Origin of the sequence: Winslowiella toletana, assembly GCF_017875465.1 — a bacterium.
Classification (GTDB): Bacteria; Pseudomonadota; Gammaproteobacteria; order Enterobacterales; family Enterobacteriaceae; genus Erwinia; species Erwinia toletana.
This window is the reverse complement of record NZ_JAGGMQ010000001.1, coordinates 975,676-1,030,953: the sequence shown is the minus strand read 5'-3', so window position 1 is coordinate 1,030,953 and position 55,278 is coordinate 975,676. Positions and strand designations below refer to the sequence as shown.

The following is a 55,278-nucleotide window of genomic DNA, read 5'->3' as shown; positions in this document are numbered from 1 at the left end:
ACGGTTGCTTTTGCAGCATTAGCGTTTGCGGTCACTTTTTGGTTGATATAAACGCATACTTAATCTCTGCTACGCAGTAAGGCCGGATCTGCACCCGGCCTGCACTATTCAGGATATCCGTTCAGCACTCGCCTTTTGCGGCTGCGCCAGCACGGTAAAATCGTGTGTGCCATCGCGATCCAGCTGCGCAATCAACCCATACTCCCAGTCCAGATAAGCCTGCATGGCTGCGGCGGAGTTAGTGGTACCCTCATAAGGCCGACGATAACGGTCAGTGCGCGCCTGCAGCAACTGAGTTTCTCCGCTTTCCAGCGGCAATTCTGCTGCCCGCCACGCGGCATTGCCGCCGTTAAGCACCGACACCGGTTTGCCGGTAAGCGATTCCAGTTCCGCCACTGCGTAACGCGCCAGCAGGCTGCTGCCGCAGGTCACCACATAGCGCTGCGCCGGTGGCAGCGCTGCTGCGCCATGTTCGGTTAACAATGAACGCTGAAGCCAGGCGGCGCCGGGAATATGGCCATTCACGTAGTTAGCGCTGGCGGTAAAATCGAGCAGCTGCGTATTGCCCTGCTGTAGCCAGGCGGTGAGGGTTGCGGTGTCGATTTCAGTCAGTGCGGGCAGGGGCGGAACTGCCGGGATCCAGTTACCTGTGGCGCTAAAATCAGCCGCGGTCAGCCCGTCAAGCACATACACTTCCCAGCCCATCTGGGCCAGCCAGGAGGCGCTCAGATTGGCGCGCACACCCTCGGAATCAATCAGCACCACGCGTGCGCCGCGTACACTGGCGTAGTGGTCGGTCTCCTGCACCAGCTGACCGCCAGGTGCCGAACGACTGGCGGCAAAATGACCGGCGGCATATTCATCAGCATCGCGCACATCGAACAGATAAAGCGTGCGCGTATTTTGCTGCTGCCACTCTGCCAGCTGCGTTTTGCTGGCTCGCGCCACGCCTGCACGGTCGGCCACGCTACGCGCACTCTTCGCCGCCTGTAACCGGGCGGTTTCGCTGACATCGCTATAGCGACGACTCTGCCCGTGCTCCAGCGCCAGTCCCGCCAGCGTCCAGCCGATGGTGCCATTGCGCAGGGCATAGACCGGATTACGGATACCGGCGTTAACCAGCGACTGTGTGCCAATAATACTGCGGGTACGACCAGCACAGTTAACTATCACCGTGGTTAACGGCGACGGCGCCAAATCGCGCACGCGCAATACCAGTTCGGCCCCCGGCACGCTGATGCCTCGCGGAATACTCATGGTGTGATACTCATCGAAGCGTCGGCTGTCGAGTACCACCACATCCTTATTCTGTAGCAGCAGATCATTAACCTGTTCGGCGGAAAGCGATGGAGTATGGTTACGGCTTTCTACCAGCTCGCCAAAGGCTTTACTCGGTGAGTTAACATCAATAAACAGTTCGCCGCCGCTGTTGCGCCAGCCCGCCAGTCCGGCCTCCAGCAGCGCCACATCCTGATAGCCAATTGCGGAGAGACGCAGTGCCGCCACCTCCGCCAGCCCCTCGCCATTATCGTATAGCGTCACCGGTGTGCTCAGACGGGGGATGCGATTCAGTATTTCCAGCTCCAGCTTCGACAGCGCGATATTGGCGGCAAACAGCGGATGTCCGGTGGCGAAGGCGGCCTCTTCGCGCACATCAATCAGCGCCACTTCCTGGTGCTGACGTAGCGCCTGACGGATCTCACTGCTGCTGCGGGTTTGATAAGAGAAATTAGTCATGTGACAGATCCCAGATATTAGGCAAGTAACGGTTGCTATAACCGGAGATAAACGCTTTTTCGCTGCCGTCTTCGCGGTAAACGGCGCGCTGCACCGCGCCGATATTGGCGCCATAAACATGAATGCTGACAGAGGTGCGATCGTTAAACGCATTGCTGACGCGATGAATATCCTGCGTATTGGGTGATACCGATTCAACGTTGCCCGGCTCCAGGCGAACCGGCGCGCCAGCGGGCTGTAAGCCACTGGCATCGCGCTGATAGCTTTGCGAAATCTCCGCGCCGCGCAGCATGCCAATTAACCCCCAGACGCGGTGATCGTGTACCGGCGTCGACTGACCGGCTCCCCAGACAAAACTGACTACCGAGAAGCGCTGGCGCGCGTCGGCATGCAGCAGATATTGCTGATAGCGTGCGGGGTCGGGCAGGGTAAAAGCCTCATCCAGCCAGTCATCGTACTGGATCAGCTTTTGCAGCAACTGCGCGCCGCGCGGCAGAATCAGGCTTTCATCGCTGGTCTCATCCAGCAACTGCGCCAGCCCGCCAACAAAGTCACGCAGGCGGTGTGATTGCAGAATACTCATGGTGTCGTCGCTCCCGGTTGCTGTTTTGCTACCTGATTAGCCGCGCCAGCCAGGCTGTAATCGAAGGCCTGGCTAACGTCGACGGCTTTCGGTAACACCTGATATTTAAGGAAGAAGTCGGCGGATTTTTGCAGCGTAACCTCCAGCCGCTGATCAAAGTTAACCGGGCGGATCTGCGCATCGGCGATCCATTTTTCAGTGATCGCGGTGGGCATCTTCAGGCTTTTACCCAGCGTGGCGGCAAACTGCTGTGGATGCTGTCGCGCCCAGATTTGTGCTTTTGCCAGCCGCGCCAGCAGATCGCTGATTGCCGCACGTTTGGCCGGGTCGTTAATCGCCTCTTCGCGCGCCAGCGCATAGGAGTAGCCGGACATAATCCCTTTACCGCCGCCCTGCGGCACGCGCTGACTGCCATCGACCTGTATTGAGGTGGCGATATAGGGTTCCCACGGCGCCCAGGCGTCCACTGCGCCGGAGGCCAGCGCCGCGCGGCCATCCACCGGACCGAGGAAGCGCAGCGTGACATCCTTTTGCGTCAGTCCGGCGCGTTCCAGCAGGCCGAGGATCAGATAGTGTCCCCAGCCACCGCGATTAACCGCAATCTGCTTACCTTTCAGATCGCTCAGCTGCTTAATCCCGCTATCAGGTCGGGTTAACAGCGCAATACTGTCGGGATTATTCTGCCAGGCGCCAACCGCTTTTACCGGCGCGCCCGCGGCATAAACAAACAGAAACGGCAGATCGCCGGTAAAGCCGACATCCAGCGCACCGGCATTCAGCGCTTCCTGCACCGGTGCGCCGGAATCAAATGAGGAGAGTTTTAACTGATAAGGCAGATTATCCAGCTGGCCCGATGCCTTCAGCGCCACAAACCGATCACCTTTAACATCACCCAGACGCAGCGTCACCTGTCCGGCAGCCAGTGCGTTACTGGCGCTGATACTCAGCAAAATAGCCGCAACTATCGAGCCGATCTTCATCAGGCGCTCCTTGCACTAACGTGTCTGGCGTCCACTTTCTCCCGCGTCAGCGGTAGCAGCTCCTTGCCATATTCGATGGCGTCGTTCAGCGGATCAAAGCCGCGGATCAGAAAACTGTCGATACCAAGGTCATAGTACTCAAGCAGCGCGTCGGAAATCTGATCCGGCGTACCGACCAGCGCCGTTGAGTTATAGCCGCCGCTGACCAGTTTAGCGATGCCGGTCCACAGATGCTTATCGAGGCGGTCGCCCTGGTTCGCCGCCGCCAGCAGGCGCTGCGCCCCCACACTCTGCGGCTTCGGTTTACCAAAGCGGAAGTCGCTGGCTGCCAGCTGCTGGCGCGCGGTTTCGCGGATATATTCGGCGCGCTCCCAGGCCTCTTTTTCCGTGCTGCCGAGGATTGGGCGGAAGGAGATATTAAATTTAATCTGGCGGTTATATCTGGCGGCTGCGGCGCGCACCGTTTTCACCGTCTCGGCGGCGCCGGCCAGCGGCTCGCCCCATAACGCAAATACATCAGCGTGACGCGAGGCGACATCAATTGCTTCAGTGGACGAGCCGCCAAAGTAAACCGGCAGATGCGCCTGCTGTGGTTTGATGGCTGAAAACGCCTGCTCCGCCTGATAAAACGCTCCCTGATGATCGTAAGGGGTGTCGGACTCCAGACTCTGTTTCAGCACAGTAAGAAACTCATCGCTGCGTGCATAACGCTGCGCTTTATCGAGGTAATCGCCATCACGGCGCTGTTCGCTATCGCTGCCGCCGCTGATGATATGCACCGCCAGACGACCATCGGTCAGATTATCCAGCGTCGCCAGTTTGCGCGCCGCCAGTGTCGGGGAAACAAAACCGGGGCGGTGCGCCAGTAAAAACTTCAGGCGCGTAGTATGGGCGGCGGCATGGGCGGTAACCAGAAAACCGTCCGGTTGATCGGACCAGTAGCCTACCAGGATGCGGTCAAATCCCGCCTGCTCGTGGGCACGGGCGAAATCGGCAATATAGTTTTTATCGAACAGCGGGCCGCTGGCCGGAATGATTTCTGATGCCAGACGATGGCCAATCATGCCGAGAAACTGAATGCTCATAGGGGGTTCTCCGTGGTAGCGGCCGGAGAAAATCCGGCAGAGAACCCACCCTAAAGCTGATTTTAATATGTGTGAAATTCATTATTGTGCGTTACTAATATAAAAATTAGCTATTGTCTGCTGACGGCATCAAATCATATTCTGCCGCCATATCGCAGCCAAACTGCGCGAGCGCCGCCAGCTGGCTGGCAGGCAGCGTGCGTTGCACCAGCCACAGCTCGCTAAGCGGTGTGAAATCCCTCAGTTCCACCACCTTCAGCCGCAGCGACGCGGGGGCGCGATCCACCAGCATTCGCGGCATCATGCCCAGTCCGCGCCCGGCGGCAATCAGCGCCAGCTGCAAAGCACTGCCCTGTACTTCCATATTAAGCTGCAATGGCAAACCGCGATCGGCCAGTGCGCGGGTAATTGTCGCACGGAAACCGCAACCATCCGGGTTAAGGATCCAGCCGCGATCATAGCAGTCGGCCAGCGTCACAGGCAGCGGTTGTCCGTCGTCAGCGGCGACGATGGCCAGTTCAACTTTGCCCAGCGCTGTCACCAGCAGATTTTCCGGGAAAACTTTACTGGCGGGGAACAGCAGCAGGGCAGCATCAAGCTGTTCCTGTTGCAGCTGCTGCAACAGCTGATTACCCCAGCCGCTGCTGAGACGCGGCTGCAAATCGGGATAGCGCTGCTGTAGCCGCGCCAGCGCGGGCAGCATGCTGTCGTCGGCGAGGCTGTGCGGCATGCCGAGACGCAGCACGCCTTGCGGCGGCGTATCATCGGCTACCAGCTGTAACAGATTATCTACCTCGCTGACGATGCGCTGGCACTGCTGATAAACCTGCAAACCGACGGTGGTGGGGCGCAGCGGCCTGGTCTGCCGATCCAGCAGTACCACGCCAAGTGACTCTTCGAAATTCTGCACGCGACGCGTCACCGCGGGTTGGGTCAGTCCCAGTTTTGCCGCGGTTTGCAGCGTTGATTGCAGCTGGATCAGGGTAACAAAAGCCTGGAGGTCTTCGAGTTTCATAGCCTGTTTCGTCAGTCGGGAAAGTGTCAGCATAGAGCGGCGCGGGGGAGTTTAATATGATTTTTTAGCATGTTTATCCGGCATAAAATGCATTTAGATTATAACAAAACCTGTGGCAGGCTCGGGTTTCTCTTTTTAAGGCGCCGGACTGTGAGAAAATCCCTGATCACCTTATCTCTGTTACTGGTCACCCTGGCTGGCAGCTGCCATGCGGTGGAGGCAAAGGGCTTTGTTGATCTTAATGCGGTGAAGGGGGAATAAGCGGCAGATTTCCTTTCATTCTCAAGGTACTCTTTTCTTCGTTTCTGGCATAAAAGTGACCTGTCTATTAAATATTCCCCGCTGCTACTTCTGGTTTTTCTTGCTGGCTGTAAATCAGGTGACCCAAGGCCAAAAATTTATCCTGCCAAAGTCGTCGTCAGGGATAATGCTGTGTGCGTATTAGTTCCGGCCGAAAACGAGGAGTTTCTTGTTGCCCTGGAAGTGGAGGGGACTGGAGACGCTAAACGACTGCGAAAATATTTAACGGCTACCGAACAACCTGTTTATCTGTCGCAGAATCAATGTGTCCCGCTTTATGGTTATTGGTTTGAATCGGGCCATTCCTATGGCGTGTCAGCGCATTTAGAAACTCAGGCAAGTCAGCAGACAGGTAAACCGGCAAGGATTTTCACCACTTCATTTACCGTGTCGCAGCAGCATGACAAGCAGTTGCAGGTCAGTCCGATTAACTGAAGGGGCCAGGCTAAACCTGGCCCCTGCGGCTTACAGTACCAGACCGGCAATCGATGCTGACAGTACGCTTACCAGCGTTGAACCGTACAGCAGTTTCAGGCCAAAGCGGGAAACTACATTGCCCTGTTCTTCATGCAGACCTTTAATCGCACCGGCAACGATACCGATAGAAGAGAAGTTAGCAAATGAGACGAGGAATACCGACAGGATGCCTTCACCGCGTGGTGACAGCTGACCGGCGATTTTCTGCAGATCCATCATGGCGACAAACTCGTTAGAAACCAGTTTGGTGGCCATAATACTGCCGACCTGCAACGCTTCATGGGCCGGAACACCCATCACCCAGGCAAACGGGAAGAACACATAGCCGAGGATGCCCTGGAAGCTGATACCGAAAATGGCGGCAAACAGCGCATTAAGACCGGAAATCAGCGCGATAAAACCGATCAGCATCGCGGCAACGATAATCGCGACTTTGAAACCGGCCAGAATATATTCGCCCAGCATCTCAAAGAAGCTCTGGCCTTTATGCGCATTACTGAGCTGCAGATCTTCTTCATTGTCGACACGGTACGGGTTAATCAGCGACAGCACGATAAAGGTGCTGAACATGTTCAGGATCAGCGCGGCAACCACATACTTCGGCTGTAGCATAGTCATATAAGCGCCGACTATCGACATTGATACGGTCGACATTGCGGTGGCCGCCATGGTGTACATGCGACGCTGCGACATTTTGCCGAGAATATCCTTATAGGCGATAAAGTTTTCTGATTGTCCCAAAATCAGCGAGCTTACCGCATTAAAGGATTCCAGCTTGCCCATGCCGTTGATTTTCGACAGCACAGTACCGATCGCGCGAATAACTACCGGCAGAATGCGGAAGTGTTGCAGAATACCAATCAGCGCCGAGATAAACACGATAGGGCAGAGTACGTTCAGGAAGAAGAACGCCAGGCCTTTATCGTTCATGCCGCCAAAGACAAAGTTTGTCCCTTCTGCTGCATATTTGAGCAGTTTTTCAAATAGCTCCGAGAAGCCTTGTACAAATCCGAGGCCGATTTCCGAGTTCAGGAAGAACCAGGCAAGCAGAACCTCAATAACCAGTAGCTGTATGACAAAACGAACGCGGATGTTTTTGCGATCGCTGCTGACCAACAGGGCCAGTAACGCGACAACTCCCAGCGCCAAAGCAAAGTGCAGAATGCGGGACATGTGTGCTCCAAATTTGAGGCAGGTTATATTTCGCTGTGTATTCTATGTAACGACGCGCGCAAAAACGAGATCTTCGCCACATTATAATAATAACCTATTACAACTGTTGCTCAGAAAAGCCTGATGGATCACATCTTTCAGCGTTACGACCAGGCGTAACGACGGTTGTTAAGCGTAACGGTTTAACTTACAGTGAAATCAATTGCTCATTTTTTAGCTTTGGTTTATTGTCACTGGTGATATAGCAAAGGCTATACTTTATAGCGCTGGCTATCACAGCGATAACCATAATCGAATTCCATCACGCTTGAGGATCCTTATGCTGAGGTGAATCGAGCGTTTTCAGGCAAGGGTCACCACTATGTTAGAAAGCCGCACCGCGGACCGGGTAGCACGCGGAGCTCGCAGAGTGAAGCTGGCTCTGCTGGGACCGGCATTTATTGCCGCTATCGGCTATATCGATCCCGGCAACTTTGCCACCAATATTCAGGCTGGCGCGTCTTACGGCTATAAATTGCTGTGGGTGGTGGTGTGGGCCAATGTGATGGCGATGCTGATCCAGCTGATGTCGGCCAAACTGGGAATCGCCACCGGTAAGAATCTGGCGGAACATATTCGTGACCGCTTTCCGCGCCCGGCGGTATGGCTCTATTGGGTGCAGGCGGAAATTATCGCGATGGCGACCGACCTGGCGGAATTTATCGGCGCGGCGATTGGTTTTAAGCTGCTGCTGGGGGTCACCCTGTTGCAGGGCGCAGTGCTGACCGGTATCGCTACTTTCCTGATTCTGATGTTACAGAGTCGCGGGCAAAAGCCGCTGGAGCTGGTGATTGCCGGTCTGCTGCTGTTTGTGGCGGCAGCATATATCGTTGAGCTGTTCTTTTCCCAGCCGAAGATGGTCGATCTGCTGCAGGGCATGGCATTGCCGTCGTTGCCGACGTCGGATGCGGTCTTCCTTGCCGCCGGGGTGCTGGGCGCCACCATTATGCCGCACGTGATCTACCTGCACTCGGCGCTGACTCAGGTCGGGGATAAAGATTCACGTGCGCAGCGCTACTCTTCCACCAAACTGGATGTGGCGATCGCCATGACCATTGCCGGATTTGTTAACCTGGCGATGATGGCCACCGCCGCCGCCGCATTCCACTTTAGCGGCCATACCGGTATTGCCGACCTCGAGCAAGCTTATCTGACACTGGAACCGCTGCTGAGCCACGCGGCGGCGACAGTGTTTGGCCTGAGTCTGGTGGCGGCGGGTCTGTCATCTACCGTGGTCGGCACCCTCGCCGGTCAGGTGGTGATGCAGGGCTTTATCCGCTTCCATATTCCGCTATGGGTGCGGCGCGTGGTAACCATGCTGCCATCGTTTATCGTCATTATGGCGGGCTGGGATCCGACACGCATTCTGGTGATGAGCCAGGTGCTGCTCAGCTTTGGCATTGCGCTGGCGCTGGTGCCGCTGCTGTCCTTTACCGGTAATCGTGAGCTGATGGGCGATATGGTTAACTCGCGGCTGATGCAAAACGCCGGAAAACTGATTGTGCTGCTGGTGGTGGCGCTGAATCTCTACCTGCTGGTGGGGATGGCGTTAGGTTTGTAATCCATATTTTCCCCTGCTTCTGCTCATCTTAAAAAAGAGAACTATGCTATCTGAGTAAGCATGGTTCTCTTCACCGGGAGAGTCCCGTTCCCGGTGCCTCGCACGAAGATATAACGACAACATCAGGAAATGCAGTCTGCTATCTGCTTACAGGGGTTATTCCCAGCCGGATGGGGGCACAATGCCTTCATTAAACATGGCCATTAGCGTTTAAGGGAGGCGACCGTCCAATTGCGACACTGTGAGGTCTGCACCCATGAACCAACAACATTCAACCGAACCCGAACGTCGTAAGGTCTTAAAGAACATTGCGGTAGTCTCTGCACTGGCTGTCAGCGGCATCGCCGGGCTGACCTTGACCACCGTCTCTTTTGCTGCGGCAATGAGCAAAGAGCAGCGCGATAAAATGACACCCGACGAGGTCATCGCCCGTTTCCGTCAGGGAAACCAGCGCTTCCGCGAAGGCAAAATGTTAAAGCACGACTATCTGGCGCAGAAGCGCGAGAGCCGGGCCGGGCAATATCCGGTGGCGGTGATTTTAAGTTGTATTGACTCGCGTGCGCCGGCGGAGATTTTACTGGATGCCGGTATCGGTGAAACTTTTAATTCACGCGTCGCTGGCAATATCGAAAATGAGGATATTCTCGGCAGTATGGAGTTTGCCTGTGCCGTTGCGGGCGCCAGACTGGTGCTGGTGATGGGGCATACATCCTGTGGTGCGGTGAAAGGGGCAATTAATAATGCAGAACTGGGCAATCTCACCGGCCTGCTTAGTAAAATTAAACCTGCGATTGCCAGAACCGCCTATAAGGGAAAAAGAAGCGGCGACAATTATGATTTCGTCGATGCGGTGGCAAAAACCAATGTGCAAATCACCGTCGACAATATCCGCCAGCACAGTGCGGTACTGAAGAAACTGGAAACTGAGGGCAAAATAAAAATTGTCGGCAGCATGTACCATCTGGATGGCGGACGCGTGGAATTTTTATAGCCAGGCTCTGGCTCTGCGCAAAAAAGGCAGGAACCACAGTTCCTGCCTTTTCGCTTAATGGTCGTGGCGGTGATGATGTTCCCAGTCGCGACGTTCATGGCGGCGATCGCGCTGATGATGCTTCCATTCACGATCGCGTTCATGAGCGCGCCGGCGTTCCCATTCATGGTGGCGTCGCCACTCTTCGTGGCGCCACCAGCGCCCCTCATTGTAACGATAATTATTGCGCCACCAGCGATCGTTACGCCAGCGGCCACCATCCCAGTACTGACCGCGGTTATCGCGATCGCCCAGATGCAGGGTAACACCAGGGGCTAAATTGATTTCGGCGCTATTGGCTTGTGCTGTGTGAAGAGCCAAAGGCGATAAGCTTGCCAGCAAGGCGGCAAAAATAATGGCACGTTTCATATTATCTCCTTATCAACGACTGACCGCATCGTTGTGTCAGGCAAGACTATCGGCAGCGCGGGCGGTTAGCATTATGTCTGATTCTGAAAAGAGTAAGGAAAGTCTGATTTGAGAATTATCTGGCGGGAAAGCCCGCCATCGTCGATGGCGGGTAAACGGTTACATTAAGATGGCGTCAATCTGTTGCAGCTCTGCATCGCTAAAGTGACGATTGGCCAGCATACCGACCGCATCATCAATCTGACTGGTTTTACTGGCGCCAATTAATACCGAGGTGACGCGGTCGCCGCGTAATACCCATGCCAGCGCCATTTGGGACAGTTTCTGACCGCGTTCGCTGGCCAGCTGATTCAGCTGACGCACTTTCGCCATCTTCTCTTCAGTCAGCTGGTCGCTGTTCAGGAAGCGGCTGCCGCTGGCGGCGCGCGAGTCCTCAGGTACGCCCTGTAAATAGCGATCGGTCAGCACACCACCCGCCAGGGGCGAGAAAGCGATACTGCCAACGCCACCCTGCTGCAGCACATCCAGCAGACCGGCTTCTGGCGAGCGTTCCAGCATTGAATATTTCGGCTGGTGAATCAGGCACGGCGTGCCGAGATCGCGCAGAATGGCAATCGCCTGTTCCGCCATTTCTGCCGGGTAGTTAGATATCGCCACATACAGTGCTTTACCCTGACGCACCAGATGATCCAGCGCTGCCATGGTCTCTTCCAGCGGTGTTTCCGGATCCGGGCGGTGATGATAGAAGATATCGACGTATTCCAGCCCCATCCGCTTCAGGCTCTGATCAAGGCTGGAAATCAGATACTTACGCGAACCCCAGTCACCATACGGCCCCTCCCACATGGTGTAGCCCGCTTTCGACGAGATAACTAACTCATCGCGATACGGACGGAAGTCTTCACGCAGGATACGGCCAAAATTCTCTTCCGCCGAACCCGGCGGTGGGCCGTAGTTATTGGCGAGGTCGAAATGGGTAATGCCACGATCAAAAGCGTGGCGCAGCAGATTACGACTGTTATCCACCAGCGTGGTGTCGCCAAAGTTATGCCATAAACCGAGAGAAACTGCCGGAAGTTTCAGGCCACTGCGTCCACAGCGGCGATATTCCATCTGCTGATAGCGCCCGGCATCGGGAAGATAGTGCATGTTTTAATCCTGCTTATTGAGGGTCAGTAACCGATACAGCATAGCAGTGTATGCGTTTACACTAACTGGATCCGCGCGGGGGATCGCAACTTACAGATTTTTCCGGCGATGATGAATTCAGAAAGATGCCGCTGTGCAGAAGGCCGCTGTACCGTTAAGGTATACACCTTTAAAGCTGGCAGTTTTGACTACACGCTCACCTTTATTCCCGGTGAGCGTTGTCGTTTTATCGGGGGAAATTTATAGTGGTACACATTGACTCAAACGGAGCAGCAGAATAATGACCAAATATGCTTTGGTAGGTGATGTTGGTGGCACCAACGCGCGCCTTGCCCTGTGCGAACTGGAGACCGGCAGCGTTTCACAGGCTAAGACTTTCCCGACATCAGAATATGCCAACCTTGAAGCAGTGATTCGGGTCTATCTTGATGAGCAGAAGCAGGATATCAAAGACGGCTGCATCGCTATTGCCTGCCCGGTCACCGAAGACTGGGTTGAAATGACCAACCATGACTGGGCATTTTCCATTAAACAGATGAAGGCCAATCTGGGTCTGCAACATCTGGAAGTGATCAACGATTTTACCGCAGTATCAATGGCTATCCCGATGCTGACCGCGGCGGATGTCATTCAGTTTGGCGGTAAAGCGGCGATCAAAGATCGTCCGATTGCGGTCTATGGCGCCGGAACCGGGCTGGGCGTGGCGCATTTAGTGCATGTCGATCAGCGCTGGGTCAGCCTGCCAGGTGAAGGCGGTCATGTTGATTTTGCGCCAAACAGCGAAGAAGAAGATCTGATTCTGGAAATTCTGCGTCCGGAACTGGGGCACGTCTCCGCCGAGCGTCTGCTCTCCGGGATGGGGCTGGTCAATCTCTATCGGGCGATTGTTAAATCAGATGACCGTGTACCAGAAAACCTGAAGCCGCGTGATGTCAGTGAACGCGCACTGGCAGACAGCTGCATCGACTGTCGTCGTGCGTTGTCGCTGTTCTGTGTGATTATGGGGCGTTTTGGCGGCAACCTGGCGCTGACGCTCGGCACCTTTGGCGGCGTGTATATTGCCGGTGGCATCGTGCCACGTTTCCTTGAGTTCTTTAAAGCTTCCGGATTCCGTGCGGCGTTTGAAGATAAAGGTCGTTTTAAAGATTATGTATCAGAAATTCCGGTCTATATGATCACCCACGATCAACCGGGCCTGCTGGGTGCTGGCGCTCATCTGCGTCAGAAACTGGGCCGCGTAATTTAAACCGCCAGACGCCTTCTCCGCGTAGCGGGGAGGGCGTTGCTTCGGTTATAATCGCATTAACTGCCTGAATTCCTTTACCTTACTCCGGCTAACCGGCACCTGAAAATCCAGATCGCGCAGCTTCAGGATATAGGTGTTGTTAAACCAGGGTTCAATCTCGCGGATCTTACTCAGATTAACGCACCATGAGCGGTGACAGCGGAAGAAATACTCCTCCGGCAGGCGGCTGCAAAATTCAGTGATATTCATCGACATCACATACTCTTCGCGACGCGTATAAACAAAGGTCATTTTTTCATGCGCTTCGGCATAATAGATATCATCAATATCGGTGACGATAATCCGCTCATCTTTCTCTAAATTAATGGTCATCGCGGCATTGCGCGGCGCATGAGCGCCAGCGGTTTGCGCCTGCTGGATCTGCTGGTGGCTGCTCTCCAGCTTATGCAACATGGTGACAATCCGTGACTCATGATACGGCTTCAGAATGTAGTCAAATGCTTCCAGCTCGAAGGCTTCCACCGCATGCTCTTTATACGCGGTGATAAACACAATCAGCGGCTTATGGGCAAACTTACTGATATTCTGCGCCAGCAGCACGCCATCCAGCGACGGAATATTAATATCGAGAAAGATAACGTCGACCTGATGATTTTGCAGGTATTTCAGCACGTCGAGGCCATCATCAAAGCTGGCGGCAATCTTTATCTGGCTATGTTGTTGAATCAGCCAGCTCAGCTCTTGCTGCGCCAGAAACTCATCTTCAACAATAATCGCATTCACAGGCATTTCCCCGATAGCGGCGGTCGGTCAGACCGAAAGTGAGACATTATTCTCAGGCAGTGAACTGCCATTTTTACTGATATAGAAGGCAATTTCGGTGCCAGGATTAAGACGATAGATCTGTAACCCTTCGCCATATAACAGGCGTACGCGGTGATGCACATTCAGCAGGCCGATTTTATTGCCGGGCATTTCATTATTTTCCACCCGCGCGATCACTTCATCACTGATACCGTTGCCGGTATCGCGTACCGAGATACGCACCCGGTCGCCTTGATCCTGTACCGCCAGCACCACCACCCCTTTACCACGACAGGGCTGGATGCCATGCACAATAGCGTTTTCCACTAATGGCTGAATCAACAGGCTGGGGACTTTGCAGGCGACATCTTCGTCAATCTCGTAAATCACCGTCAGCTTATCGCCAAAACGCGCCTGCTCGATGGCGATATAATCTTTCACCTGATACAGCTCTTTTTTAATGTCGATCGCATCGTCGTCGTTCAGCTCAAGGTTATAACGCAGATAGCGCGACAGGTTAATCACCAGCTGCCGTGCAGTGTCCGGATTCAGGCGAATCGACGCCGAGATGGCGTTCAGCGCATTAAACAGAAAGTGGGGGTTAATTTTGCTTTGCAGCGCGCGCAGCTCGGCTTTATTCGCCATCTCGCGCAGCTGTTCGGCACGCGAGACTTCCAGCTGGGTAGAGATAATCTGCGACAGTCCCACCGCCATCTCTTTTAGCGACCAGGTGATACGGTGCGCATGGCGATAGTAAATTTTTAGCGTGCCGGTTACTTCGCCCTGCTCGCGCAGCGGAATCACGATCATGGAGTGAATTTCCGGGGTACGATGGGCCTCATCATTATTTTTAATGATGATTTTGCCGCTGGAGATCGCCAGCGCAGTGGTCGGGCTGATGCCATCGTCGCCGTCGCGATAGTTATGTTCACCAAACCCCACGTAGGCGAGGATCTGGTTTTTATTGGTCATTGCCACGGCATCTGCATCGATATCACTGCGAATAATATCGCACACTTTACGCAACGACTGGCTGTTGACCTGGCGAAACAGCGGCAGGGTTTTGTTAGCGATATCCAGTGCCAGCTTGGCCTGGCGTGCGGCAATCGCCTCTTTTTCTCCTTCGACGCTCTGCACCAGCAGTACGATTAAGCCGATGCATACTGCACCGAGGATCATAGGAATGGCAATTTCTGAGACAATCGCCAGTCCCAGCGATTTAGGTTCCGCCCATACCACAATCAACAGCATGGTCAGCGATTCACACAGCATGCCGCCGAAGATGCCGACGCTCCACTGTTTATCTTTCGCCACTTTAAGATTGATCCAGCCGGAGATAAAACCGGCGGCAATACTGGTAATTAAGCAGGGTACTGAGGTGACGCCATCGATATCGATCAGAAAGCGGTGTACGCCGGCAATCACGCCGGTAGCGATACCGACCCAGGGGCCAAACAGAATACCGCCGGACATCACAGCGATCACCCGCACATTGACCAGCGAGCCATCGACATTGATACCGGTCCAGGTACTGAACAGGGCAAAGAGCGAGAAGATGGCGGTGACCGCAATCAGCTCCTGACGCGAATGCTCATCTTTTTGCAGTAACTGACGAAACTGACGGGTACGGGTCATAAAGAACAGGCTGATAAGCATCAGCGCCGCGCGGTCAAAAACCGCCAGCAGCATATCGAAAATGGATTGCACAGGCATCCCGCAAGGCTAAGGCTGAAGTCCCAATAATAAGGAAACTAACGGTAATGTGCCAGCAAGCACGCAGAAGTGTGGCGGAAAGGCGGTTTAGATCAATTTTGCCCGTAGGGGCGGCGTTTTCGCCGCCCGTGGCTACCTTATCCGCGCAGTTGTGATTTACCCAATGCCGTCAGCACCCCTTCTCCGGCACGGCCAGCAAAATCCACCTCGAAATCATCGGCGGCAAAATCCGGCGGCGAGCGGCCTTCAACAAATGCTGGCCACTGGCGTTGCAGATAAGCCGCATTTTTCTCACACCATGGCGCGGCGGCGATATACATCACATTGCTGTCGAACTCACCCTGATGCTCATTCTCCACTGCATGAATCACATCACAGTGCCAGAAAACGGTGTCACCCGGCTCCATATCAGGAATTGAGGAAATCCTACTCACTAAAAGGGGATGCCATTTTTCGCTGACCGAAAGCGCGCGTCCCGGCGCGGCGCCGCACAGATCGTCTTCGGCGACATCGTCCTGCAACGCGCGCAGCAGAATATAGGCCATCGCGTTGGCCACCGGCAGCAGACGCAGGGTGCCGCCATTTTTGCGCTGCGGTGTCAGCGCGGTCCAGCCCTGAAAGGTGCGGAACATTGAGCAGACAGCAGGGGACGGGAATTCGCGTACTTCAGTGCGCTTTTCGGCATCAAACGGGTTGTACTGCTGCCAGTTGCCGTTAAAAATCTGGCGATAAACATAACGGAAATTCTCATCCAGCCAGCGCTCAATCGAGCCGCCATCAACATGCGGCGACAGTCCGAGGGAGCTGGAGTGGGGTGGACGGCGACGGGTGCGATCGGCATAAGTCACCACCCGCTGCGGGTCAAAATGCTGCACACCGTGGCTTTCACTCAGCCACAAGGCGTTAAGAAACACCTGTACTGCATTCATCCGCGCGTCCTGGCGCGCTTCCACCTGCGGGCTCGACCAGTAGATGCCGTAGATTTGCGGTTTAGCGGCCTGCAGATCGCCAAAGTAGTTATCCTCCGCCGCATGTTTCAGGCGCTCAACGAAGTTATTGCTTTGCAGATAATCGCCCACTTGCTGATTCCACTGACTGGCGCGCTGCCGGGGAAAGACGCCGCGCACAGTACAGCAACCGCGCTGACGAATCTGTTGTTTTTGCTGGACGCTGATGCGACCCTGAATAATGTCTTCAGCCTCCAGCTGTGGCACCGGATGCTCGCCGCTGGCCTGCGCGTTGTGCAGGGCGTTAATCTGCTGTTGCATATCCGCTTCAACCTGGCGGAACACTGCACGGTAATCGGGTAACTCGCGGCGTAGTTTAGTTTTTATCGCGCGGATGGCCGCAGGGATATCGTCGATATGCAGAGATGACATAAGATGTTCTCCAGTTATTGGCAGGGTAAGAAGAGTGTTGTTATATACGGCTCAGTTCCGCGTTTATCACAACGCAAAAAAGCGGAATTAAACAGGGCTGGGTTTAAAATGAAACTTCCCGTTTTAGAGAGAGTGATATGCATCTGACAACCGAGCGGCTGCGGCTAAGCAAATTGCAGCCGGAAGACTGGCAACTGTTTCAGGCGGTGCATAACGATCGGGCGATTATGCGCTGGATCGGCGCGATTCCGACCGTGAGTGATGTGCATCAGCGCTTTAACGAGCGTCTCGCCCCCTGGCAAACCACCAGTTACCATATGCTGTGCCTGGTGATTCGTTTGCAGGCGAGCGGTGAAGCGGTGGGGATGCTCGGCGCCAACCCGTCATGGCTGCCGCATCGTCAGGTGGAAGTCGGCTACTCGCTGCTGACCGCGCACTGGGGCCACGGCTACGCCAGTGAAGCGCTGGCGGCGCTCTGTCAGTTTCTCAGCAACGAGTGTGAGTTTCATAAACTCACCGCCTCGGTGGTGGAGGGCAACTGGGCGTCACGCCGGGTGCTGGAGAAAAATGGTTTTCTGCTGGAAGGCACACTACGGGATAATTATCTGTTACGTGAGCAGTGGGTAAACGATTGGGTATTCGGCCGGCTGAATAACGTCAGTTAAAAAAATTTTATCCTGCCTCTCGACAGGCCGGGAAAGAGTGCGATATGTTCAATCCTCGACCACCACAGTGGTCAGCGTCGCTCGGACGGTCCGGGCGCTTACGTAAATCAGAGGATGCTATGGCTGACAACAGCTCAACTCGCCGTTTTTCCCGTATTGAACGCCTTCCCCCCTATGTTTTTAACATCACTGCTGAACTGAAAATGGCTGCGCGTCGGCGCGGCGAAGATATTATCGATTTCAGTATGGGCAATCCGGATGGCCCCACGCCGCCGCATATCGTGGAAAAACTCTGTACTGTCGCCCAGCGCGAAGATACCCATGGTTATTCAACCTCACGCGGTATTCCGCGTTTACGTCGCGCGATCTCACGCTGGTACGCCGATCGTTATCAGGTGGATATCGATCCTGAATCAGAAGCAATTGTCACCATCGGGTCCAAAGAGGGGCTGGCGCACCTGATGCTGGCGACGCTGGATCATGGCGATACGGTGCTGGTGCCCAATCCCAGCTATCCGATCCATATCTATGGCGCAGTGATTGCCGGTGCGCAGGTGCGTTCGGTGCCGCTGGTGGAAGGCGTCGACTTCTTTAATGAGCTGGAGCGCGCAATCCGCGAAAGCTATCCAAAACCGAAAATGATGGTTCTTGGTTTTCCGTCCAACCCGACGGCGCAGTGCGTTGAACTGGACTTTTTCGAGCGTGTGATTGCGCTGGCGAAACAGTACAACGTGCTGGTGATCCACGATCTGGCGTATGCTGATATTGTCTACGACGGCTGGAAAGCCCCATCGATTATGCAGGTGCCGGGTGCGCGTGATGTGGCGGTGGAGTTCTTTACCCTGTCGAAAAGCTACAATATGGCGGGCTGGCGTATCGGCTTTATGGTCGGTAACAAAGAACTGGTTAATGCGCTGGCGCGAATTAAAAGCTATCACGATTACGGCACGTTCACCCCGCTGCAGGTGGCGGCGATTGCTGCGCTGGAAGGCGATCAGCAGTGCGTGCGTGATATTGCCGAACAGTATAAGCGGCGGCGCGATGTGCTGGTGAAAGGTCTGCACGAAGCAGGCTGGATGGTGGAATTGCCGAAAGCATCAATGTATGTCTGGGCGAAAATTCCCGATCACTATGCGCACTCAGGTTCGCTGGAGTTTGCCAAACATATGCTGCAGGAAGCGAAAGTGTGCGTCTCGCCAGGTATTGGTTTTGGCGATTATGGTGATACCCATGTGCGCTTTGCGCTGATTGAAAACAGCGATCGCATTCGTCAGGCGGTAAGAGGGATTAAAGCGATGTTCCGCGCCGACGGTATTCTGCCGGGAACGGTGAACAGTGCGGAAAATCAGGCTATCTGAAACATTCCCGGGGAGCCGTTTTCGGCTCCCGTTGACACGGGCGGCGAGAACGCCGCCACTGCAAGGTAATGGAGGCTTAATGCCGCCTTTAAACCATCAGCACAAAGGTGCCAACCCAGATCAACAGGAAGAAAGAGATTCCCATTAAAGCGTATTTCACCAGATAACTCCTCTGATCGGCTGCGACAACGGCGATCCCAGACCTGCGCAACACAAACAGAACGGGAGTGAAAGATGTGCTTATTAAGGTGCATCACGCTTTCATCCCGGGTCGCTCCAGGTAACCCGAAGCAGGATCGCGACTAATCTACGCTGAAAGCTCAGCAAAATAAACAGACTTATTCTGCGACACTCTTCACGTTTAATTAACCAGAATATGCGGTACGACTGACATGCCGACGCGCAGGCGTGGAAGGTCCGGCTGGCCGGGTTCCAGCACGATTTTCACCGGCAGGCGCTGAACCACTTTGGTGAAGTTACCGGTGGCGTTATCCGCGGTAATTGCCGAGAACGTGCTGCCGGTGGCGGGCGCTACACTGTCAACATGGCCACGGAACTCCGCGCCGGGCAGGGCATCGACAGTAATGCTGACCGGCAGGCCGCTATGAACATTCGCCAGCTGGGTTTCGAGGAAGTTAGCGATCACATAGCTTTGCTGTAACGGCACCACCGCCAGTAAGCGGGTGCCCGCGGAAACAAATGCGCCCTGACGGACTGCGCGCTGACCCACTGTGCCATTCACCGGTGCGGTGATGCGGGTGTAGGAGAGGTTCAGCTGCGCCTGATCGACGCTGGCCTGAGCCGCGGCAATATCCGCATGCGCCTGTTTGATGCTGGCCTGCAAAATTCCCACTTCTTTATCGGCGGCCACCACTGCGGCCTGATCCTGCTGCACCTGAGCGGCGGCGGAACGCATGGTGGAGCTGGCTTTCTGCTGTTCGTCAGCCGTCGCGGTACCGGTGGTTAACAGACGGCGATAGCGATCGGCATTCTGACCGGCGTAGCTCAGGGTTGCCTGGCTTGAGGTCACCGCTGCGCGCTTCTGATTAATTACCGCCTGCTGCTGTTCCAGCTGGGCTTCAATGCTGGTGAGCCTGGCGTTGCTGATTTGCAGGTTCGCCTCGGCGGTTTCCAGCGCGACCCGATAGTCACGATCGTCGAGCGTTGCCAGCAGATCGCCCGCTTTGACCTGCTGGTTATCGCTGACGTTAACGCTGGCGATATAGCCAGCGATCTTTGGCGCCACCAGCGTGTAATCGGCAGTGATATAAGCATCATTGGTGCGATAGTTATTGCGATGCAGCGTGGACCAGGTAAACAGCGCCATCGTCAGCAGAATGACCAGCAACAGAGCCAGCAGCAGAGTTCGTTTTGCAGGTGTGAAACGCATAATCATTTTCCCGGGGTGTGCGTGACAGGTTGAATAAGGGTTTGTGGCGGCCAGACGCGTTTTGGCAGCCAGGCGGTAAGCAGTACCAACAGGATGGCAAAACTAATCAGCATCAGATAGCTGTCACTGATGCTCAGTACCATCGCCTGATGTTTCACCAGCGTGGCGAAGTGGCCAATATTTTCACTGGAACTGATACTGCCATCGGGCAGCAGCGGCGCTGATGCGCTGGCAGTGGCTGATGACTCGGCGCTCATTAGCCAGGCGCGACTGGCGGCCTGATCGAGCAGGTTATGTGAGTGGATTTTCTCGCGGTGGCTAAGGAAGCACTCCACCAGCGTGCCGGCTGCGACACTGGAGAAACCACGTACGGTATTAAACATCGCTGAAGCAAAAGGGCCTTCTGGCGGCAACACCACGCTGGTGGCGCTCATCAGCACCGGAATAATCATCATCGGCTGACCAAAAGCCTGCATCATCTGGATTAGCCAGAAATTTTCCCGCGCCCAGTCGCTGGTCAGCTGCGCGCCCATCAGACAGGAGCCTGCCATCAGTGCGGCGCCACAGGTCAGTACCCAGCGACAGTCAATCCAGCGCAGATTTAGCAGCGCGGCAATCAGCGGGGCAATAATCAGCTGTGGCAGGCCGATGGTCAGCGCCAGTGGCGCAAACTGCAGGGTGCGGAATCCCTCCACCTGGGCGAAATAAGCGGAAGGCAGCGCCGAACCGGAAAGCGCCACGGTCAGTACCCCGGCCAGCACCAGTAAGCCGTGCGCCAGATTTTTACGCGCCAGCATCTGTAAACGGAACAGCGGCAGCGGATGGAACCATTCATTAATCAGAAACACTATCAGCAGGGCGCAGGCGCTCAGCAGCATGGCGCTGATTAATGGTGAGTTAAACCAGTCAAGTCGTTCGCCCTGCACCAGCGCCATCACCAGCAGCGCCATACCGCTACAACCGGTCAGCATACCAAACAGGTCGATCTGCTTAAGACGTTCAAAGCGGGTGGGATCCTGTGGCAGTCCCCAGCTAATCAGCACCGCAGCGATCAGCATCGGTGGCAGCACCTGCCAGAAAACAAACTGCCAGCCAACCGCATCGGTCCAGAATGACGCCAGTGAAGCGGCCATATTGGGGCCGAAGGTCGCGGTTAAGGCATAGGCGCTTAAACCAAACAGTTTGATCGGCGGCGGCAGAAAGCGCAGGGCGACGGTCATCAGCATCGGCGGCAACGCACCGCCAAAAATCCCCTGTAGCGTCCGCAGAGCTATAAACAGCGGCAGGTCAGTGGCAAACGGCAGCAGTGCGCCAGTCAGCGCAAAGCCAGTTGCCACGCCGACGGTAAAACGTCGTAGCGACAGGGTCACGGCAAACCAGGGGGCAATCATCATTGCCGCGACTTCGGCTGCCTGATATACCGCAATAATCCAGCTGCCCTGGTCAAAGCCGATGCCGAGTGCTGTACGCACGTCCGCCAGCGCGATATCAGTAACGCGATCGTTTAAACCCGAGGTGAGCGCTGCGATCAGCACCCCGACTAAACCCAGCGCCAGGCGCAGAGTAAAAGGATGGGGGACCGGAGCCGCAGCGGGCTGGCCGTTCATAGCAGATGCTCCATAATAAATTCTTATATTTGATGCACTGTATTGCGATGTGATACAGCGACGCGCATATTACATCGCGGTTTAATGTATTGCAATGTGGTACAGGCTGTAAAAAGTGCGCAATTAGCGTTAAAATAATCGCGCCCCGAACAAGGAAGAGAACATCATGTCCGACAACCCTCAACGCAGTGACGATGACAAGGCGGGTGGCATTCAGGTCATTACGCGTGCGGCGAAAATCCTCAATGTTTTAGGTGAGCAGCCCAATGGCATGAGCCTTGGCGAGATCGCCCATGCGGTGGATTTGCCGCGTTCTACGGTACAACGCATCGTCGCGGCGCTGGATTCAGTACAGATGATCCGTATTCAGGGAGCAGGCGGCGTACGTCTTGGACCGGCGCTGCTGCGTTTAATCTCTGGCGTACATACTGACGTGGTGGATATTGCGCGGCCTAATTTGCAGGCGTTATCTGATGCGACCGGTGAGACGGTGGCATTATCGCGAGCCAGTGGGACTCAGCTGGCGATTGTGCATTATGTGGTCGCCGAGGGGGAGTTGCGCGTGGTGCCGCGTCTGGGACTGAATCTTCCGCTCTACAGCACCTCCGGCGGTCGCGCCTTGCTGGCGCTGGAGAGTGATGAAGATGTCGGTACTTTAGTCGGCGAAGCCTTCCCGGCGATGACCGAAAACACGGTTAAAGCACTGCCTGAGTTACTGGCGCATCTGAAAGAGGTGCGAAAAACCGGCGTCTCTTACGACCGTGGAGAAACCCTTGAGGGAATTTCCACGATGGCGGTGGCGATTGATACCGTACTGGGACGCTTCTGTATTTCTCTGCTGGTGCCCTGCACACGTTTTCAGAAGCATGAAGTGCGTTATCGTGCTGAAATCCTGAAATGCAAAGAGGCCATGACGCGTGAGATTGGCAAAATCACTGCCCGCGATTAATCGGAGAAAAAAATGAAGACGCTGTTAGTTGCTGTCGATAATTCTGTTGTGGCCCGTAAGGTGGTTGCGCTGGCGATTGAGCAGGCGCTGGCGCAGCAGGCTGAGGTGATGGTGGTGTGCTGCGTGGATACCAGCTATTCCGCAGGCAGTGCGCCGCTGGAGATTACTGCCGGTGAAGATCCGGCCGATTTTGGCGTCGCTCAGGATGAGCAAAATACCGCAGAAGCGGTGGTGCGTCATGCGCTGGCGGAGTTGCTGCGCGCCGGGGTGAACGCGCGTGGCCGCGTGATTGCCGGTGAATCCGCCGAAACGATTGTGGCGCAGGCCAATGAGCTGAGTGCGGCAATGATTATTATGGGGCGTCGCCATCTGTCGCCGTTTAATCGTTTATTAAAAGGGTCGGTCAGCGCAGCGGTGATTGAGCGCGCGCACTGCCCGGTGCTGGTGGATGTGCGCGCCGACTAACCTGATAACTGGAAACTGTTTTGAATAACCCAACGATTATCCCTTCGCTTATCGCCTTGCTGGTTCTGTCTCTGATGGCGCTGCTGCTGGTAAAAAAAGGCAAAATCAAACGCCGGATGGCGGTGCTGATGGTGATTGCCCCACTGCTGGCGGGCAATATTATCTGGCTGGGCTGGATTTATCCGCAACAACAGCAGGCGGCAAAAATTGCCGCCGCGCAACAGCAACTGGCGGCTACGCCAACCTATCGCGTGATTAAACAGCAGCAACCCGCACTGTATAAGCAGCTGAATGATGAGCTGCTGGCCGCGGTGCGCGAGGGCACGCCGACCGCGCGCGCCATTGGTCAGCTGCGCCCGTTGCTGGCGGATCTGCTCAACCAGCGTATTGGCCGCGCGGAAGACAACAGTATTATCAGCTATATGCAGCTTTCAGTGCGCCAGATGCAGAGCCTGCGTCAGCAGTCCGGTGCGCTCTGTTTTAAGTTTCTGTTTCCGCAAATCAGTGGCGGGGTCAATACCGAGGAGGTATTGCCGTTAGCATTGCAACAGCAGGATCTGCAACAGATGGAAGCGCTGTTAAAAGCCAGTAACGGACCGGATAAGCCGATAGATTTAGCTGAATCGCGCCGCAGCCTGCAAGTGATTGTACGATCGCTGTATGCCAAATGGGGCGCTGAGCTGCAATTACTCAATGCGCCAACCGACAGTCGCGTTGATCAAAGCCATATGTGCGATATGACCATCGATCTGTATCAGGCGATATTGGCACTTCCGACCAAACAATCCGCCAACGTTTTACGTATGATGCTCAGCGCCAACGCCGGATAACCGACATAAAAAAGCCCGCTCGCCGCGGGCATAAATCAGTCAAGCCATTGTAATTATGTTAATAAACCTGGTGTGGCACAGACAACCTTTGTTTGTCTGAATGCATAATGTCATCAGTATGCGGATAGCACTATTCGTTTAAGTGAATCGATTCAATTGGTAAAAGATTATAGTTGCGGAAGCAATTAAGCCTCATTCCGATTGCTGACTTCGGCTGGATTGCTATCATGCCGCATCAAAATGAGGAAAAGTGATGAAGATCAAGATTGTCAGCGCACTGACGCTGCTTTTATTAGCTGGCTGTACTTCCAGCAAACCAGGTGCTTTTGAAAAGATCGATGAAGACCCGCTATCAAATACCGTGCAGTACCGTTTTAATCCCGAGAAAGTTAATCGTGATGCAATGCTGAACGATCTTTCCACTTACTGCGGAAACCGTGGCTTTGATATTGCCGAGCCGTTACCGGAGCAGGACAGTCATCTGCCGGGATTAAAGAAAGTATGGTATCAGTGCAACTATAGCATTAAAGGCTGACCGGGCTTTTTATTGCTGAGCCGATAATGCGCAAAAAAAAATGGGCAGGAAAATTCCCGCCCAATGTTTTTCTACTCTTTCTTATATTGCTGTGTGCAGGCTTTGCCTGTTACTACCCTATGGGGAGTGTTGCATTCCCATATTCTTCTTAAATTCGGTTATTACCAGCCACGATGGTGACCGCCGCCATGACTGTGTCCATATCCGCCACCGCCGCCATGCCAGCCGCTATCATGATGACCAGGGGCAACAATACAACCACTTAGCATTGTCATCAGCGCAATCACTGAAACCGCTTTAATTATTGTTTTCATGGTTTACATCCTTTCTCTTTTTCAATGACTACAACTTTACAAGAGAAAAGTGGAGGAATAATGCCGGCTTTGTAGAGTTATTTAATAAGGTATTAATAAATATTTCAGAGATGCATTCTCATTAGCAGGAAGAGAATGAAAAAAATAAGAATCGACTGAATGCGAGACCATAATAAATGGATTTTTCCGAAAAGCAATAAAAATAAGATTATCATTCTCAGTTAGCCAGATCCACAGTATGTCCTCCCCGGGCTGGTTAAGAACTGGGGACAATATATCCCCCGCAGTGGCACATCAGCTGGCAGGAGGAAGCCCCATCAGATTAATTTCATCAATGTGCCGTTTGTTCAGATTGATGGTGCATTGATCGATATACGACTGATAATCATAAGCGTCCTCGTCAAGTTCGCTGGCGATGGCAAGACAGAGTTTGTCCCGGTATTTTTTCCACTCCTTTTGCGCCTCAAGAAATCGTTTGCTGTAGACATCCCCTGACGTCTCTTTTGCATCCTCTTTGCCATTAAAAGGGCCAATGTTATTGGCTTTTATTCGTTTGTTGGTTTCTGCAATTAAGGCGTCCACTTTATTTGTGCTTTGTTGTCTGTCCTCTGCCAGACAGTTATAAGCCAGTGCAATACTCTGTTCTTTTTTAAAGCAGCTATCTCTTTCTTCTCCCCATGAAAGTTCCCCCTTTGAGGCTAGTGGGAAGATGTTGAGGAATAGCAATGCTAAAAGTCTTTTACTCATTGCAGATACCTTATTCTGTTTCTGTGTTTTTCGAATGTCATATACACCGGGTCATTTTCTATATGGGATATCAATTCTTTTTTCCCTTTTATCGCAGCTTCGAACAACCCGCTGACATTGTGAACACCCTGATAGAAAATATCGACAATAACATCTCTTATTTTCTGATCCAGCGAATCCCATTGAGGGGCTTGCGGTATGTTGCGGGATAAACGTTTGTACAGGCTTACAGTCTCGCCCAGTTTTACAGAGTAGACAATTTCAAACAGCCAGATTTGCTGATAATGGGTAATTTCGCCTACCAGGGGCCCGAAGACCTTTACAAACTGACCCGCCTGATGACCTTTCAGAAATGCTGCTTTCGAACACAGCACCGCTTTGTACTCCTCGATTTTTGCCTGCCGCAGCGTGGCAAAAATTTCTCCTCTACTACGACTACCCATATCGTACCCCCGGCCCAGCGTAACACCAGAGTTACCGGCTTGTGGCCATTGCAGAATACGTGAAAAATTGGGCGTCCGGCGCTGCCTGAATGGTTCGACAGCAGTAATATAATCAACTCCTTCAGCATCGAAAGTAAGCTGACCGTGCTGAACCGAGAGACCGCCATTTTTGTGTTGAGGTCGCCAGTGTGGAGAAGTCGCGTTATTTAGCGCCTCTATAAACCAGCTGTCCAGCGGAGAAACAATTCCGGATGGATGCATATTCAGCAAGCGTTGATACCAGCGGATGGCCTCAATAGTTGCCTGATTGCACTGGCCATTAACGTCAAGTGTGCGGCCTGTCGCCTGCCGGTAACCTGCATTTATCATTAAATGCTGCAATGCTTTTATATCGCCCGGGTTGCTGGTGGCGCATGCTCCTGCAGACGTTGAAAGACGAAATACTCGGGGCGAGGGGAAGTGTTGATGAACCATCTGGCTTTCCTTTTCCTTAGCCGCATGATGAGATGCGGTATTGTCCTGAGGACACTTATTTCATCCTGAAATAAGCTATGCATATTAGTTAAGTTAAATATTAAAACGGTCGTCTTAAGGTGAAAATATTTCTTATCACGCTCATTATATTTATATTTCTTAATGGTTAAGAGTATTGAACGCGATGACTATATTTCATCTCGCCGAAAATTACATATGGATTTTATATTCTGTTTAAATTTTTGTGATCGTGGCCGCATCGGTTTTATAACCTTATCCGCAGGACATCAGCGGCTATTACCTTTTCTGCTATCTGCATGCCGTTTTGGCTGTTCCCGGTAACTGCCCTATAGTAGAAAACCGCGCACGCCAGCGCGGCGAGCATCAGATTGCGACTACAGTTAATCATTTCAGTCATTATGCAGCGAATAACGAGGGGAAATATGAGTTATCAGGTTGAAACCGTGCTGCCGCTTCAGGCGGAACTGGGTGAATGTCCGCTATGGTCGGTGGAGCAGCAGGCGCTATGGCTGGTGGATATTCTGGCGCCAGCAATCTATCGCTATCATCCCGAAAGCGGCGATCTGCAGACCTTTCCACTCACTGAGGAGGTCGGCTGCATCGGCTTGCGCGCCAGCGGCGGCATTGTGGCGGCGTTACGCAGCGGTGTCTGGTTGCTGGATAAGCAGGGTAAGATTGAGAAGAAAGTTGCCGACAATCCCGGTGAAGCCAGTAAAAGCCGCTTTAATGACGGACGTGTCGATCGCTTTGGCCGCTTCTGGTGTGGCAGCCTGTGGGAGCCACAGGATCGTAATGGCGGCAAACTTTGCCGCCTGAATGCCCGGCTGCAACTTGAAGTGATGGCGGAAGATGTGATGATCTCCAATGGTCTGGCTTTTTCTGCCGATCGTCGCTGGATGTATCACAGTGATACGCCGAATGCGGTGTTGTATCGCTATCCTGTCGATCCGCACAGCGGGGAAGTGGGCGAGCGTAAAGTATTTAAGCGCTTCGATCCTGAGCAGGGCGGTTTGCCGGATGGCGCAGCGGTGGATAGCGAAGGTTATTACTGGTCGGCGTTATTTGATGGCGGCCGCGTGGTGCGCATCCATCCGCAAACTGCCGAGATTGTTGATGAGATTCTGCTGCCGGTGCGCTGGCCAACCATGGTGGCATTTGGCGGCGCGGATTTAAAAACCCTGTATATCACCAGTTCACGCGAAAACCGTAGTGAAGAGGAGCTGGCGCGTTATCCGCAGTCCGGTAATCTGTTTGCGGTGCGGGTGGCGGTGGCTGGCGTAGCGGAACCGCTGTTTATTGCTGAACAGTAAATATTGCTGGCGGAAGTGCTAAGCGATACTTTAATCGGCGGGATAATTCCCGCTGATAACTATTAATATATTTTTATATTTGCAAAATTTATATTTGCCGTCTGCAAAAAATAAACGGCTTAAAATCACGCTATAAAAGATGATTAAAGATAATTTCTGCGTCGCCGATATTACTGCTGTACCTTTGTCTGGGAGGGGAGCTCAGCGAAATCAGAGGGTAACTTAACGGCAGATACTCAGGTTTAAAATTACATTATCATTTTTTAGAGGCGGTAACCGTATGAACTTTATCAATAACGTCCGTATCAGACGTATGATACTCACCATTCTGGTGGTATTTACGCTTTTATGGGGCGGTGTATCTGTATTCTCGCTATATTCCCTTAATAATATGACCGGGGAAATTGAGTTAACTAACATTCAGCAATTAAATGGCGATATTATTAATGGCGCCAGCGATCGTTATTATAAAGTTGCGATGAATATGAATGGTATCGTCTCTTCCGGTGCCGAAAGTGATCCTGCCCGACTGGAAGAAGCGACAAAGGATGTCGACTTTCTGAAACAAGGGCTGGCGCAGTTCAAAGTCACCGATCATGCCAATATCGACAGCAACTCGATTGATGATATCTACAACAGTTCTTTGCAGCTTTATACCGAAGCGATTGTGCCGATGCTGGATGCGGCCAGAAAGCACGACCGCGCGACTCATGACAAACTGTTCAGCGAGAAATTTAACCCGCTGCGCCTGAAATTCAGTACTGCTATCGAAAAATACAACCAGACCATCAGTACGCTGAAGGCCAGTGCTCAGGTGCGTATTCTGGCATGGGTTTACTGGTGCAAAGTGATATTGGTGATTGCGATGGTGATCGGCGTAGTGGTGCTGATTGCCACCGATCGCTACCTTGCGATGCTGATGGGACAACGTCTGGAGAGAGTTAAGGCGCACCTGCAAAAACTGTCTAATGGTGAGCTGGATACCAGCCTTGAGGATATGGGGCGTAATGAAGTAGGGCAACTTATTCCCTTTGTCAGCACCATGCAGGGCAACTGGGTAAAAACCGTCGGTGAAATCCGCCAGGCTGCCAGCGAAATCTATCAGGGCAGCAGCGAAATTGCCGCAGGCAACACTGACCTATCCTCACGCACCGAAGAGCAGGCCGCAGCCCTCAGCCAGACCGCCGCCAGCATGGAGCAACTCGGTGCGGTAGTGAAGCAGAATGCGGATAATGCCCATCAGGCCAGTACCCTGGCGCAGGATGCCTCGAAAGCAGCCAACAATGGCGGCGAGGTAATGAAGGCGGTTAACCACAGTATGCAGAGCATCAGTCAGAGTTCACGAAAAATTTCTGACATTATCAGCGTTATTGACAGTATCGCTTTCCAGACCAATATCCTCGCGCTGAATGCGGCAGTTGAAGCCGCGCGTGCCGGTGAGCAGGGACGTGGCTTTGCGGTCGTGGCCAGCGAAGTGCGTAATCTTGCACAGCGTAGCGCATCGGCGGCGAAAGAGATTAAAACGCTGATTGATGAGTCAGTGGTTAATGTGACCACCGGCCATCAGCAAGTGGAGCTTGCCAGCAAATCGATGGAGAACATCCTGAAATCAGTGACCAACGTTACGGATATCATGACAGAAATTGCCTCGGCTTCCAGTGAGCAGAGCAAGGGTATTTCGCAGGTTGGCGTGGCGATTACCCAGATGGATGGCGTAACACAACAGAACGCCTCGCTGGTTGAAGAGTCTTCGGCAACCTCATCTTCACTTGAAGATCAGGCTCATCATCTGAACGAAGTGGTCGCGGTGTTTAAACTGCCGGGAAGCACCAACGTTGCTACGGCGCGGCGGGAAAAGAAACCAGCGGCGAAGCAGAGCTATGTAAAAGCAGGAAATCAGGACTGGGCATCGTTCTGACAGCAAAAAGGCCTCGTAATGAGGCCTTTTTTAATGCTGGTGTAAAACTCAGGCTTCGCTGTGTTTATACGCCGCTTTCACTTTTGCTGGCTGATGTGGCAGGCGAATGGTGCTGGAGAGTATCAGTGAAATCACCAGCAGGGTCATAATCAGGCTGAAGGTCACGGTAAAGCCACCAAACAGTGAAGCAATCAGTGAACCCATCACGCTACCGATACCAAAGCCGAGGTAAATCACGCCATAGTTTTTGGTCAGGTTATTCAGGCCAAAGAAGTCACTGACCAGCGATGGGTAGACGGTAATGGTGCCGCCAAAGCTAAAGGCGACGCAGGCAATCGAGATAAAGAAGGTGGTTTCATTCATGCTGGTAAACAGCAGGATACTCATACCGGCCAGCGAGACCACCTGCGCCAGCGTAATCACCCGGATACGCGCCATTTTATCTGACAGTACACCCAGAATCAGACGTCCGCTCAGATTGGCAATGGCGATAATGGTTACCGCATTGGCTGCCGTCTGGGTGCTGAGGTGCACCAGGCTTTCACCGATATCTTTCGCCACCCCAATCACATACAGACCACTCATACAGGCTGTCAGGAACATCAGCGCCAGCATCCAGTATTGCGGCTGACGCATGGATTCGGCCAGTGAAAAATCACGCACGTTTTCGGCGCTTTTAGCACTGTTTATCTGCTGTTTTGGTGCGTCTTTCATCAGCATCGCGCCAGCAATAATCAGCGCCATCGCCATCCCACCCCAGATAATAAAGGTAGTTTCCAGGCTGTTTACGCTCAGCAGATAGCTACAGATAAATTTAAATCCGAGGCTGCCCAGACCGTAGGCGCCAATCGCACAGGCGGAGATCAGGCCTTTACGTTCCGGGAACCACTTCACGCAGTTGGAGAGGGTGATCAGATAGCCTGCGCCATCGGCCAGACCGACCAGTAAACCGGCGCTGAACCACAACATATACAGATTACTGGAGTGGGCGGTCAGGAAGAAGCCCACCGCCATCAGTAAACCCGCGCCGATAGTGACATTGCGTACACCAAAGCGTTCCTGCAACTTACCGGCTACTGAGGAGGCAAGAGCCAGACCGAGGCTCAGTAAGCCGAATGAGAAAGCCACCTGGCTGACCGGCGCATCAAGTTTATGCGCCAGCGGGCTATTGAACAGGCTCCAGGTATACACCGAACCCAGCGCGAACTGAGTAACAATGGTGCCGAAAAGCGTTAGCCAGCGTACATGATTCTGCGGATTCACTGTGGTTTGCGTGCTCATAACTATTCTCCCGGTGGGGAATGCTGAAATTGCAGTAATGATATGAGCTGGCCGCAGAAAACAGGGGAATTCGGCATGAACTGACGCAGTGACGGAATGAATTGCATTGAAAACGGCATTAACGGCATTGAAATGAATTTACTGGCGTGAAATGCAGTGGGGATGGGGGGTACCGGTATAAATGAATGTTATCTTTTTGTAGCATGCAGGTGGGCTTTTTCAGCGAGCCGTAGCAGCGCCGTAGTTAACCGCGCGCTGCCAGCTCTGTGCGCTTTACTTTACTGCCACCGGATACAAGAGTTCCCGGACGATAGCGATGCGCTGTTCTGCCGTCAGGTAAAACCGTCCCGTTACCTTTTCAGGGCGTGGTTCCTGCCGCCAGGTGTGTTGTAACTGCTGTAAAAAGCTGCTGGTTGATTGCATATCGACCTCCCTGAAGATGAAATCAGAGAGTAGCGGGTTAAACACGGAACAAATAGTGATGGTTTAAATAATACCCTTCAGGGTTTTAATCGGCTCTTTTTTTGCGCCAGTTGCGCACAGATTGCTCCGAATAAAGTATCAAAATGTTGCTTAGCGGCAATTATTCCGTCGCGAAAGAGATTCCTTTGCCAGGCTTATAGTCCACACAACAGGAGGATATATGAAAGACCGAGCATATGAATCCGCATCAAACGAGGACGAGGTCTGCTGTTTAATCGGTCAGGCTGTTATTGAACTAAGTGATGCACATCAACCCGTCAATAAATCGACATTGTCGCTGAAACTACTGTCGATGGCCGATCGGGATACCGATGAAGAGAAAGTGATTCTCTACTGGATAGCACGGAAGGCTATCACTCAGCCCCATAAGTTCAATATTGGTGTTACGCGCTGGGCGAATACTCAGTAGCAAAAAAGGCAAGCAGGGATGCTTGCCGCGAACCAGATACTTAATTTATGCCGCCCTATTTCCCCGCCAAATCAGCTTTCCCGGCCTGGCAAACATCACATAATTCCCCAGCAGAATCATCACCAGTCCAGCAATTGCATTAGCGTGCCAGATATAGCCTTCATACAACGTGGAGAGCGTCAGGGCTACCAGTGGAAACAACAGCGTGCTGTAAGCTGCCTGACTGGCGCCAATACGTCCGACCAGGGTGAAGTAAGCGCCAAAGCCAATCACCGAGCCGAAAATAGCCAGATAGAACAGCGAACCGAGGTAACGCAGATTAAGCTCCGGCATAAAATTGTCGCCTTGCAGCAGGCTAATCGCGCCCATCACCAGCGCACCATAAAACATGGCGTAAGTGTTAGTCGACAGCGTTTCCAGACCGCGTCGCTGATGGCGTGCGCTAATCATATTCCCCAGTGAGAAACCATAGGTACCTAAGGCACTCAGGCCGATACCGGACAGCAGTGACGGCGCCAGCTGTGTGGCCGTCAGATCGTGCCAGAATAGTGCGATCACCCCGGCGATACCGAGAGCCGCGGCAGGCAGCAAGTTGGCGTGTGGACGCTGGCGAAAAAACAACATACTGTTAATCGCGTTAAACAACACTGCCATTGAGAAAATCACCGACTCCAGCCCGCTGCTGATCCAGGCGGCAGCATGGTAAAAGCAGAGAAAGTTAAAACCAAACACGCAGCAGCCCTGCAACAGACAAAACAGATGGTCGCGCAGACTGATGCGGCGCAGCCGTCCCAGCAGTGTCAGGACGATAAACATCGCCAGCGCCGCCACCAGAAAGCGCCAGAAGATGGATACCGTAACCGGCACCACCCCTTGCTGCATAAATATCGCAATCCAGGTGGTTCCCCAGATCACCACCACCAGAATATAGAGCAGGGCGTTCATATCGCTTCTCGTTCAGACAGGATTTGTCGCCATTATCGTGATTCAGGCGCGGCAAAACTTTCAGCTGCTTGCGTTCACTTGCAAATTCTTGCGCTTTTTTCTGCGTCCCCCGTTGCTGGCGCTGGCGGACGGGCGCGCCACTGCTTAAACTGGACGCCTGTTTCATCCTCAGCCAGGCCCGCATGAATAAGCCATACCACGCTTTTGAAAATCTACGCCAGCATAAAGCGCGCCTGCATGGCAGCGTTGAGCTTGGCTCGGGCATTCAACTGGCGGCATGGTCGAATGCCGGGGATTGCGTGACGCAATACAGCGATCACCATACGCTGAGTCTGTATGTCGATGGCGGGCAGGATACCTGGCATAAAACGCCTGGCGGCTGGCGTAATGGCGGCGCGCCGGATCGCTTCTGTCTGATGCCGGAACAGAGTGAAACCACCTGGGATGTGCGTTCGAAACTCTCTTTTGTCCATCTCTACTGCACCGATGCGCATTTACGTCATCTGGCGGAACAGATCTGGGATCGCAGTCCGGCAACTATCACTCTTGAGGAAAAAGTCTTTAGCAGCGACAGCCATATTGCACAGCTGTATCGCCAGTTTTTACTGAGTTGCGACTGGCAACAAGCCGCTAATCATCTGACCCTGAGCAGCGCCACCACACTCCTGATGACCCATCTTCTCCAGCATTACAGTGAAGTGCTGTGGAAGCTGCCCGCTGTGCGCGGCGGACTGGCGCCGACGGTATTGCGTAACAGCATGGCGTGGATAGAAGATCAGCTGGATCAGCCGCTGACGCTGGCGGAACTGGCGTTGCAGGCAGGCTTAAGCGAATTCCATTTCGCGCGCATGTTTAAGCAATCTACCCGACTGGCGCCACATCAGTATGTGATGCAGCGGCGGATGGCAAAAGCTGAACAGCTGGTGCGGAATACGCAACTGCCTCTCACCGAGATTGCGCTGGCCTGCGGCTTTAGCTCCGCCAGCCACTTCAGTAACCGCTTTAAGACCGTGTTTGGTTATGCCCCTTCGATACTGCGACGTTAAAACTCTGGCAGGCATCCGCAAAAATAACAATCTATTCAGATAAAGATAACGCTTTCTAAATCTGATGGCTGTCACGATGATTGCGGCCTTTCCTGGTCACAGTCGTGAGCTGGAGTTTGGCATTGTGACTTATGCGGGAAAAATAGAGGCGGGAGTCCGCCACCGTTTTTGTACTGGCAGAATTTATTGTGAGTAATTTATTCTTAATGAAGTGAGTAATAGATACATATAAACGGCGAGGGTTATCATCTGTAATAAATCGCTGAAAGCTAATCTTATAATTTTACTGCCTGGTATAGTCGCAGTGGTGATTTATAAGGTTAGCGCAATGGCAGCGCTTTTTTTTGGGCAAAAAAAATCCCCTTACCTGAGGTAAGGGGTTGCCACTTTGGCCAACACCAGGGAAATCGTCGGGACAGGCTAAAAACCTGTCCTTAAGTATAGGTTGAAATCATCGTAACCTGTTTAGCTGCTTCGGGCAAGAGATTCGCAAAATATCTTATTCGAATGGTGTGTTATTTATTATTTACGCTTTCAGCACTATGAAGTCCCGCAGGCAGCAGGGCTGGCGCGGGAAAGCGGTCTCTTTTTGATCGGCCAGCAGAGCGCCCTTACAGGGTTGCTGACGCCTGAAAGAGAGTTGGGAACGTACATAAATTGAACGGCGGGATATTATCAGCAATATTATTGATTAGCCAACATAGTGTTAACCCAGGTACGTAAAATATATGGCAGTCTCAATTAGCCAAAAAAATGTTCATTTGCATATTAATACAACACTGGCGAATCTGATGGCTGTTAAATGACGGTTAAAATAGAGGTTAATTAAGGGATAGCATTTAGTAACCGGAGGGATCACTGCCGCAGACGCCAGTGCTTACCCTCCCGCTAAGGCCGCCAGTGCATTATTCTGCAGTATCAGACTGGCTGGTTTTTTTCATTTTTCGCTGTGTATAAAGTCCGCCGTAGATAAAACCCAACAAAAATGCGGCAGGAAAAACCAGAACCAAAGTTGCTAGTGTACTCATTATTGTTTAGCCAGGTCATTGTAAACGCGGTGATTATCCTCTTTGTTGCGTAATAATCAAGCATGCTGTAACGCTTTTCGGTCGCTGACTGAGTGATGACAACCGCGTCTCTGCTGCTATCATCAGACTATTGTCTCTGCCACCCATGTCTTACTGCTATGTCCTCTGTTGATGATCTGTTTTTGCGGCTATCCCGCTCCCCTTTTCGCCAGCGATTCCATTTAGCGCGGGCTGAATACAGCTATTGCCTGCAAAAGGGCGAAGAGGTGGTCAGGCAACATGCGGCTGATTTTATTAAGCAGCGGCTGGCCCCTGAGCAACCGGAAAATGATGGCAAGCAGACGCCGATGCGCGGTCATCCGGTGTTTGTTGCGCAGCATGCAACTGCCACCTGTTGCCGCGGCTGCCTGAGTAAATGGCATGGCATTCCGTCGCAACAAACGATGAGCGCTGCACAGCAGGATTATGTCGTCGGGGTGATTGTATGCTGGCTGCGGCGGGAAATGCAGCGACCCGTGCCAGCGGAAAAACTGCCGAAAAAGCGTAAAAAACCTGATGAAAACCGGCAGCTGGATCTGCTGTAAATGATCGAACGCTGACAGATACGACGGTTGTAATTTTTTACAACCGTCGTTATATATCCCTGTACTTTAGTTGTTTGACTGGCTACTACTTTGGTTGTATTTTTATGGCATGAAAATGACACTTGCTGAACGTTTGAAACTCGCGATGCGAGAAGCGGGATTTACCCAGACCGGGCTGGCGCAGCGCGCTGGCGTGACTCAGGCCGCCATTCAAAAATTAACTTCCGGTAAAGCGAAAAGCTCGACGCGCATCGGGGATATCGCGCGCGCGCTTGATGTGCGTACTGACTGGCTCGCGGATGAAATTGGCCCTATGCGCGGTAACGACGATGGCGGCCATCACGCATCCTCGACCATACCACCGGAATCGGAATGGATCCCGGTCAGCCCGTGGGATAAACACACCCCGTTGGATGACGATGAAATCGAGGTTCCTTTTCTGAAGGATATCGAATTTGCCTGTGGCGATGGCAGCGTATCGGATGAGGATTATAACGGATTTATGCTGCGTTTTTCTAAAGCGACAATGCGCCGGAGCGGCGTAAATACAGATGGTTCTGGCGTATTATGTTTTCCTGCCCATGGTAATAGCATGGAACCCGTGATCCCTGAGGGGACAGTGGTTGCCGTGAACTGTAATGATAAGAAGATTGTCGATGGTAAACTCTACGCCATCAGCCAGGGCGGCTGGAAACGACTGAAACTCCTGTACCGCACCGGGCCGGAAAAGCTGGCGATCCGAAGCTATAACAGCGCTGAATATCCGGATGAAGAAGCTGATATGCAGGGCATTGAAGTGATTGGCCGTGTGTTCTGGTCATCAACCCTCTGGTAAACCCCCCGCTGATTAACGATTAAGCCTGGCGAAAATGCCGGGCTTTTTTGTCTCTGTGACGCACAAAAACAACCGTCAAAAAAATAAATTACAACTTTAATTATATTTAAAACAACCATTTATCCCATTTATATTTTTAATTACAACCATGGTTGTTGACATGATTACAACTTTGGTTTTAAATTGACTCATCGAAACGCAACAGCGTGAAGATAAGTCGAACGGCGCGACATTAAACCATGCGTCGGGAGCGCGGCGGGTTCAGGGTTGAACGGCAATGCTGCTCATTAGCGAAAGTTTCTTTCGGGTACTCGTTACCACGAAAGCAACTTGCTGAAAGTTAAACTAACGGACCGCAGGCTGCCTGATTTTTTCTGCTCACAGCACAACGGAAAATCAGAGGTGGAAAATCACAAAATGAACGCCCATTCCGGAAATATTGTCACCCAGTTTTTTGCGTGGCTGGCGACCATTGCGGCGGCGCTGGGATGGACGACGCAGGATCTGGCCTATTTTATTTTTGGTGTGTTCGGTGTCGCAATCTCGGTGGCGTCGTATATCAGCGGGCGTTTTGATGCCCGGGCAAAGCGCCGGGAAGATGCACGCCGCACGCAACTGATTGAAAACTATATCCGCGATGCACAGGAAAAACCCTGTGAACAGCGTCCTGGCGCCATCGCGGTCATTTCTGACGCCATGACAAAAACCGAGGCGTAAATGGCAAAACTGAAATCAAAACTCAGCGCAGCCGTGGTGGCTCTGCTGGTCAGCGGTGCTTCGGCGCCGGTGATCCTCGACCAGTTTCTCAATGAGAAAGAGGGCAATTATCGCACGGCTTATCGTGACAGCGCGGGCATCTGGACCATTTGTCGCGGCGTGACCCGTGTCAATGGCAGGCCGGTGACAGCAGGACTGAGATTGTCGCAGGCCCGCTGTGATGAAGTGAATGCCACTGAAAGCCGCAAAGCCATCGCCTGGGTGGATCGCAATGTGAAGGTGCTGCTCACTGCACCGCAGAAGGCCGGAATCGCTTCCTTCTGTCCCTACAATATTGGTCCCGGAAAATGTTTCCCCTCCACCTTTTATCGCAAGCTGAATGCGGGTGACCGCAGCGGCGCCTGCGCGGCGATCAAACAGTGGGTACATGATGGCGGACGCGACTGCCGGTTAACCCGCGGCCAGGCCAATGGCTGCTATGGCCAGGTGGAACGCCGCGATCAGGAAGCAGAGCTGAGCTGCTGGGGGATAGATCAATGATCTGGCTACTAAAGTACTGGCGTCTGCTGGCTGGCGTCTGTCTGATGGCGCTGATTGCCTGCCTGGCGCAGGCGGTCAGCCACTATTACCACCAGTTTCAACGGGCTGAACAGCAGGCGTTGCTCCGGCAGCAGACCATCGACGATATGCAGCGTCGGCAGAAAAGCGTCGCTGCTCTTGATCACAAATACACACAGGAGTTAGCCAATGCACAAGCCAGTATTGACCAGCTTGAGCGCGATATCGCTGCTGGCCATCGTCGGCTGCGGCTCAACGCCACCTGTCAGCAGCGCAGCGCCTCAGCCGCCGCCAGCGTGGATGATGCAACCCGCGCCCGACTTGCTGACGCCGCTCAACGGGATTATTTCACTCTCCGCAGACGTATCGAACTCGCCGGCACACAAATAAACGGTTTGCAGCAATACATCCACACGCAGTGCCTGAAGCAGTAACAGCCTCGCTATCGCGGGGCTTTTTTTCGCCTGTGTTCAGCAGGTTGATAACAAAGAGGAGTCTATGGCTACAAACGGCAGCAATGACACGACGTCGCCGGGATACCTTACCCCGACCACTCCCGACGCGGATTACGACGAGGCATTAGAGCAACAGCTGGGTCAGTGGATTCAGGCGCTTAGCGGCCTGGCTGCGGATCGGGTCAGGCCACGCTGGCCTGCAACGCAAGCGGAACAACCCGCAGCGGAAGTGGACTGGTGCGCCTTTGGCATTATCAGTTTCGACCGCGACGCTAATCCGGCATTTGTCCAGCAAGGCGCAGCGGGGGGCGAACTGCAGTGTCAGGAAGTTATCGAGTGTGAGGCTCTCTTCTATGGCGCAAATGGTCAGCAGATTGCCACCCGGTTTCGCGATGGCGTCACCGTCAGCCAGAACAGTGCAACATTCAACACCATGGGTATGTCGCTGCTTGACTGCTCAAAACTTACCTCTTCCCCCGAACTCGTTAACAACCAGTGGCAGCGCCGTTATGACATGACGTTGCGCCTTGGGCGGAAAATTATCCGCGAGTACGGCATTAAAACGCTGGCAGACGCGCCAGTCACTTTCTTTGGAGAATAACCTATGGCTCAGGGCTTACCTGTATCCAATGTAGTAAATGTAGATGTGATCTTATCGCCCACCGCCGCATCAGGCCGCAATTTTGGTTCTCTGCTGATCCTCGGCAGCTCCACGGTGATCCCGCTCGCAGAACGTGTCCGTTTGTACTCTGCGGCTGAAGATATTGGCGCAGATTTCGGTACTGACAGTGCGGAATATGCGGCAGCGGCGATCTACTTTGCACAGTCACCGGCGCCAACCGAAGTGTATATCGGACGCTGGGCGAAAACCCTGGCTGACGCCGAGAGTGGCGAGGTGGAAACTCTGCTGCAGGCAGTCAATGCGGTGTTGCAGTTCACCAACTGGTATGGCCTGGCCATCGCCGATACGGATGATCTGGTTGATGCCGATATTATTGCGGTGGCTGCGGCGATTCAGTCCGCCAGCACGAGCCGCATCTTTGCGGTGACCACTGACGATGCCGGAACCTTGTCCGGCAGCGCGACGGATGACCTGGCGAGCAAACTGAAAACCGCTGGTTACGGTCGCACCTTTATTCAGTATTCAACCAGCAGCAAATATGCCGCGCTTTCTGCTTTTGGCCGGGCATTTACCGTCAACTTTACCGGCAATAACACCACTATCACCCTGAAGTTTAAAACTGAACCGGGTGTCAGCTACGAAACACTGACCAGTAATCAGGCGGCGGCAGTCGATGCGAAAAACGCCAACGTCTACGTCTGGTACGCCAATGACACCGCCATCCTGCAGCAGGGGGTGATGGCGAATGGCGATTTCTTCGACGAACGCCACGGGCTGGACTGGCTGCAAAACTATGTGCAGACCAACCTGTTTAACCTGCTGTACACCTCAACCAGCAAAGTTCCACAGACCGAAGCGGGCGTCACCCGACTGCTGGCGAATGTCGAGCAGTCAATGGATCAGGCGGTCAGCAATGGCCTGATGGCTGCTGGCGTATGGAATGGCGGCCCAATCGGCCAGCTACTCTCCGGTGATGTGCTGACTAAAGGCTACTACGTCTACGCCACGCCGCTGGCGACGCAGGCGCAGTCCGATCGTGAAGCGCGTAAAGCACCGCTGATTCAGGTCGCCTGCAAGCTGGCCGGTGCGGTTCATTACGCTGATGTGCAAATCAATGTGGTTCGTTAAGGAGAAATAAATGGCTACTTATTCTTTTATGGATGTTTCCGCCTCTATGGTTGGTCCGACCGGTGCATTTGATCTGGGTGCAGGCTCAGCCAACTCTACCGAGGGGATTACCGTCGCGATGGCGGAGGATAAAAACAGTATGACTATCGGTGCTGATGGCGAAGTGATGCATAACATGAGCGCCAGCAAACATGGCACCGTAACCATCAATCTGCTGAAAACCTCACCGATGAATAAAATGCTGTCGCTGGCGTATAACGCCCAGAGCCAGTCATCGGCGCTGTGGGGCAAAAATGTGTTTGTGATCCGCAACCACGCTTCCGGCGATATTGTCACGGTGCGCGCCGCGGCATTTAAGAAGCAGCCTGACTGGCAAAACGCCACCACACCTGAAGTGGTGGCCTGGACCTTTGATGGCGGCAAAATTGATCAGGTACTGGGGGAGTTTTAAACCATGGAATTTGAACTGAAAGGCCAGCAGTATCGCGCGGCGAAACTCAGTGTTTTCGACCAGCTAAAAGTATCGCGCAAGCTGTTGCCGGTTCTGGCGGGCATGCTGGCGGATTTTCAGGCGGTGAGAGCTGTCGCGCAGGGCGGTGATCTGTATCAGGCAATCGAGGCCGTGTTACCCAAAATTGCTGATGCGCTGGCGGAGATGAGCGAAGAGGATACCAATGCGATTATCTTTCCCTGCCTGTCGGTGGTGTCGCGTCAGCATGGCAAAGGATGGACGCCGCTATTTACGCAGGGCGCACTGATGTTCGATGACATCGAACTGTTCAGCATGCTGCAGATAGTCGGTCGGGTGGTGGGCGACAGCCTGGGAAATTTTTTGCAAGAACTCCCCGCGCAAGAGACGACATCCCAGGCAGCGGCCTGACACTTGATAGCCTTCCTGATGGCGAGGATTTTCTGATGCGCCCGGTGGAGGCCGGGTACATCAGCTATCCGGCGCTGAAGGATGGCTCAGTCGACCTCGCGGATATTGCCAGAATGAACGACTGGCTGGATCTGAAAGCCGATAACCAGTACCGCATCGATAAATGGAGGCAGGCCAATGAGCGCTGAAACCCTCAAGGAGTTCTTCGTCTCCCTCGGTTTTCAGGTGGATGAAGCAAGTTTTCGCAAGTTTGAATCCGTGGTGGCGGGTGCCACCGCCAGCGTAGTCAAAATGGGCGGTAATGTGGTGGCCGCGGCGCAAACGGTGGTCGGCTTCACCACCCGCATTGCCGATGGACTTGATCAGCTCTACTGGTCATCCCAGCGTAGCGGTGCCGCGGCAAAAGGCGTTCAGGCCGTGAGCTACGCCGCCTCGCAGGCCGGATCAACCGCTGACGCCGCACGCAGTTCGCTGGAGAATCTCTCCGGCTTTCTGCGTACCAGTCCGGGAGCCGAAGGCTTTCTTAATCGTCTGGGGGTGCAGACGCGTGACGCCAGCGGCAGCATCAGCGATATGGCGGATATTTTTACCCGTGTCGGTCAGACGCTATCGGGCATGCCCTCCGCTGATGCCAGCCAGTACGCAACCATGTTTGGCATCGACAGCAGCACGCTGATGGCTATGCGGGGCGGCATGGCACCGTTTCAGGCTGAATACTCGCAGATGGCGCAGGCGATGGGTTTTAATGCCGATAGCGCGGCAGTCAGTTCCAATAAGTTTATGACTTCGCTGCGTTCATTTAATTTAATGACCGGCATGGCGCAGGATAAAATTGGCTCCGGTCTGGCGGAGGGGTTGTCGGCTCCGCTGGATAATCTGCGTCAGCAGATACTCGATAACTTTCCAAAAATTGAGCAAACCATTACTCGCGTGGTTGAGGGGTTGATCTGGTTTGCTGAGGTGATCGGCGTGGTGGTTTACCGCGTTATTCAGGCTGCCAGTGATATCCAGCAGTGGTGGAGTTCGCTGGATGAAGGAAGCCAGCAACTAATCACTACTTTCGGCGCGCTGGTGGCTGGCTGGTTAGTGCTGAACAGCGCGTTCCTTGCGTCACCAATCGGGATTATTAGCGCGCTTGCGCTTGCCATTATTGCGCTTTATGACGATTACAAAAAGTGGCAGGAGGGTGGTGACTCGCTTATCGACTGGGGGGCATGGGAGCCGGGCATCAAGTCTGCGTTGGCAGGGATTGGCGGCATAATCGACTGCATCAAATCGCTGGGGAGGGAGATGGCCACGCTTCTCGGCATCGATCCTGAGAAGTGGAGCCTTAAGTGGGAGTTTAATAACCTGACTCAGCATCTTGGTGGGCTGGTAAAAATGCTTAACCTGATTGGTGATTTGTTAAATGCGCTGAATGAGGGACGATGGTCTGATGTCCTTAGCGTCGGTAAACAGCTGCTCAGTCAGGGGCGTGATAACCCGGATGCACTGCCAGGCGTGACCAGTAGCGCGCTGAATGCACGTGACTGGTTATCGCAAAATAAATGGGTGCCAGCGTCGATAGATAATATCCAGAATTATGGCATGGATCAGATGCTGCCGACGTCGCCAGTCTATATTACCAGCGCTTCGCCCGGTGGTGACGCCACCATTAACCAGCAAACCCATATCAATATTTATGACGCTTCTGGTGGCCATCAGATCGGGCAGGAAATTGCCGATCTGCAACTGGGGGTTAATTCGCAGATGATTCAGTCACTCAACACAAGGATAAGCTAATGGAGATTCTTTCGACGCTGTTTTCGCAACAGAACCGGAAAATCGGGCTGCTCATCCCGGATGTGGTGATCTCTGAAAAACATACTGACACGCTGGAGATCACCGAGCATCCGGTTGAAACTGGCGCACCGGTGGCCGATCACGCTTATATGAAACCCGCTGAACTGGTGATGAGTGTAGGATTTTCGGCTGGCGGCTCCCTGCTGGATTTTTACGATACCACTTCCAGCGGCTACCATCTCGGCTTAAGCCCAGCTGAGACCTACCAGCAGCTGCGCGATTTGCAGCGCAGTTGCCAGCCGTTTGAGGTGGTCACCGGCAAGCGCATCTATCGCAATATGCTGATCCGCGTAATAGACGTTACTACGGATAAAGACAGCGAAAATGTGCTGAAAGCCTCGCTCACGCTGCGTGAAGTGATTATCTCGGCGGTACGTAAAAAATATGTGGCGGAGAAAGCTGATATGCAAAACGGTGTCAGTACCGCGTCGGTGCAGAACAGCGGCGCCAAATCAGTCCGGCCAGCGGGTAATCAGGTGGCTAATCGGATAACCGGAGGATAAATGCAATACGGTGAAATCCCCCTTACGCCCGATAATCAGCAGTTCACTATTCTAATCGGTAATCTTAGCTGGCGTATTCGTCTGTTATGGCGTGATGACGCTGGCTGGATAATGGATCTGCAACAAAGTGATGGAACCGCGATTATTTCTGGTATTCCGTTAGTGTCGGGCGTCGATCTTCTGGCGCAATACAACTCACTCGGCTTTGGCTTCTCACTCTATTTCCTCAGTGACGTTGATACGCAGCAATATGCGACGAAAACTGACCTCGGCAGCAACAGCCACCTCTATGTGGTCACGGAGTGATTATGAGCCAGAACTGGATGCGTCATTTTGAGCTGTGGCTGCAAAGCAATAACGGCAATCAGGTCCGTCTTGATGACTTTAAGGTGACTTTTAAAGTTGACTGGGTGAAATCCTCCTGGCCCCGGGTGGCGACGGTAAAAATCTATAATCTGGCAGACGATACGGCTAACAGCATACTCGGTAATCAGTTTGACAAAATAAAGATTATTGCTGGCTATAATGGCCTGCCATCTGACGATAATAACCGGGAGTCTGGGGCGAATTTTGGCGAGATATTTAATGGTGATATTCGTTTTACTATTACCGGACGCGATAACCCCACGGATACCTATATTCTGATTCAGGCGATTGACGGCCTTAACGCCTTTAATTATGCCCACGTAAATAGCTCGATTGCTGCGGGTTATAAGCTGGCCGATGTCGGTCAGCTGACAATGCGCTCTTTTAATCCTTTTGGCGTCACCGCTGGTATTTTCAGTAGCATGCCGGAGACGATATTTCCGCGCGGAAGGGCGCTTTATGGTATGTCACGCGATGCAATGAATAATATCGCTGCGCAGTGTCACGCCAGCTGGCAGTTTGTTGATGGTCAGGTACAGCTGGTATCCACCGATAAATATATCTATGAAGCCATTATCCTTAATCGCGGCAGCGGCTTAATCGGTATGCCAAAACAGACCATGACGGGAGGCGTTAACGCCGAATGCCTGATTAACCCCAATATCCGGGTCAACGGTCTGGTTGAGATTCGTCAGGAATCGGTTTATCGCACCGCTCTTGATGACAGTGATATCAGAAAGCAAGGTCCCCGATTGCGGGAAACGCAGAGCAACGGTAATTCCACGGTTAGCGGCGCTGAACAACAGCCACGCGCCGTCGCGGCAGATGGCGTCTATATCGTTGATGCCATCACTTATAACGGTGATACCCGCGGTAATGACTGGAAGATGAGCCTGGTCTGTCGCGCCCGTGGCGTGGCGGAAGCGCAAACCAGCAGCGCTAATCAGCCAGCAGCCAGCTAATCAAATCGTCATTATTGCGTTACCGATATTATTCACTGACCCGCTGCGGCGGGTTTTTTATTGGAGGAAATATGCCCGTTTCCCTACAAATACCGGCTGGCGGTCAACAGCAATCCTTTGACGCGCTGGCGAACTCTGTTTTCTCAATGATGCGGGTGTCACTGCCCGGCATTATTCAGTCGTTTAATGCCGAAACCGTCACCTGCACCGTGCAACCGGCGATTAAAGGCTCAGCGCCTGATCAACTGGGAAATACGTTGTCCACTGAACTGCCGCTGTTGCTGGATGTGCCGGTAGTCTTCCCGCGCGGCGGCGGTTGCACGATGACCTTTCCGGTTAATAAAGGCGATGAGTGTCTGGTGCTGTTTAGCGATCGCTGTATCGATTTCTGGTGGCAGAACGGCGGCATTCAGGAACCGGTTGATCCACGCATGCACGATCTCTCTGATGCTTTTGCGTTGGTTGGCCCGCAGTCGCAGGCCGAGAAAATCAGCCATATCAGCACCAGCGCCGTGCAAGTCAGAACCGATGACGGCAACAGCTTTATCGAACTGACGCAGGGCGGGCGGGTGACGATCAAATCAGCGCTGGTTACCATCGAAGGCGACCTGCAGGTAAATGGATCTGTCACCTCCAGCGGCGATCAGATTGCTGCCGGTATCAGTCAGAGCGGGCATACCCATGGTGGCGTGCAATCCGGCGGCAGCAATACCGGGGGGCCACAATGAGATATCGACGCGAAGACGCAGCCGGTGATTACAGCTTTGGCCAGGGTGACAACAGCTGGCTGATTAACTCACCTCAGTGTGTGGCTCAGGCGGTGAAAACGCGTTTTCTGTTGTGGTCCGGACAGTGGTTTCTCGATACCACGGCTGGCACACCCTGGATGCAGTCGGTACTGGGTAAGCAGCAGGCGGAAAGCTACAACCTGGCGATCCGCCAGCGCATTCTGGAGACGCCGGGCGTCAACGCCATCATTGCCTTCGACACCATGGTTAATAGCTCCTCACGTCGGGTGGTATTTAGCGCCACCATCGACACTCTCTACGGTACGACAACCGTCACAAGCGAGGCATAATGGCTCTCAATCTTGATACGCTGGGGCTCTCCGCTACGGTGACCGCCTCAGGGATAAGTGCGCCCGATTATCAGACAATACTCACTACGATAACCGGTTATTTTCAGCAGATTTACGGCACCGATGTTTACCTCGAACCAGACAGCAAGGATGGTCAGATGGTGGCGCTGGTGGCGCTGGCGATTCACGATGCCAATAACAGCGCTATTGCCTGCTATAACTCATTCTCTCCTGCAACGGCGATGTCTGACGCGCTGAGTCGTAATGTAAAAATTAACGGTATTACCCGTCAGGCCGCCACCCATTCCACGGTAGATGTCACCCTAAGCGGAACCATCGGCGTCACTATCGTCGATGGTTCGGTCATGGATGCCAATAGGGTGGTATGGAATCTGCCCGCCAGCGTGACGATTGGCACCAGCGGATCGGTGACCATTACCGCCACCAGCGCCATATCCGGCGCCATAGCGGCAGCTATTGGATCGGTGAATCAAATCAACACCCCGACACGCGGCTGGACATCGGTCAGCAATGCGACGGCTGCCACTATTGGCAGCGCTGCGGAAACTGATGCCGAATTGCGGCGACGGCAAACCCAGAGCGTGGCATTGCCGTCGCTGACGCCGTTTGACGCGGTTGACGGCGCGCTGGCAAATATCGCCGGGGTCACGCGTCATAAGCTCTACGAGAACGATACCAGCAGCATGGATGCCAACCAGTTACCAGCGCACTCCATTGCGGCGATTGTCGACGGTGGCGATGCGACAGCGATTGCCGGCACGCTGCGCAGCAAAAAAGGGCAAGGGGTCGCGACTTTCGGCACGACCTCCGTGATGGTAAACGATCTGTACGGCAACCCGCACAGCATCGCTTTCTCGCGCTCAAGTGACGTACCGGTATTTATCATCCTGACTCTGCGCGCTTTTACCGGTTATACCTCGCAGGTTGGTGAAGAGATTAAAGCGGCGATGGCGGCCTGGATTAATTCGCTGGCGATTGGCGATGATGTGCTGCTCAGTCGGCTCTGGTCACCGGCAAATCTTGGGGTGGTAAGCGGCGGGGCGAGTCGTTATTACGATATTACCGATCTGCGTATCGGTAAGTCTGCCGCCAGCGTCGCGGCAGCGAATATTGATATCGCCTTTAATCAGTCAGCATCCTGCTCAACTGCGAATATCACCCTCACGGTGACTTCATGAGCAAATATACTGACCTGATAAGCAACTATCACCGCGGTAAACCGCTGTTTGTTGACCATCTCGATCTCTCCACCCGGCCACTGACCGACACTTTAACCACGGCAAAATCCCTTATCACTGCTTTTGATATTGATGAAGCCGTCGGTGTGCAACTGGATATTTTGGGGCAGTGGATTGGGCGCAGCCGGGTTGTCAGTCAGCCAATTGCCGGGGTCTATTTTTCTCTGGATGTCGATGGACTCGGCTATGACCAGGGGGTATGGCAGGGACCATACGATCCTGACAGCGGTTATACCAGCCTGAGTGATGAAACCTATCGCGTTATTCTGAAGGCGAAAATCGCCATTAATAACTGGGATGGCAGTAACGACTCACTGCCGCTGATTCTTGACACTGCGCTTAGCGGCTCCGATTTGCGTATGCAGATTGTTGATAATCAGGATATGACCATTTCAGTCTGGGTCTTTCCTGAGAACGATATTTCTGATGTATCTCTGGAATTAATCGCTGCCATTAAACAGGGATATTTAACGGTCAAGGCTGCGGGTGTGTGGGCCGGAGATATTCAAACCCCTTCCATTGAAACACCATCGGAAGGAAATAAATTTTTTGGTTTTGATATGGATAACGAGTACATCTCGGGATTCGATATTGGTGCATGGGAGAATACACTATAATGGCTGTAAACAATATAAAACCCTTTGCTATTGGCTCAGGTGCAAACGTCATTTCACAGACGGATTATGAAGCGCTGGCAGCGCTTGTTACTGGTTTTCAAGCTGGTAAAGCATCCTCAGCGCAAATCAATAAAGCACTTCGGCAGTCGACATTTGTTGCTTCTGTATTGGCGCAATTTATTTCAGATAAAGCAGGTGTTGATGTTCTTGATAATGGGAGTGCAACCACACTATTAGCTAATTTTATCACGGCTCTTAAGGCAAATTCAGCGAATGATTTCCTGCAAAAAACGAATAATCTCTCTGAGTTTTCGAGTGCAGCAGCAAAGAGCGCGGCCTGTATAAATCTCGGGTTAGCCGATACATCTGGCTATTCTGGAAGGCTTTTAAATATTGCTGTGATTACCTCATCAGGTACTTATACACCAACTACAGGAACCAAAAAAATTAAAGTAACGGCAGTCGGTGGCGGCGGAGGTAGCGGCGGCGTGGCAGCTACATCATCTACTCAGTACTGTGCATCTGGCGGCGGAGCGGGCGGTAGTTCGGCAGTGGGTTTTTACTCGGTATCTGCTCCTGTTTTATGTACCATCGGCAGCGCAGGAGGCGCTGGTGCAGCTGGTAATAACCCAGGAGGTACAGGAGGCGCGACAATTTTTGGTTCGCTTATCACCGCTCCAGGCGGTTCGGGGTCAGCAGGTGTGCCAGCAATAGCAAGTGGTAGTACTGCGGTGACAGGAAATGCCGCACCGGGTGCTATTGCAACTGGCGGGACAATTTTAAATGTGCGCGGTACACCAGGCGGGTATGCATTTATTTTCCCGTCAGGAAACGTCATTGCAGGATCCGGCGGTAATTCATTGGTTGGGGCGGGAGGATTTGGTCAAGGATTTCCGCCAGCGCCGAGTTTAGGTACAGGTTATGGTTCAGGTGCCAGCGGAATTTCTATTGGCCCAGGCCTGGCTGCAAACTCAGGCGTAGCTGGGACTGCGGGAGTGGTTATTATAGAGGAGTATGCATAATGTCAGTAGAAGCTTTTGCAGTAATTAACAGCGAAAATAATGTAGTTAATACCGTCTTGTGGGATAAAGATGCGCAGCCTGAATGGTTCCCCGGTGATGGATTCGAGGCTATTTTTTGTGGAAATCAGCTATGTCAGATTGGAGACACTTTTAATGAAGGTGTTTTTTCACCCCCTCCCGTTGTTGAAACTCTGATGAAGAAATGATTGCCCGTGCTGAGGCAGATAAAAAGTATCAACTGGACAACGTAGCCAATTCGATTGCTGTATGGCAGACTAAGTTATTGATGGACAGGAAGTTAACTGACGCAGAAACCAAATCACTTAACGCCTGGCTGGATTATAGTGACGCCCTGTCTGCTGTTAACACATCTATAGTTTCTGCTGAAAACCCTCCTGCATGGCCTGCCTCTCCAGCCGCATAATTCATAGCCCGGTAACGCCGGGCACTTCCATCAAATAAATATTCCTGCCATTCAATCTCCTACCGACCTGCCGCAACAAGCCATTTAAACGATCATATTAATTAATAATACTGTATATATATTTTGAAGTGTGATGAATGAGCTTTACGCAGCTCAATCAGGAGTTTCATTCTGTCCTGAGACTGTTTAGTGCGAGTCTTCGTTAGGCTTACTTCCGGGCAATCTCGGGTAACAATGATTTCGCATGAGTGCTTCAGTTAAGAGGGTTTTGGTGACGGTGGGCAATGCGCGGTTACTCGAACATGGTGTCCCCTGCAGGAATCGAACCTGCAACTAGCCCTTAGGAGGGGCTCGTTATATCCATTTAACTAAGGGGACCAAGGCGGGGGAGTATAGCGCGTTTTTACACGCAGATTAACCACTTACCCGCCTGTTTGCTCATTCTGTCAGCAATTACGACTGACTATTTTCCGCGTTCTTCTCGTTACCAGCGGCCTGTTTCTTCTTCGCGGCCGCCTCTGCCTTCGCTTTCAGGCTAATTTCATTGCGGATCTGCGCATGACTAATCAGGGCGAAGATAAAGGTGCCGCCAATGATATTACCCGCCAGCGTCGGCAGCGCAAACGGCCAGAAGAATTGATGCCAGCTGATGGCGCCGCTAAACACCAGATACAGCACCTCCACCGATCCCACCACGATATGCGCTAAATCTCCCAACGCCACCAGCCAGGTCATCATAATAATCACGATAATTTTCGCCGAACCGGCGGAGGGAAACATCCACACCATAGTGGCGATAATCCAGCCGGAAATTACCGCATTGGCAAACATCTCCCCCGGACTGTTTTCCATCACTTTTTCACTGATATGAGTAAAGGCGGCACGCGTGGCTTCATCAAAGATGGGCATATGATTAAAGGCCAGCGCGCCGAGGCCGGTGCCCACCAGATTGCCTGCCAGCACAATGCCCCATAGCCGGAACAGCAGCAGAAAGTTACTGCCGGTCGGTTTATGCATAATCGGCAATACCGCCGTAACGGTATTTTCGGTAAAGAGCTGCTGACGCGCCATAATCACAATAACAAAGCCAAAGGTGTAGCCGAGATTCTCCAGCAGAAAACCGCCCGGCACACCGGCAAGATGTACCTGAAAAATACCTTTCGCCATCAGCGACGCGCCCATCGATAATCCGGCGGCAATCGCTGACCACAACAGCGCCATGCTGTCGCGTTCCAGCTCTTTTTCCCCGTCCTGTCGAATCTGCTCATGCACCGCCGCCGCTGCGGAGGGCAGTGCCTCTTCATCTACCTCGATCTCTTTTCCCTGTTCGTGCTCTTCACTTTCAACTTCCTGATCGTTGTTTTTATCTGCCGCCATGATTTTCCCCGGAAATAACCTGAAATAGTCTGTGTTAAGCGTAGCGGTTTTTTACCGGGCTGAAGAAATGTAACGTCAAACTATAAGAAAGGTAACAAAGCTTTAACTTTGGCGATTTTTTCAGCAAAAACGGCATAATTAAGCATTAAATGGCCCTGCAATGCTTATGGAGATGGATGCTGAGGCTGCTAACTAACCATTGCTTATGTTACTATTCTGATCTTCATTGTTAGTGTGACTCTCTCCCCGATGCTGGAAGCAAAAAATCTGACATGCCTGCGTGATGAGCGATTTCTGTTCAGCGAGCTGAACTTTATCGTTTCAGCTGGCGATATTGTGCAGATTGAAGGGCCAAATGGCGCTGGCAAAACTTCTTTATTACGTCTGTTAGCGGGCCTGAGTCAGGCCGAAAGCGGCAATGTACTGTGGCGTCAGCAGGATATTCGTTATCAGCGCGAACAGTGGCATGCAGAGTTACTCTATCTTGGCCATCAGCCCGGAGTAAAAGCGGTATTGACGCCGCTGGAAAATCTGGCCTTTTACCATCCGCAATGCACTGAGCAGCAACTGTTTGCCGCGCTGGAAGCCGTCGATCTGGTCGGCTTTGAGGATGTGGCGGTGGCCCAGCTATCCGCCGGACAGCAGCGACGGGTTGCCCTGGCGCGCTTATGGCTGAGCCGCGCGACGCTGTGGATCCTCGATGAACCGTTAACCGCTATCGATAAATCCGGCGTGGAAAAATTAATGGCCCTGTTTATCCGGCATGCGCAGCAGGGCGGGGCGGTGATTGTCACTACTCACCAGGATCTTCCGGCCGCTTATCAGGCGGTACGCAAAATCCAGCTGACCAGTGCGGGGGCGATCTGATGCTGTGGCGTGTGATTAAACGTGAACTGCAAATCGCCTTTCGCAGCAGTGCGGAGATTATTAATCCGCTGTGGTTTTTCCTGATTGTGATTACGTTGTTTCCGCTGGGGATTGGCCCGGAGCCGCAGCTGCTGGCGCGGATTGCGCCGGGCATTGTCTGGGTTGCGGCGCTGCTGTCCTCTTTGCTGGCGCTTGAGCGTCTGTTCCGCGACGACTTTGTTGATGGGTCGCTGGAGCAACTTTTACTGTTACCGACGCCACTGCCGATAATAGTGACAGGCAAAATTGTGGCGCACTGGATGATTACAGGGTTGCCGCTGTTATTGCTGTCGCCGCTGGCGGCGCTATTGTTGTCACTGGATTTTACCAGCTGGCGCGCGATGGCGCTGACGCTGCTGCTTGGCACCCCGACGCTAAGTTTTCTCGGTGCGATTGGCGTGGCGTTAACCGTTGGCCTGCGCCGTGGCGGCGTACTGTTAAGTTTGCTGGTATTGCCGCTGGCAATACCGGTTCTGATTTTTGCCACTGCGGCGATTGATGCTGCTGCAATGGGACTGCCGGTTGATGGTTATCTGGCGATTCTTGGCGCGATGCTGGCTGGCAGCGCGACGCTGGCGCCTTTTGCCACCGCGGCGGCATTACGGATCAGCGTGCATTAACCGTCTGAACTATAAAAACTAAAATTTTATTTTTTTATTGTGAGCGCTAAAAATCATGTGGAAATGGCTACATCAGCTGGCAAAGCCCGAACGGCTTTATCAGCTCAGCGGGCAACTGGCACCCTGGTTTACCATTGCCGGTCTGGCAAGCCTGTTGCTTGGCTGGGTCTGGGGCTTTGCTTTCGCACCAGCCGACTATCAGCAGGGTGACAGTTATCGCATCATCTATATCCATGTGCCTGCGGCGATGTGGTCGATGGGCATCTATGCCTCAATGGCGCTTGCGGCGATTGTGGGCCTGGTGTGGCAGATCAAAAGCGCCGATCTCGCCGCGGCGGCGATGGCGCCAGTCGGTGCGGTATTTACCTTTATCGCGCTGGTCACCGGTTCTGCCTGGGGCAAGCCGATGTGGGGCACCTGGTGGATCTGGGATGCGCGGCTGACGTCCGAACTGGTGTTGCTGTTCCTTTATATGGGCGTGATTGCGCTCTATAGCGCCTTTGACGATCGCCGCGTTGCCGGACGCGCTGCCGGCATCCTGATTCTGGTCGGCGTGGTGAATCTGCCGATCATTCACTACTCCGTGCAGTGGTGGAATACCCTGCATCAGGGATCTTCCGGCATGTTGCAACAGGCGATTGCGCCGAGTATGCGTACTCCGCTGCGCTGGTCGATCCTCGGTTATCTGCTGGTGTTTATCGCCCTGACGCTGATGCGTCTGCGCAATCTGCTGTTGCTGAGCGAGCGCCACCGTCCGTGGGTGGCCGCCGTAGCGGCAAAGGGAGGGCGTAAAGCATGACCCCGGCTTTCTCTTCCTGGCACGATTTCCTGGCGATGGGCGGCTATGCCTTTTATGTCTGGCTGGCGGTGGCTTTTACCCTGATCCCCCTTGGCGCGCTGTTTCTGCACACCGGTTTACAGCGTCGTCGTCTGCTGGCGGAAATTCGCCAGCGTCAGTCGCGTGAACAACGTATTCGCGCGGCCAAAAACAGACCATCCGCCTCTGCTACAGCTGGAGAGCAACAGTGAATACCCGTCGTAAAAATCGCTTATATCTGGTGCTGGCGATATTAATCGGTCTTGGCCTGGCCACCGCACTGGTGATGTATGCGCTGCGCGCCAATATCGATCTGTTCTATACCCCCGGTGAAATTATTAATGGCAAAGGTGAGGCGCAGGAAAAACCCGAGCCAGGACAGCGTTTACGCGTCGGCGGCATGGTGATGCCGGGCAGCGTAAAACGCGATCCGCAGACCCTGCGCGTGTCGTTTAAGTTGTATGACGCCAATGGCGTGATCAGCGTCAGCTATGAAGGCATCCTGCCAGATCTGTTCCGCGAAGGGCAGGGCGTGGTGGCGCAGGGGGTGCTGGAGCCGGGCAATCTGGTCAATGCCAGAGAGGTGCTGGCCAAACACGATGAAAAATACACCCCGCCGGAAATCGAAGACGCAATGAAAAAGAATCATAAACGCCCGGCTGATGCGTATCAGCAGGCGCAAGGTGGCCAGTCATGATGCCTGAAATCGGCAGTTTTCTGCTTTGCCTGGCGCTGGCGCTGTCACTGCTGTTAAGTATCTATCCGCTGTGGGGCGCCAGTCGTCAGGATGCGCGGCTGATGGCGCTGGCGCGTCCGTTAAGTTACGGGCTGTTTGCCTGTATTCTCGGCGCCTTTGTGCTGCTGGTGCATGCCTTTATTATCAACGATTTCAGCGTTGCTTATGTGGCCACTAACTCCAACACCCTGTTGCCGGTTTACTATCGTATCGCCGCTACCTGGGGGGCGCATGAAGGCTCGCTGCTGTTATGGGTACTGTTGCTGAGCGGCTGGACGTTGCTGGTGGCGCTGTTTAGTCGCGCGATGCCGCTGGATGCGATTGCTCGCGTGCTGGCGGTAATGGGCATGATTAACCTCGGCTTTTTGCTGTTTATCACCCTGACATCCAATCCCTTTACCCGCACCCTGCCGGACTTCCCGATTGACGGCAGCGATCTGAATCCGATGTTGCAGGATATCGGCCTGATCTTCCATCCGCCGCTGCTGTATATGGGCTATGTCGGTTTCTCAGTGGCTTTCGCCTTTGCTATCGCCTCGCTGATGGCCGGTCGTCTTGATACCGCCTGGGCGCGCTGGTCGCGGCCATGGACCACTGCGGCCTGGGTGTTTCTGACGATTGGCATCGTGCTGGGATCGGCATGGGCCTACTATGAACTGGGCTGGGGCGGCTGGTGGTTCTGGGATCCGGTGGAAAATGCCTCGTTTATGCCATGGCTGGCCGGTACCGCGCTAATTCACTCGCTGGCGGTCACTGAAAAACGCGGCACCTTTAAAGCCTGGACGGTGTTGCTGGCGATTACTGCGTTCTCGCTCAGCCTGCTGGGCACTTTCCTGGTGCGCTCCGGGGTGCTGGTTTCGGTACATGCTTTTGCCTCGGATCCGGCGCGCGGCATGTTTATCCTCGCTTTCCTGGTGATTGTGATCGGCGGCTCGCTGCTGCTGTACGCCATCAAGGGTGGCAAGGTACGCAGCCGGGTGCTGAACGAAATCTGGTCGCGCGAATCTTTCCTGCTGGGCAATAACGTATTGCTGATTGCCGCCATGCTGGTGGTGTTGCTGGGAACCCTGCTGCCGCTGGTGCATAAGCAGCTGGGACTGGGAACCATCTCGATCGGCGAACCCTTCTTTAATACCATGTTCAGCTGGCTGATGGCGCCGCTGGCGCTGGCGCTGGGTATCGGTCCGCTGGTGCGCTGGCGTCGCGATGAGCCACAAAAATTGTGGAAGCGGCTGGCGCTGGCGATGCTGACCACGCTGGTGTTATCGATTCTGCTGCCGTGGCTGATGCAGGACCGTATTGAAGCGATGACGGTCGTCGGGCTGATGATGTCGCTGTGGGTGATTATTCTGACGCTGATGGAACTGCATGAACGCGCCACTCATCGCCACTCACTGCTGCGCGGACTGCGTCATCTTTCGCGTAGTCACTGGGGAATGGTGCTGGGGCATCTCGGCGTGGCGGTAACGATTATTGGTATTGCCTTTAGTCAGAACTACAGCGTTGAACGCGATGTGCGTATGAAAGCGGGCGACAGCGTTGATATTCATAACTACCACTTTGTGTTCCGCGATCTGCGTAGTTTGCAGGGCGCCAACTACAGCGGCGGCGTGGCGTTGATTGATGTCACACGCAATGGCAAACATGAAGCGACGCTGCATGCAGAGAAACGCTTCTACAGCGTTACGCGATCGATGATGACCGAAGCGGCGATTGACGGTGGATTTACCCGCGACCTCTATGCCGCGCTGGGCGAAGAGCTGGACGATAATTCGTGGGCCGTGCGCATCTACTATAAGCCTTTTGTCCGCTGGATCTGGTCTGGCGGCCTGTTTATGGCGCTGGGCGGCATTCTGTGTCTGCTCGATCCACGTTATCGCTCGCGTAAAAAAGTGCAGCAGGAGCCAGCATGAATAAGAATATTCTCTATATTCCGCTGGTACTGTTTTTGCTGCTGGCGGCGGCGCTGTTATACCAGCTGTCGCGAAATGCCAGTGGTGACGATCCTACGCTGCTGGAGTCGGCGCTGATAGGTAAACCGGTGCCGCAATTTAAACTGGAATCCCTCGATCAGCCTGGCAAGATCTACGATCAGGCAGTACTGAATGATGG

64 protein-coding genes and 1 tRNA gene (2 of these 65 cut by a window edge) are annotated in these 55,278 nt (G+C 53.4%); 43 read left to right on the top strand and 22 right to left on the bottom strand.

The window, feature by feature from the left end; genetic code table 11:
- Positions 1-51, top strand: the 3' end of a protein-coding gene (locus J2125_RS04815; RefSeq protein WP_017803300.1) for a hypothetical protein. 132 nt of this gene lie to the left of the window's left edge; the window shows 51 of its 183 coding nt (coding positions 133-183); its start codon lies beyond the left edge, outside the window; its stop codon occupies positions 49-51.
- A gap of 57 nt (positions 52-108) precedes the next feature.
- On the opposite strand, the gene J2125_RS04810 is transcribed toward J2125_RS04815, so the two are convergent.
- The 5 genes from J2125_RS04810 to J2125_RS04790 form a co-directional block, all read right to left on the bottom strand.
- On the bottom strand, positions 109-1,737 hold the full coding sequence (locus J2125_RS04810; RefSeq protein WP_209499470.1) for a rhodanese homology domain-containing protein: 1,629 nt from the start codon (positions 1,735-1,737) through the stop codon (positions 109-111).
- Positions 1,730-2,320, bottom strand: coding sequence for a cysteine dioxygenase family protein (locus tag J2125_RS04805; RefSeq protein ID WP_017803302.1), 591 nt, complete (start codon positions 2,318-2,320; stop codon positions 1,730-1,732). The genes J2125_RS04810 and J2125_RS04805 overlap by 8 nt, the downstream gene beginning before the upstream one ends.
- Entirely contained in the window at positions 2,317-3,300 is a 984-nt protein-coding gene (locus J2125_RS04800; protein WP_017803303.1) for an ABC transporter substrate-binding protein, read from the bottom strand. Before J2125_RS04800 ends, J2125_RS04805 begins: the two co-directional genes overlap by 4 nt.
- Positions 3,300-4,385 (bottom strand): LLM class flavin-dependent oxidoreductase, encoded by a 1,086-nt coding sequence (locus J2125_RS04795; protein ID WP_017803304.1) that lies wholly within the window; start codon positions 4,383-4,385, stop codon positions 3,300-3,302. Before J2125_RS04795 ends, J2125_RS04800 begins: the two co-directional genes overlap by 1 nt.
- A gap of 106 nt (positions 4,386-4,491) precedes the next feature.
- Entirely contained in the window at positions 4,492-5,400 is a 909-nt protein-coding gene (locus tag J2125_RS04790; protein WP_017803305.1) for a LysR family transcriptional regulator, read from the bottom strand.
- A gap of 321 nt (positions 5,401-5,721) precedes the next feature.
- Here J2125_RS04790 and J2125_RS04785 point away from each other — a divergent pair, with 321 nt between their 5' ends.
- Positions 5,722-6,135, top strand: coding sequence for a putative T6SS immunity periplasmic lipoprotein (locus tag J2125_RS04785; RefSeq protein ID WP_338116592.1), 414 nt, complete (start codon positions 5,722-5,724; stop codon positions 6,133-6,135).
- A gap of 30 nt (positions 6,136-6,165) precedes the next feature.
- Here J2125_RS04785 and J2125_RS04780 read toward each other — a convergent pair whose 3' ends face one another.
- A complete protein-coding gene (locus J2125_RS04780) occupies positions 6,166-7,350 on the bottom strand; it encodes a NupC/NupG family nucleoside CNT transporter (RefSeq protein ID WP_017803308.1) in 1,185 nt (394 codons plus the stop codon).
- 361 nt (positions 7,351-7,711) lie between these two features.
- On the opposite strand from J2125_RS04780, the gene J2125_RS04775 reads away from it, so the two are divergent.
- Together J2125_RS04775 and J2125_RS04770 are read left to right on the top strand one after the other, a co-directional pair.
- Positions 7,712-8,950: an Nramp family divalent metal transporter gene (locus J2125_RS04775; protein WP_026112014.1), complete on the top strand. Its 1,239-nt coding sequence runs from the start codon at positions 7,712-7,714 to the stop codon at positions 8,948-8,950.
- 256 nt (positions 8,951-9,206) lie between these two features.
- Positions 9,207-9,941 carry a carbonic anhydrase gene (locus tag J2125_RS04770; RefSeq protein ID WP_017803310.1) on the top strand — a complete coding sequence of 245 codons (735 nt, stop codon included), beginning with the start codon at positions 9,207-9,209 and terminating at the stop codon, positions 9,939-9,941.
- A gap of 54 nt (positions 9,942-9,995) precedes the next feature.
- Here J2125_RS04770 and J2125_RS04765 read toward each other — a convergent pair whose 3' ends face one another.
- Both J2125_RS04765 and mgrA read right to left on the bottom strand, forming a co-directional pair.
- On the bottom strand, positions 9,996-10,349 hold the full coding sequence (locus tag J2125_RS04765; RefSeq protein ID WP_017803311.1) for a DUF2502 domain-containing protein: 354 nt from the start codon (positions 10,347-10,349) through the stop codon (positions 9,996-9,998).
- 159 nt (positions 10,350-10,508) lie between these two features.
- Positions 10,509-11,498, bottom strand: a complete 990-nt coding sequence (gene mgrA, locus J2125_RS04760; RefSeq protein WP_017803312.1) for an L-glyceraldehyde 3-phosphate reductase — start codon at positions 11,496-11,498, stop codon at positions 10,509-10,511.
- Between the two features lie 280 nt (positions 11,499-11,778).
- On the opposite strand from mgrA, the gene glk reads away from it, so the two are divergent.
- A complete protein-coding gene (gene glk / locus J2125_RS04755) occupies positions 11,779-12,744 on the top strand; it encodes a glucokinase (protein ID WP_017803313.1) in 966 nt (321 codons plus the stop codon).
- 45 nt (positions 12,745-12,789) lie between these two features.
- Here glk and J2125_RS04750 read toward each other — a convergent pair whose 3' ends face one another.
- The 3 genes from J2125_RS04750 to J2125_RS04740 all read right to left on the bottom strand — a co-directional run bounded on the left by J2125_RS04750 (position 12,790) and on the right by J2125_RS04740 (position 16,640).
- On the bottom strand, positions 12,790-13,527 hold the full coding sequence (locus tag J2125_RS04750; protein ID WP_026112015.1) for a LytR/AlgR family response regulator transcription factor: 738 nt from the start codon (positions 13,525-13,527) through the stop codon (positions 12,790-12,792).
- Positions 13,528-13,554: 27 nt separating this feature from the next.
- Complete coding sequence (locus tag J2125_RS04745; protein WP_040462562.1) at positions 13,555-15,237, bottom strand: LytS/YhcK type 5TM receptor domain-containing protein; 1,683 nt, start codon at positions 15,235-15,237, stop codon at positions 13,555-13,557.
- Between the two features lie 161 nt (positions 15,238-15,398).
- Positions 15,399-16,640: a DUF1479 domain-containing protein gene (locus tag J2125_RS04740; protein ID WP_017803316.1), complete on the bottom strand. Its 1,242-nt coding sequence runs from the start codon at positions 16,638-16,640 to the stop codon at positions 15,399-15,401.
- A gap of 137 nt (positions 16,641-16,777) precedes the next feature.
- Here J2125_RS04740 and J2125_RS04735 point away from each other — a divergent pair, with 137 nt between their 5' ends.
- The gene (locus J2125_RS04735) at positions 16,778-17,305 is read left to right on the top strand and encodes a GNAT family N-acetyltransferase (protein WP_017803317.1); all 528 of its coding nucleotides are present in this window, start codon (positions 16,778-16,780) and stop codon (positions 17,303-17,305) included.
- A 119-nt stretch (positions 17,306-17,424) separates the two neighbouring features.
- Positions 17,425-18,663, top strand: a complete 1,239-nt coding sequence (gene alaC, locus J2125_RS04730; RefSeq protein ID WP_017803318.1) for an alanine transaminase — start codon at positions 17,425-17,427, stop codon at positions 18,661-18,663.
- An 88-nt stretch (positions 18,664-18,751) separates the two neighbouring features.
- Here alaC and ypdK read toward each other — a convergent pair whose 3' ends face one another.
- From ypdK to J2125_RS04715, 3 genes are all read right to left on the bottom strand, one after another.
- Positions 18,752-18,823, bottom strand: coding sequence for a membrane protein YpdK (ypdK, locus tag J2125_RS04725; RefSeq protein WP_100229662.1), 72 nt, complete (start codon positions 18,821-18,823; stop codon positions 18,752-18,754).
- Between the two features lie 201 nt (positions 18,824-19,024).
- Positions 19,025-20,053, bottom strand: coding sequence for an HlyD family secretion protein (locus J2125_RS04720; protein WP_026112017.1), 1,029 nt, complete (start codon positions 20,051-20,053; stop codon positions 19,025-19,027).
- 2 nt (positions 20,054-20,055) lie between these two features.
- Positions 20,056-21,660: an MFS transporter gene (locus tag J2125_RS04715; protein ID WP_017803320.1), complete on the bottom strand. Its 1,605-nt coding sequence runs from the start codon at positions 21,658-21,660 to the stop codon at positions 20,056-20,058.
- 166 nt (positions 21,661-21,826) lie between these two features.
- On the opposite strand from J2125_RS04715, the gene J2125_RS04710 reads away from it, so the two are divergent.
- The 4 genes from J2125_RS04710 (at position 21,827) to J2125_RS04695 (ending at position 24,439) form a co-directional block, all read left to right on the top strand.
- The gene (locus J2125_RS04710) at positions 21,827-22,609 is read left to right on the top strand and encodes an IclR family transcriptional regulator (RefSeq protein ID WP_017803321.1); all 783 of its coding nucleotides are present in this window, start codon (positions 21,827-21,829) and stop codon (positions 22,607-22,609) included.
- Between the two features lie 12 nt (positions 22,610-22,621).
- Positions 22,622-23,074, top strand: a complete 453-nt coding sequence (locus J2125_RS04705) for a universal stress protein (RefSeq protein ID WP_017803322.1) — start codon at positions 22,622-22,624, stop codon at positions 23,072-23,074.
- A gap of 20 nt (positions 23,075-23,094) precedes the next feature.
- Positions 23,095-23,904 carry a hypothetical protein gene (locus tag J2125_RS04700; protein ID WP_017803323.1) on the top strand — a complete coding sequence of 270 codons (810 nt, stop codon included), beginning with the start codon at positions 23,095-23,097 and terminating at the stop codon, positions 23,902-23,904.
- Between the two features lie 253 nt (positions 23,905-24,157).
- A complete protein-coding gene (locus J2125_RS04695; protein WP_017803324.1) occupies positions 24,158-24,439 on the top strand; it encodes a hypothetical protein in 282 nt (93 codons plus the stop codon).
- A gap of 161 nt (positions 24,440-24,600) precedes the next feature.
- On the opposite strand, the gene J2125_RS04690 is transcribed toward J2125_RS04695, so the two are convergent.
- From J2125_RS04690 to J2125_RS04680, 3 genes are all read right to left on the bottom strand, one after another.
- Entirely contained in the window at positions 24,601-24,753 is a 153-nt protein-coding gene (locus J2125_RS04690; protein ID WP_017803325.1) for a hypothetical protein, read from the bottom strand.
- Between the two features lie 294 nt (positions 24,754-25,047).
- Positions 25,048-25,500, bottom strand: a complete 453-nt coding sequence (locus tag J2125_RS04685; RefSeq protein ID WP_017803326.1) for a lysozyme inhibitor LprI family protein — start codon at positions 25,498-25,500, stop codon at positions 25,048-25,050.
- Positions 25,497-26,417, bottom strand: coding sequence for a lysozyme family protein (locus J2125_RS04680; protein ID WP_017803327.1), 921 nt, complete (start codon positions 26,415-26,417; stop codon positions 25,497-25,499). Before J2125_RS04680 ends, J2125_RS04685 begins: the two co-directional genes overlap by 4 nt.
- Before the next feature lie 443 nt (positions 26,418-26,860).
- Here J2125_RS04680 and J2125_RS04675 point away from each other — a divergent pair, with 443 nt between their 5' ends.
- On the top strand, positions 26,861-27,748 hold the full coding sequence (locus J2125_RS04675; RefSeq protein ID WP_017803329.1) for an SMP-30/gluconolactonase/LRE family protein: 888 nt from the start codon (positions 26,861-26,863) through the stop codon (positions 27,746-27,748).
- 280 nt (positions 27,749-28,028) lie between these two features.
- Positions 28,029-29,666, top strand: a complete 1,638-nt coding sequence (locus tag J2125_RS04670) for a methyl-accepting chemotaxis protein (RefSeq protein ID WP_209499469.1) — start codon at positions 28,029-28,031, stop codon at positions 29,664-29,666.
- 48 nt (positions 29,667-29,714) lie between these two features.
- On the opposite strand, the gene J2125_RS04665 is transcribed toward J2125_RS04670, so the two are convergent.
- Together J2125_RS04665 and J2125_RS04660 are read right to left on the bottom strand one after the other, a co-directional pair.
- Positions 29,715-30,947, bottom strand: coding sequence for an L-lactate MFS transporter (locus tag J2125_RS04665; RefSeq protein WP_017803331.1), 1,233 nt, complete (start codon positions 30,945-30,947; stop codon positions 29,715-29,717).
- Between the two features lie 273 nt (positions 30,948-31,220).
- Positions 31,221-31,370 (bottom strand): hypothetical protein, encoded by a 150-nt coding sequence (locus J2125_RS04660; RefSeq protein ID WP_017803332.1) that lies wholly within the window; start codon positions 31,368-31,370, stop codon positions 31,221-31,223.
- Positions 31,371-31,590: 220 nt separating this feature from the next.
- Between J2125_RS04660 and J2125_RS04655 the strand changes: the two genes are divergently transcribed.
- Positions 31,591-31,839, top strand: a complete 249-nt coding sequence (locus tag J2125_RS04655; RefSeq protein ID WP_017803333.1) for a hypothetical protein — start codon at positions 31,591-31,593, stop codon at positions 31,837-31,839.
- Between the two features lie 45 nt (positions 31,840-31,884).
- On the opposite strand, the gene J2125_RS04650 is transcribed toward J2125_RS04655, so the two are convergent.
- Positions 31,885-32,784: a DMT family transporter gene (locus tag J2125_RS04650; RefSeq protein ID WP_017803334.1), complete on the bottom strand. Its 900-nt coding sequence runs from the start codon at positions 32,782-32,784 to the stop codon at positions 31,885-31,887.
- 182 nt (positions 32,785-32,966) lie between these two features.
- On the opposite strand from J2125_RS04650, the gene J2125_RS04645 reads away from it, so the two are divergent.
- The 22 genes from J2125_RS04645 (at position 32,967) to J2125_RS04540 (ending at position 48,710) form a co-directional block, all read left to right on the top strand.
- Positions 32,967-33,830 carry a helix-turn-helix domain-containing protein gene (locus tag J2125_RS04645; protein WP_017803336.1) on the top strand — a complete coding sequence of 288 codons (864 nt, stop codon included), beginning with the start codon at positions 32,967-32,969 and terminating at the stop codon, positions 33,828-33,830.
- A gap of 1,186 nt (positions 33,831-35,016) precedes the next feature.
- On the top strand, positions 35,017-35,442 hold the full coding sequence (locus J2125_RS04640) for a DUF4186 domain-containing protein (RefSeq protein WP_026112018.1): 426 nt from the start codon (positions 35,017-35,019) through the stop codon (positions 35,440-35,442).
- A gap of 109 nt (positions 35,443-35,551) precedes the next feature.
- Positions 35,552-36,277 (top strand): XRE family transcriptional regulator, encoded by a 726-nt coding sequence (locus J2125_RS04635; RefSeq protein ID WP_017803338.1) that lies wholly within the window; start codon positions 35,552-35,554, stop codon positions 36,275-36,277.
- A 402-nt stretch (positions 36,278-36,679) separates the two neighbouring features.
- A complete protein-coding gene (locus tag J2125_RS04630) occupies positions 36,680-36,994 on the top strand; it encodes a hypothetical protein (RefSeq protein ID WP_241764040.1) in 315 nt (104 codons plus the stop codon).
- A complete protein-coding gene (locus tag J2125_RS04625; protein WP_017803340.1) occupies positions 36,995-37,534 on the top strand; it encodes a lysozyme in 540 nt (179 codons plus the stop codon).
- Positions 37,531-37,986 (top strand): lysis protein, encoded by a 456-nt coding sequence (locus J2125_RS04620; protein ID WP_017803341.1) that lies wholly within the window; start codon positions 37,531-37,533, stop codon positions 37,984-37,986. The genes J2125_RS04625 and J2125_RS04620 overlap by 4 nt, the downstream gene beginning before the upstream one ends.
- A 64-nt stretch (positions 37,987-38,050) precedes the next feature.
- Positions 38,051-38,608, top strand: a complete 558-nt coding sequence (locus J2125_RS04615) for a phage neck terminator protein (RefSeq protein ID WP_017803342.1) — start codon at positions 38,051-38,053, stop codon at positions 38,606-38,608.
- A gap of 3 nt (positions 38,609-38,611) precedes the next feature.
- Positions 38,612-39,757: a DUF3383 family protein gene (locus J2125_RS04610; RefSeq protein ID WP_017803343.1), complete on the top strand. Its 1,146-nt coding sequence runs from the start codon at positions 38,612-38,614 to the stop codon at positions 39,755-39,757.
- Between the two features lie 10 nt (positions 39,758-39,767).
- On the top strand, positions 39,768-40,208 hold the full coding sequence (locus J2125_RS04605) for a phage structural protein (protein ID WP_017803344.1): 441 nt from the start codon (positions 39,768-39,770) through the stop codon (positions 40,206-40,208).
- A 3-nt stretch (positions 40,209-40,211) separates the two neighbouring features.
- Complete coding sequence (locus J2125_RS04600; RefSeq protein ID WP_017803345.1) at positions 40,212-40,637, top strand: phage tail assembly chaperone; 426 nt, start codon at positions 40,212-40,214, stop codon at positions 40,635-40,637.
- Positions 40,638-40,672: 35 nt separating this feature from the next.
- Positions 40,673-40,825: a DUF6889 family protein gene (locus J2125_RS04595; RefSeq protein WP_017803346.1), complete on the top strand. Its 153-nt coding sequence runs from the start codon at positions 40,673-40,675 to the stop codon at positions 40,823-40,825.
- Entirely contained in the window at positions 40,815-42,419 is a 1,605-nt protein-coding gene (locus tag J2125_RS04590) for a phage tail tape measure protein (protein ID WP_017803347.1), read from the top strand. Before J2125_RS04595 ends, J2125_RS04590 begins: the two co-directional genes overlap by 11 nt.
- Entirely contained in the window at positions 42,419-42,982 is a 564-nt protein-coding gene (locus J2125_RS04585; RefSeq protein ID WP_017803348.1) for a phage baseplate protein, read from the top strand. Before J2125_RS04590 ends, J2125_RS04585 begins: the two co-directional genes overlap by 1 nt.
- Positions 42,983-43,288 (top strand): phage baseplate plug family protein, encoded by a 306-nt coding sequence (locus tag J2125_RS04580; RefSeq protein WP_017803349.1) that lies wholly within the window; start codon positions 42,983-42,985, stop codon positions 43,286-43,288.
- 2 nt (positions 43,289-43,290) lie between these two features.
- Positions 43,291-44,310, top strand: coding sequence for a hypothetical protein (locus J2125_RS04575; protein WP_017803350.1), 1,020 nt, complete (start codon positions 43,291-43,293; stop codon positions 44,308-44,310).
- A 71-nt stretch (positions 44,311-44,381) separates the two neighbouring features.
- Positions 44,382-45,038 carry a Gp138 family membrane-puncturing spike protein gene (locus J2125_RS04570; protein ID WP_026112020.1) on the top strand — a complete coding sequence of 219 codons (657 nt, stop codon included), beginning with the start codon at positions 44,382-44,384 and terminating at the stop codon, positions 45,036-45,038.
- On the top strand, positions 45,035-45,388 hold the full coding sequence (locus tag J2125_RS04565; RefSeq protein WP_017803352.1) for a contractile injection system sheath initiator: 354 nt from the start codon (positions 45,035-45,037) through the stop codon (positions 45,386-45,388). Before J2125_RS04570 ends, J2125_RS04565 begins: the two co-directional genes overlap by 4 nt.
- On the top strand, positions 45,388-46,587 hold the full coding sequence (locus J2125_RS04560; RefSeq protein ID WP_017803353.1) for a baseplate J/gp47 family protein: 1,200 nt from the start codon (positions 45,388-45,390) through the stop codon (positions 46,585-46,587). Before J2125_RS04565 ends, J2125_RS04560 begins: the two co-directional genes overlap by 1 nt.
- Positions 46,584-47,264, top strand: coding sequence for a baseplate wedge 1 family protein (locus tag J2125_RS04555; protein ID WP_017803354.1), 681 nt, complete (start codon positions 46,584-46,586; stop codon positions 47,262-47,264). Before J2125_RS04560 ends, J2125_RS04555 begins: the two co-directional genes overlap by 4 nt.
- Positions 47,264-48,286: a hypothetical protein gene (locus J2125_RS04550; protein WP_026112021.1), complete on the top strand. Its 1,023-nt coding sequence runs from the start codon at positions 47,264-47,266 to the stop codon at positions 48,284-48,286. Before J2125_RS04555 ends, J2125_RS04550 begins: the two co-directional genes overlap by 1 nt.
- Positions 48,286-48,492, top strand: coding sequence for a hypothetical protein (locus tag J2125_RS04545; protein WP_017803357.1), 207 nt, complete (start codon positions 48,286-48,288; stop codon positions 48,490-48,492). Before J2125_RS04550 ends, J2125_RS04545 begins: the two co-directional genes overlap by 1 nt.
- Entirely contained in the window at positions 48,489-48,710 is a 222-nt protein-coding gene (locus tag J2125_RS04540) for a tail fiber assembly protein (RefSeq protein WP_017803358.1), read from the top strand. The genes J2125_RS04545 and J2125_RS04540 overlap by 4 nt, the downstream gene beginning before the upstream one ends.
- Positions 48,711-49,013: 303 nt before the next feature.
- Here J2125_RS04540 and J2125_RS04535 read toward each other — a convergent pair.
- Together J2125_RS04535 and J2125_RS04530 are read right to left on the bottom strand one after the other, a co-directional pair.
- Positions 49,014-49,088: transfer RNA gene (locus J2125_RS04535), tRNA-Arg, on the bottom strand.
- Between the two features lie 75 nt (positions 49,089-49,163).
- Positions 49,164-50,087 (bottom strand): formate/nitrite transporter family protein, encoded by a 924-nt coding sequence (locus J2125_RS04530; protein WP_017803359.1) that lies wholly within the window; start codon positions 50,085-50,087, stop codon positions 49,164-49,166.
- Between the two features lie 249 nt (positions 50,088-50,336).
- On the opposite strand from J2125_RS04530, the gene ccmA reads away from it, so the two are divergent.
- The 7 genes in view from ccmA to J2125_RS04495 are tightly spaced (at most 55 nt apart) and all read left to right on the top strand, a layout consistent with a single transcriptional unit that may run on beyond the window.
- Positions 50,337-50,954, top strand: coding sequence for a cytochrome c biogenesis heme-transporting ATPase CcmA (gene ccmA, locus J2125_RS04525; RefSeq protein ID WP_017803360.1), 618 nt, complete (start codon positions 50,337-50,339; stop codon positions 50,952-50,954).
- Positions 50,954-51,613 carry a heme exporter protein CcmB gene (gene ccmB, locus J2125_RS04520; RefSeq protein ID WP_017803361.1) on the top strand — a complete coding sequence of 220 codons (660 nt, stop codon included), beginning with the start codon at positions 50,954-50,956 and terminating at the stop codon, positions 51,611-51,613. The genes ccmA and ccmB overlap by 1 nt, the downstream gene beginning before the upstream one ends.
- Before the next feature lie 55 nt (positions 51,614-51,668).
- Positions 51,669-52,412: a heme ABC transporter permease gene (locus J2125_RS04515; protein WP_017803362.1), complete on the top strand. Its 744-nt coding sequence runs from the start codon at positions 51,669-51,671 to the stop codon at positions 52,410-52,412.
- A complete protein-coding gene (ccmD, locus tag J2125_RS04510) occupies positions 52,409-52,642 on the top strand; it encodes a heme exporter protein CcmD (RefSeq protein WP_017803363.1) in 234 nt (77 codons plus the stop codon). The genes J2125_RS04515 and ccmD overlap by 4 nt, the downstream gene beginning before the upstream one ends.
- The gene (gene ccmE, locus J2125_RS04505; protein WP_017803364.1) at positions 52,639-53,127 is read left to right on the top strand and encodes a cytochrome c maturation protein CcmE; all 489 of its coding nucleotides are present in this window, start codon (positions 52,639-52,641) and stop codon (positions 53,125-53,127) included. The genes ccmD and ccmE overlap by 4 nt, the downstream gene beginning before the upstream one ends.
- Positions 53,124-55,079: a heme lyase CcmF/NrfE family subunit gene (locus J2125_RS04500; protein ID WP_017803365.1), complete on the top strand. Its 1,956-nt coding sequence runs from the start codon at positions 53,124-53,126 to the stop codon at positions 55,077-55,079. The genes ccmE and J2125_RS04500 overlap by 4 nt, the downstream gene beginning before the upstream one ends.
- Positions 55,076-55,278: the 5' portion of a DsbE family thiol:disulfide interchange protein gene (locus J2125_RS04495; protein WP_017803366.1), read on the top strand. The gene runs 355 nt beyond the window's last position; only the first 203 of its 558 coding nucleotides appear in the window; its start codon is at positions 55,076-55,078; the stop codon falls past the right edge of the window. The genes J2125_RS04500 and J2125_RS04495 overlap by 4 nt, the downstream gene beginning before the upstream one ends.

Excerpts from the sequence above, each read along its gene's own strand:
- J2125_RS04550 (WP_026112021.1), top strand. The coding sequence starts at position 47,264 with ATGGCTGTAAACAATATAAAACCCTTTGCTATTGGCTCAGGTGCAAAC.
- J2125_RS04795 (WP_017803304.1), bottom strand. The coding sequence starts at position 4,385 with ATGAGCATTCAGTTTCTCGGCATGATTGGCCATCGTCTGGCATCAGAA.
- J2125_RS04600 (WP_017803345.1), top strand. The coding sequence starts at position 40,212 with ATGGAATTTGAACTGAAAGGCCAGCAGTATCGCGCGGCGAAACTCAGT.
- J2125_RS04555 (WP_017803354.1), top strand. The coding sequence starts at position 46,584 with ATGAGCAAATATACTGACCTGATAAGCAACTATCACCGCGGTAAACCG.
- ccmB (WP_017803361.1), top strand. The coding sequence starts at position 50,954 with ATGCTGTGGCGTGTGATTAAACGTGAACTGCAAATCGCCTTTCGCAGC.
- alaC (WP_017803318.1), top strand. The coding sequence starts at position 17,425 with ATGGCTGACAACAGCTCAACTCGCCGTTTTTCCCGTATTGAACGCCTT.
- J2125_RS04650 (WP_017803334.1), bottom strand. The coding sequence starts at position 32,784 with ATGAACGCCCTGCTCTATATTCTGGTGGTGGTGATCTGGGGAACCACC.
- J2125_RS04720 (WP_026112017.1), bottom strand. The coding sequence starts at position 20,053 with ATGCGTTTCACACCTGCAAAACGAACTCTGCTGCTGGCTCTGTTGCTG.
- J2125_RS04765 (WP_017803311.1), bottom strand. The coding sequence starts at position 10,349 with ATGAAACGTGCCATTATTTTTGCCGCCTTGCTGGCAAGCTTATCGCCT.
- J2125_RS04810 (WP_209499470.1), bottom strand. The coding sequence starts at position 1,737 with ATGACTAATTTCTCTTATCAAACCCGCAGCAGCAGTGAGATCCGTCAG.
- J2125_RS04545 (WP_017803357.1), top strand. The coding sequence starts at position 48,286 with ATGTCAGTAGAAGCTTTTGCAGTAATTAACAGCGAAAATAATGTAGTT.
- ccmD (WP_017803363.1), top strand. The coding sequence starts at position 52,409 with ATGACCCCGGCTTTCTCTTCCTGGCACGATTTCCTGGCGATGGGCGGC.
- J2125_RS04635 (WP_017803338.1), top strand. The coding sequence starts at position 35,552 with ATGAAAATGACACTTGCTGAACGTTTGAAACTCGCGATGCGAGAAGCG.
- J2125_RS04685 (WP_017803326.1), bottom strand. The coding sequence starts at position 25,500 with ATGAGTAAAAGACTTTTAGCATTGCTATTCCTCAACATCTTCCCACTA.
- J2125_RS04560 (WP_017803353.1), top strand. The coding sequence starts at position 45,388 with ATGGCTCTCAATCTTGATACGCTGGGGCTCTCCGCTACGGTGACCGCC.
- J2125_RS04715 (WP_017803320.1), bottom strand. The coding sequence starts at position 21,660 with ATGAACGGCCAGCCCGCTGCGGCTCCGGTCCCCCATCCTTTTACTCTG.
- J2125_RS04575 (WP_017803350.1), top strand. The coding sequence starts at position 43,291 with ATGAGCCAGAACTGGATGCGTCATTTTGAGCTGTGGCTGCAAAGCAAT.
- J2125_RS04610 (WP_017803343.1), top strand. The coding sequence starts at position 38,612 with ATGGCTCAGGGCTTACCTGTATCCAATGTAGTAAATGTAGATGTGATC.
- J2125_RS04705 (WP_017803322.1), top strand. The coding sequence starts at position 22,622 with ATGAAGACGCTGTTAGTTGCTGTCGATAATTCTGTTGTGGCCCGTAAG.
- J2125_RS04745 (WP_040462562.1), bottom strand. The coding sequence starts at position 15,237 with ATGCTGCTGGCGGTTTTTGACCGCGCGGCGCTGATGCTTATCAGCCTG.
- J2125_RS04665 (WP_017803331.1), bottom strand. The coding sequence starts at position 30,947 with ATGAGCACGCAAACCACAGTGAATCCGCAGAATCATGTACGCTGGCTA.
- J2125_RS04680 (WP_017803327.1), bottom strand. The coding sequence starts at position 26,417 with ATGGTTCATCAACACTTCCCCTCGCCCCGAGTATTTCGTCTTTCAACG.
- J2125_RS04735 (WP_017803317.1), top strand. The coding sequence starts at position 16,778 with ATGCATCTGACAACCGAGCGGCTGCGGCTAAGCAAATTGCAGCCGGAA.
- J2125_RS04515 (WP_017803362.1), top strand. The coding sequence starts at position 51,669 with ATGTGGAAATGGCTACATCAGCTGGCAAAGCCCGAACGGCTTTATCAG.
- J2125_RS04645 (WP_017803336.1), top strand. The coding sequence starts at position 32,967 with ATGAATAAGCCATACCACGCTTTTGAAAATCTACGCCAGCATAAAGCG.
- J2125_RS04660 (WP_017803332.1), bottom strand. The coding sequence starts at position 31,370 with ATGCAATCAACCAGCAGCTTTTTACAGCAGTTACAACACACCTGGCGG.
- J2125_RS04570 (WP_026112020.1), top strand. The coding sequence starts at position 44,382 with ATGCCCGTTTCCCTACAAATACCGGCTGGCGGTCAACAGCAATCCTTT.
- J2125_RS04695 (WP_017803324.1), top strand. The coding sequence starts at position 24,158 with ATGAAGATCAAGATTGTCAGCGCACTGACGCTGCTTTTATTAGCTGGC.
- J2125_RS04770 (WP_017803310.1), top strand. The coding sequence starts at position 9,207 with ATGAACCAACAACATTCAACCGAACCCGAACGTCGTAAGGTCTTAAAG.
- ccmA (WP_017803360.1), top strand. The coding sequence starts at position 50,337 with ATGCTGGAAGCAAAAAATCTGACATGCCTGCGTGATGAGCGATTTCTG.
- J2125_RS04595 (WP_017803346.1), top strand. The coding sequence starts at position 40,673 with ATGCGCCCGGTGGAGGCCGGGTACATCAGCTATCCGGCGCTGAAGGAT.
- J2125_RS04675 (WP_017803329.1), top strand. The coding sequence starts at position 26,861 with ATGAGTTATCAGGTTGAAACCGTGCTGCCGCTTCAGGCGGAACTGGGT.
- J2125_RS04790 (WP_017803305.1), bottom strand. The coding sequence starts at position 5,400 with ATGAAACTCGAAGACCTCCAGGCTTTTGTTACCCTGATCCAGCTGCAA.
- J2125_RS04670 (WP_209499469.1), top strand. The coding sequence starts at position 28,029 with ATGAACTTTATCAATAACGTCCGTATCAGACGTATGATACTCACCATT.
- J2125_RS04500 (WP_017803365.1), top strand. The coding sequence starts at position 53,124 with ATGATGCCTGAAATCGGCAGTTTTCTGCTTTGCCTGGCGCTGGCGCTG.
- mgrA (WP_017803312.1), bottom strand. The coding sequence starts at position 11,498 with ATGCACTATCTTCCCGATGCCGGGCGCTATCAGCAGATGGAATATCGC.
- glk (WP_017803313.1), top strand. The coding sequence starts at position 11,779 with ATGACCAAATATGCTTTGGTAGGTGATGTTGGTGGCACCAACGCGCGC.
- J2125_RS04775 (WP_026112014.1), top strand. The coding sequence starts at position 7,712 with ATGTTAGAAAGCCGCACCGCGGACCGGGTAGCACGCGGAGCTCGCAGA.
- J2125_RS04620 (WP_017803341.1), top strand. The coding sequence starts at position 37,531 with ATGATCTGGCTACTAAAGTACTGGCGTCTGCTGGCTGGCGTCTGTCTG.
- J2125_RS04655 (WP_017803333.1), top strand. The coding sequence starts at position 31,591 with ATGAAAGACCGAGCATATGAATCCGCATCAAACGAGGACGAGGTCTGC.
- J2125_RS04690 (WP_017803325.1), bottom strand. The coding sequence starts at position 24,753 with ATGAAAACAATAATTAAAGCGGTTTCAGTGATTGCGCTGATGACAATG.
- J2125_RS04800 (WP_017803303.1), bottom strand. The coding sequence starts at position 3,300 with ATGAAGATCGGCTCGATAGTTGCGGCTATTTTGCTGAGTATCAGCGCC.
- J2125_RS04780 (WP_017803308.1), bottom strand. The coding sequence starts at position 7,350 with ATGTCCCGCATTCTGCACTTTGCTTTGGCGCTGGGAGTTGTCGCGTTA.
- J2125_RS04530 (WP_017803359.1), bottom strand. The coding sequence starts at position 50,087 with ATGGCGGCAGATAAAAACAACGATCAGGAAGTTGAAAGTGAAGAGCAC.
- J2125_RS04640 (WP_026112018.1), top strand. The coding sequence starts at position 35,017 with ATGTCCTCTGTTGATGATCTGTTTTTGCGGCTATCCCGCTCCCCTTTT.
- J2125_RS04590 (WP_017803347.1), top strand. The coding sequence starts at position 40,815 with ATGAGCGCTGAAACCCTCAAGGAGTTCTTCGTCTCCCTCGGTTTTCAG.
- J2125_RS04585 (WP_017803348.1), top strand. The coding sequence starts at position 42,419 with ATGGAGATTCTTTCGACGCTGTTTTCGCAACAGAACCGGAAAATCGGG.
- J2125_RS04580 (WP_017803349.1), top strand. The coding sequence starts at position 42,983 with ATGCAATACGGTGAAATCCCCCTTACGCCCGATAATCAGCAGTTCACT.
- J2125_RS04615 (WP_017803342.1), top strand. The coding sequence starts at position 38,051 with ATGGCTACAAACGGCAGCAATGACACGACGTCGCCGGGATACCTTACC.
- J2125_RS04540 (WP_017803358.1), top strand. The coding sequence starts at position 48,489 with ATGATTGCCCGTGCTGAGGCAGATAAAAAGTATCAACTGGACAACGTA.
- J2125_RS04740 (WP_017803316.1), bottom strand. The coding sequence starts at position 16,640 with ATGTCATCTCTGCATATCGACGATATCCCTGCGGCCATCCGCGCGATA.
- J2125_RS04565 (WP_017803352.1), top strand. The coding sequence starts at position 45,035 with ATGAGATATCGACGCGAAGACGCAGCCGGTGATTACAGCTTTGGCCAG.
- J2125_RS04805 (WP_017803302.1), bottom strand. The coding sequence starts at position 2,320 with ATGAGTATTCTGCAATCACACCGCCTGCGTGACTTTGTTGGCGGGCTG.
- J2125_RS04605 (WP_017803344.1), top strand. The coding sequence starts at position 39,768 with ATGGCTACTTATTCTTTTATGGATGTTTCCGCCTCTATGGTTGGTCCG.
- J2125_RS04625 (WP_017803340.1), top strand. The coding sequence starts at position 36,995 with ATGGCAAAACTGAAATCAAAACTCAGCGCAGCCGTGGTGGCTCTGCTG.
- J2125_RS04710 (WP_017803321.1), top strand. The coding sequence starts at position 21,827 with ATGTCCGACAACCCTCAACGCAGTGACGATGACAAGGCGGGTGGCATT.